General features: G+C 66.0%; 52 protein-coding genes and 3 pseudogenes (2 of these 55 cut by a window edge). 38 read left to right on the top strand and 17 right to left on the bottom strand.

Annotated features, from left to right (window positions below; translation table 11 throughout):
• The 10 genes and pseudogenes from mtrB to MMSP_RS21725 form a co-directional block, all read left to right on the top strand.
• On the top strand, positions 1–984 hold the 3' portion of the coding sequence (gene mtrB / locus MMSP_RS21770) for an MtrAB system histidine kinase MtrB (RefSeq protein ID WP_012393168.1). The gene continues 696 nt to the left of window position 1, outside the view; 984 of the gene's 1680 nt are visible here — the last part of the coding sequence; its start codon lies off the left edge, out of view; the stop codon is at positions 982–984.
• Positions 985–1001: 17 nt separating this feature from the next.
• Positions 1002–2762, top strand: coding sequence for an MtrAB system accessory lipoprotein LpqB (lpqB, locus tag MMSP_RS21765; RefSeq protein ID WP_036427479.1), 1761 nt, complete (start codon positions 1002–1004; stop codon positions 2760–2762).
• A 60-nt stretch (positions 2763–2822) separates the two neighbouring features.
• Positions 2823–3653 (top strand): hypothetical protein, encoded by an 831-nt coding sequence (locus MMSP_RS21760; RefSeq protein ID WP_020788365.1) that lies wholly within the window; start codon positions 2823–2825, stop codon positions 3651–3653.
• A 42-nt stretch (positions 3654–3695) separates the two neighbouring features.
• Positions 3696–4331: pseudogene (locus tag MMSP_RS21755) on the top strand (ComF family protein).
• A gap of 341 nt (positions 4332–4672) precedes the next feature.
• Positions 4673–5362, top strand: coding sequence for a ribosome hibernation-promoting factor, HPF/YfiA family (hpf, locus tag MMSP_RS21750; protein ID WP_036426856.1), 690 nt, complete (start codon positions 4673–4675; stop codon positions 5360–5362).
• Between the two features lie 96 nt (positions 5363–5458).
• Positions 5459–8311, top strand: a complete 2853-nt coding sequence (gene secA / locus MMSP_RS21745; RefSeq protein ID WP_020788361.1) for a preprotein translocase subunit SecA — start codon at positions 5459–5461, stop codon at positions 8309–8311.
• An 84-nt stretch (positions 8312–8395) separates the two neighbouring features.
• Positions 8396–11452, top strand: a complete 3057-nt coding sequence (locus MMSP_RS21740; protein WP_020788360.1) for an MFS transporter — start codon at positions 8396–8398, stop codon at positions 11450–11452.
• Between the two features lie 56 nt (positions 11453–11508).
• Entirely contained in the window at positions 11509–12264 is a 756-nt protein-coding gene (mddA, locus tag MMSP_RS21735) for a methanethiol S-methyltransferase (RefSeq protein ID WP_015354863.1), read from the top strand.
• Positions 12265–12373: 109 nt separating this feature from the next.
• Positions 12374–12856 carry a cation:proton antiporter regulatory subunit gene (locus tag MMSP_RS21730; protein WP_012393175.1) on the top strand — a complete coding sequence of 161 codons (483 nt, stop codon included), beginning with the start codon at positions 12374–12376 and terminating at the stop codon, positions 12854–12856.
• Between the two features lie 4 nt (positions 12857–12860).
• Entirely contained in the window at positions 12861–14006 is a 1146-nt protein-coding gene (locus MMSP_RS21725; RefSeq protein ID WP_020788359.1) for a cation:proton antiporter, read from the top strand.
• A gap of 17 nt (positions 14007–14023) precedes the next feature.
• On the opposite strand, the gene MMSP_RS21720 is transcribed toward MMSP_RS21725, so the two are convergent.
• The gene (locus MMSP_RS21720; RefSeq protein ID WP_020788358.1) at positions 14024–14563 is read right to left on the bottom strand and encodes an Rv3235 family protein; all 540 of its coding nucleotides are present in this window, start codon (positions 14561–14563) and stop codon (positions 14024–14026) included.
• A 206-nt stretch (positions 14564–14769) separates the two neighbouring features.
• On the opposite strand from MMSP_RS21720, the gene MMSP_RS27660 reads away from it, so the two are divergent.
• From MMSP_RS27660 to MMSP_RS21690, 6 genes are all read left to right on the top strand, one after another.
• Entirely contained in the window at positions 14770–16188 is a 1419-nt protein-coding gene (locus MMSP_RS27660; RefSeq protein ID WP_020788357.1) for a wax ester/triacylglycerol synthase family O-acyltransferase, read from the top strand.
• 42 nt (positions 16189–16230) lie between these two features.
• Positions 16231–17103, top strand: coding sequence for a polyphosphate kinase 2 (ppk2, locus tag MMSP_RS21710; RefSeq protein WP_020788356.1), 873 nt, complete (start codon positions 16231–16233; stop codon positions 17101–17103).
• Positions 17104–17168: 65 nt separating this feature from the next.
• The gene (locus tag MMSP_RS21705) at positions 17169–17669 is read left to right on the top strand and encodes a hypothetical protein (RefSeq protein ID WP_012393180.1); all 501 of its coding nucleotides are present in this window, start codon (positions 17169–17171) and stop codon (positions 17667–17669) included.
• A 140-nt stretch (positions 17670–17809) separates the two neighbouring features.
• On the top strand, positions 17810–18964 hold the full coding sequence (locus MMSP_RS21700; protein ID WP_020788355.1) for a ferredoxin reductase: 1155 nt from the start codon (positions 17810–17812) through the stop codon (positions 18962–18964).
• Positions 18965–19052: 88 nt separating this feature from the next.
• A complete protein-coding gene (locus MMSP_RS21695) occupies positions 19053–20339 on the top strand; it encodes a fatty acid desaturase (RefSeq protein WP_020788354.1) in 1287 nt (428 codons plus the stop codon).
• A 227-nt stretch (positions 20340–20566) separates the two neighbouring features.
• Positions 20567–21853 carry a fatty acid desaturase gene (locus tag MMSP_RS21690; protein WP_015354868.1) on the top strand — a complete coding sequence of 429 codons (1287 nt, stop codon included), beginning with the start codon at positions 20567–20569 and terminating at the stop codon, positions 21851–21853.
• A 37-nt stretch (positions 21854–21890) separates the two neighbouring features.
• Here the strand turns inward: MMSP_RS21690 and MMSP_RS21685 are convergent, their stop codons facing one another.
• A complete protein-coding gene (locus tag MMSP_RS21685) occupies positions 21891–23072 on the bottom strand; it encodes an acetyl-CoA C-acyltransferase (RefSeq protein WP_020788353.1) in 1182 nt (393 codons plus the stop codon).
• A gap of 88 nt (positions 23073–23160) precedes the next feature.
• Between MMSP_RS21685 and MMSP_RS21680 the strand changes: the two genes are divergently transcribed.
• A complete protein-coding gene (locus MMSP_RS21680; RefSeq protein WP_036427477.1) occupies positions 23161–23634 on the top strand; it encodes a helix-turn-helix domain-containing protein in 474 nt (157 codons plus the stop codon).
• Here the strand turns inward: MMSP_RS21680 and rsgA are convergent.
• Positions 23621–24613, bottom strand: a complete 993-nt coding sequence (gene rsgA / locus MMSP_RS21675) for a ribosome small subunit-dependent GTPase A (RefSeq protein ID WP_020788351.1) — start codon at positions 24611–24613, stop codon at positions 23621–23623. The two genes, MMSP_RS21680 and rsgA, sit on opposite strands and share 14 nt — an antisense overlap.
• The gene (aroA, locus tag MMSP_RS21670) at positions 24610–25896 is read right to left on the bottom strand and encodes a 3-phosphoshikimate 1-carboxyvinyltransferase (protein WP_085979872.1); all 1287 of its coding nucleotides are present in this window, start codon (positions 25894–25896) and stop codon (positions 24610–24612) included. Before aroA ends, rsgA begins: the two co-directional genes overlap by 4 nt.
• A 63-nt stretch (positions 25897–25959) precedes the next feature.
• Between aroA and MMSP_RS21665 the strand changes: the two genes are divergently transcribed.
• From MMSP_RS21665 to MMSP_RS21655, 3 genes and pseudogenes are all read left to right on the top strand, one after another.
• On the top strand, positions 25960–26733 hold the full coding sequence (locus tag MMSP_RS21665) for an SOS response-associated peptidase (RefSeq protein WP_036427476.1): 774 nt from the start codon (positions 25960–25962) through the stop codon (positions 26731–26733).
• A 97-nt stretch (positions 26734–26830) separates the two neighbouring features.
• Positions 26831–27710 (top strand): annotated as a pseudogene (locus tag MMSP_RS21660) (3-hydroxyacyl-CoA dehydrogenase family protein).
• Positions 27711–27774: 64 nt separating this feature from the next.
• The gene (locus MMSP_RS21655) at positions 27775–29052 is read left to right on the top strand and encodes a CdaR family transcriptional regulator (protein ID WP_020788348.1); all 1278 of its coding nucleotides are present in this window, start codon (positions 27775–27777) and stop codon (positions 29050–29052) included.
• Between the two features lie 20 nt (positions 29053–29072).
• On the opposite strand, the gene MMSP_RS27655 is transcribed toward MMSP_RS21655, so the two are convergent.
• On the bottom strand, positions 29073–29249 hold the full coding sequence (locus tag MMSP_RS27655; protein ID WP_020788347.1) for a hypothetical protein: 177 nt from the start codon (positions 29247–29249) through the stop codon (positions 29073–29075).
• A gap of 613 nt (positions 29250–29862) precedes the next feature.
• Here MMSP_RS27655 and MMSP_RS21650 point away from each other — a divergent pair.
• From MMSP_RS21650 to MMSP_RS21615, 9 genes and pseudogenes are all read left to right on the top strand, one after another.
• Positions 29863–32592, top strand: coding sequence for a helix-turn-helix transcriptional regulator (locus MMSP_RS21650; RefSeq protein ID WP_020788346.1), 2730 nt, complete (start codon positions 29863–29865; stop codon positions 32590–32592).
• Between the two features lie 787 nt (positions 32593–33379).
• Positions 33380–33856 (top strand): annotated as a pseudogene (locus MMSP_RS29970) (EspA/EspE family type VII secretion system effector); the annotation flags it as partial.
• Positions 33857–34107: 251 nt separating this feature from the next.
• The gene (locus MMSP_RS28985) at positions 34108–34617 is read left to right on the top strand and encodes a hypothetical protein (protein ID WP_020788345.1); all 510 of its coding nucleotides are present in this window, start codon (positions 34108–34110) and stop codon (positions 34615–34617) included.
• A gap of 75 nt (positions 34618–34692) precedes the next feature.
• On the top strand, positions 34693–35007 hold the full coding sequence (locus MMSP_RS21640) for an ESX-1 secretion-associated protein (RefSeq protein WP_012393193.1): 315 nt from the start codon (positions 34693–34695) through the stop codon (positions 35005–35007).
• An 81-nt stretch (positions 35008–35088) separates the two neighbouring features.
• Entirely contained in the window at positions 35089–35703 is a 615-nt protein-coding gene (locus MMSP_RS21635) for a hypothetical protein (RefSeq protein ID WP_036426853.1), read from the top strand.
• 222 nt (positions 35704–35925) lie between these two features.
• Complete coding sequence (locus tag MMSP_RS21630) at positions 35926–36522, top strand: hypothetical protein (RefSeq protein ID WP_020788343.1); 597 nt, start codon at positions 35926–35928, stop codon at positions 36520–36522.
• Between the two features lie 78 nt (positions 36523–36600).
• Positions 36601–38130 carry a hypothetical protein gene (locus tag MMSP_RS21625; RefSeq protein WP_235065811.1) on the top strand — a complete coding sequence of 510 codons (1530 nt, stop codon included), beginning with the start codon at positions 36601–36603 and terminating at the stop codon, positions 38128–38130.
• Positions 38099–38446, top strand: coding sequence for a YbaB/EbfC family nucleoid-associated protein (locus tag MMSP_RS21620; protein WP_020788342.1), 348 nt, complete (start codon positions 38099–38101; stop codon positions 38444–38446). The genes MMSP_RS21625 and MMSP_RS21620 overlap by 32 nt, the downstream gene beginning before the upstream one ends.
• Before the next feature lie 170 nt (positions 38447–38616).
• On the top strand, positions 38617–40749 hold the full coding sequence (locus tag MMSP_RS21615) for a hypothetical protein (protein WP_036426851.1): 2133 nt from the start codon (positions 38617–38619) through the stop codon (positions 40747–40749).
• Positions 40750–40774: 25 nt separating this feature from the next.
• Here the strand turns inward: MMSP_RS21615 and MMSP_RS21610 are convergent, their stop codons facing one another.
• Both MMSP_RS21610 and MMSP_RS21605 read right to left on the bottom strand, forming a co-directional pair.
• Positions 40775–41230, bottom strand: coding sequence for a YbaK/EbsC family protein (locus tag MMSP_RS21610; protein ID WP_015354882.1), 456 nt, complete (start codon positions 41228–41230; stop codon positions 40775–40777).
• An 11-nt stretch (positions 41231–41241) separates the two neighbouring features.
• Positions 41242–42090: an NAD(P)-dependent oxidoreductase gene (locus tag MMSP_RS21605; protein ID WP_015354883.1), complete on the bottom strand. Its 849-nt coding sequence runs from the start codon at positions 42088–42090 to the stop codon at positions 41242–41244.
• A 316-nt stretch (positions 42091–42406) separates the two neighbouring features.
• On the opposite strand from MMSP_RS21605, the gene MMSP_RS21600 reads away from it, so the two are divergent.
• Positions 42407–43057, top strand: coding sequence for a sigma-70 family RNA polymerase sigma factor (locus tag MMSP_RS21600; RefSeq protein ID WP_161628269.1), 651 nt, complete (start codon positions 42407–42409; stop codon positions 43055–43057).
• The gene (rsrA, locus tag MMSP_RS21595; RefSeq protein ID WP_011740502.1) at positions 43054–43359 is read left to right on the top strand and encodes a mycothiol system anti-sigma-R factor; all 306 of its coding nucleotides are present in this window, start codon (positions 43054–43056) and stop codon (positions 43357–43359) included. Before MMSP_RS21600 ends, rsrA begins: the two co-directional genes overlap by 4 nt.
• 96 nt (positions 43360–43455) lie before the next feature.
• On the opposite strand, the gene MMSP_RS29965 is transcribed toward rsrA, so the two are convergent.
• Entirely contained in the window at positions 43456–43530 is a 75-nt protein-coding gene (locus MMSP_RS29965; protein WP_011728008.1) for a 50S ribosomal protein bL37, read from the bottom strand.
• Between the two features lie 190 nt (positions 43531–43720).
• Between MMSP_RS29965 and MMSP_RS21590 the strand changes: the two genes are divergently transcribed.
• On the top strand, positions 43721–43936 hold the full coding sequence (locus MMSP_RS21590; protein WP_012393203.1) for a biotin/lipoyl-binding carrier protein: 216 nt from the start codon (positions 43721–43723) through the stop codon (positions 43934–43936).
• A 49-nt stretch (positions 43937–43985) separates the two neighbouring features.
• Complete coding sequence (locus MMSP_RS21585) at positions 43986–45485, top strand: sensor histidine kinase (protein WP_020788339.1); 1500 nt, start codon at positions 43986–43988, stop codon at positions 45483–45485.
• A gap of 62 nt (positions 45486–45547) precedes the next feature.
• Here MMSP_RS21585 and whiB1 read toward each other — a convergent pair whose 3' ends face one another.
• On the bottom strand, positions 45548–45802 hold the full coding sequence (gene whiB1 / locus MMSP_RS21580; protein ID WP_012393205.1) for a transcriptional regulator WhiB1: 255 nt from the start codon (positions 45800–45802) through the stop codon (positions 45548–45550).
• 283 nt (positions 45803–46085) lie between these two features.
• The gene (locus tag MMSP_RS21575) at positions 46086–47051 is read right to left on the bottom strand and encodes a diacylglycerol kinase family protein (protein WP_020727247.1); all 966 of its coding nucleotides are present in this window, start codon (positions 47049–47051) and stop codon (positions 46086–46088) included.
• A 124-nt stretch (positions 47052–47175) separates the two neighbouring features.
• Here MMSP_RS21575 and MMSP_RS21570 point away from each other — a divergent pair, with 124 nt between their 5' ends.
• A complete protein-coding gene (locus tag MMSP_RS21570; RefSeq protein WP_036426849.1) occupies positions 47176–47607 on the top strand; it encodes a hypothetical protein in 432 nt (143 codons plus the stop codon).
• Here the strand turns inward: MMSP_RS21570 and MMSP_RS21565 are convergent.
• The 3 genes from MMSP_RS21565 to MMSP_RS21555 are packed head-to-tail and all read right to left on the bottom strand — an operon-like array spanning position 47559 to position 49734.
• Positions 47559–48041: a GNAT family N-acetyltransferase gene (locus MMSP_RS21565; RefSeq protein WP_011740496.1), complete on the bottom strand. Its 483-nt coding sequence runs from the start codon at positions 48039–48041 to the stop codon at positions 47559–47561. The two genes, MMSP_RS21570 and MMSP_RS21565, sit on opposite strands and share 49 nt — an antisense overlap.
• Entirely contained in the window at positions 48038–49138 is a 1101-nt protein-coding gene (locus MMSP_RS21560; protein ID WP_152522471.1) for an isochorismate synthase MenF, read from the bottom strand. Before MMSP_RS21560 ends, MMSP_RS21565 begins: the two co-directional genes overlap by 4 nt.
• Positions 49135–49734 carry an acid phosphatase gene (locus tag MMSP_RS21555; protein WP_015354888.1) on the bottom strand — a complete coding sequence of 200 codons (600 nt, stop codon included), beginning with the start codon at positions 49732–49734 and terminating at the stop codon, positions 49135–49137. The genes MMSP_RS21560 and MMSP_RS21555 overlap by 4 nt, the downstream gene beginning before the upstream one ends.
• 76 nt (positions 49735–49810) lie before the next feature.
• Between MMSP_RS21555 and MMSP_RS21550 the strand changes: the two genes are divergently transcribed.
• Positions 49811–50611: a ParA family protein gene (locus MMSP_RS21550; protein WP_020788334.1), complete on the top strand. Its 801-nt coding sequence runs from the start codon at positions 49811–49813 to the stop codon at positions 50609–50611.
• Positions 50612–50633: 22 nt separating this feature from the next.
• On the opposite strand, the gene MMSP_RS21545 is transcribed toward MMSP_RS21550, so the two are convergent.
• Positions 50634–51848, bottom strand: coding sequence for a hypothetical protein (locus MMSP_RS21545; protein WP_020788333.1), 1215 nt, complete (start codon positions 51846–51848; stop codon positions 50634–50636).
• A 14-nt stretch (positions 51849–51862) separates the two neighbouring features.
• On the bottom strand, positions 51863–53416 hold the full coding sequence (locus MMSP_RS21540) for a DEAD/DEAH box helicase (RefSeq protein ID WP_020788332.1): 1554 nt from the start codon (positions 53414–53416) through the stop codon (positions 51863–51865).
• 262 nt (positions 53417–53678) lie between these two features.
• Between MMSP_RS21540 and MMSP_RS21535 the strand changes: the two genes are divergently transcribed.
• Positions 53679–54374 (top strand): ferritin-like fold-containing protein, encoded by a 696-nt coding sequence (locus MMSP_RS21535; RefSeq protein WP_012393214.1) that lies wholly within the window; start codon positions 53679–53681, stop codon positions 54372–54374.
• Between the two features lie 12 nt (positions 54375–54386).
• Here the strand turns inward: MMSP_RS21535 and MMSP_RS21530 are convergent, their stop codons facing one another.
• Complete coding sequence (locus MMSP_RS21530; RefSeq protein WP_020788331.1) at positions 54387–55373, bottom strand: MmpS family transport accessory protein; 987 nt, start codon at positions 55371–55373, stop codon at positions 54387–54389.
• A 14-nt stretch (positions 55374–55387) separates the two neighbouring features.
• Between MMSP_RS21530 and MMSP_RS21525 the strand changes: the two genes are divergently transcribed.
• Positions 55388–55633 carry a DUF3107 domain-containing protein gene (locus MMSP_RS21525; RefSeq protein ID WP_012393216.1) on the top strand — a complete coding sequence of 82 codons (246 nt, stop codon included), beginning with the start codon at positions 55388–55390 and terminating at the stop codon, positions 55631–55633.
• Here the strand turns inward: MMSP_RS21525 and MMSP_RS21520 are convergent.
• Entirely contained in the window at positions 55630–56313 is a 684-nt protein-coding gene (locus MMSP_RS21520; RefSeq protein WP_011740487.1) for a TetR/AcrR family transcriptional regulator, read from the bottom strand. The genes MMSP_RS21525 and MMSP_RS21520 overlap by 4 nt on opposite strands.
• 185 nt (positions 56314–56498) lie before the next feature.
• On the opposite strand from MMSP_RS21520, the gene MMSP_RS21515 reads away from it, so the two are divergent.
• On the top strand, positions 56499–57117 hold the 5' portion of the coding sequence (locus tag MMSP_RS21515; RefSeq protein ID WP_051153717.1) for a DUF3152 domain-containing protein. The gene runs 407 nt beyond the window's last position; 619 of the gene's 1026 nt are visible here — the first part of the coding sequence; it begins with the start codon at positions 56499–56501; the stop codon falls past the right edge of the window.

Here is a 57117-nt window from a genome sequence, read left to right as displayed (position 1 = left end):
GTCTCGCGTCAAGTCGTGGTCCCGGTCCGGTCCGCATCGCGGATCGCCGAGCGCTTCGCCGAGGGACACCTGTCCGAACGGATGCCGGTGCGTGGTGAGGATGACATGGCGCGGTTGGCGCTGTCGTTCAACGACATGGCCGAAAGCCTGTCTCGTCAGATCACCCAGCTCGAGGAGTTCGGCAACCTGCAGCGTCGGTTCACCTCCGATGTCAGTCATGAGCTGCGCACCCCGCTGACCACGGTCCGGATGGCCGCCGACCTGATCTATGACCACAGCGCCGACCTGGATCCGACGCTGCGGCGCTCCACCGAGTTGATGGTCAACGAACTGGACCGGTTCGAGTCCTTGCTCAACGACCTCCTCGAGATCTCGCGCCACGACGCCGGTGTGGCCGAGCTGTCGGTTGAGGCGGTCGACCTGCGCACCACCGTCAACAGCGCGCTCGGCAACGTGGGTCACCTGGCCGAGGAGGCCGGCATCGAGTTGTTGGTGGAGATGCCGGACAGCGAGGTGATCGCCGAGGTCGATGCGCGCCGGGTGGAACGGATACTGCGCAATCTGATTGCCAACGCCATCGATCACGCCGAGCACAAGCCGGTGCGGATTCGGATGGGCGCCGACGAAGATACCGTCGCGGTCACCGTCCGCGACTACGGCGTGGGACTGCGGCCCGGCGAGGAGAAGTTGGTGTTCAGCCGCTTCTGGCGGGCGGATCCGTCCCGGGTGCGCCGGTCCGGCGGCACCGGGCTGGGTCTGGCCATCAGCGTCGAGGACGCGCGGCTGCACCAGGGCCGGCTGGAAGCCTGGGGCGAACCCGGCCAGGGTGCCTGCTTCCGGCTGACCTTGCCGCTGGTTCGGGGCCACAAGGTCACTACCAGCCCGCTGCCCATGAAGCCGATCCCGCAACCGGCGGCGCAACCGAATGCGCTGGAGCACACCGACCGCCTGCGCCCCCGTGAGCACGCGGAGTGGAGCGGCTGATGCGGGAGTTTCCGACGATGGTTCGGTCGGTATTTGCCCTGGTGTTCGCGGCTGTGCTGCTCGGTGGCTGCGCGAGCGTGCCGAGTTCATCAGCTCCACAAGCCATCGGCACCGTGGAGCGTCCGGCGCCGTCGAATCTGCCCAAGCCGATCCCGGGCATGGATCCTGACGTGCTGCTGCGGGAATTCCTCAAAGCCACGGCCGATCCGGCCAACCGGCATCTGGCGGCGCGGCAGTTCCTCACCCAGTCGGCCTCCAACGCGTGGGACGATGCCGGTAGCGCCCTGCTGATCGACCACGTGGTCTTCGTGGAAACCCGTGGCGCCGAACGGGTTTCGGCGACCATGCGGGCAGACATCCTGGGCTCACTGTCCGATATGGGAGTCTTCGAGACCGCCGAAGGCGAGTTACCCGACCCGGGGCCGATCGAGTTGGTCAAGACCTCCGGCGGCTGGCGCATCGATCGGCTGCCCAACGGAGTCTTCCTGGACTGGCAGCAATTCCAATCCACCTACAAGCGCAACACGCTGTATTTCGCGGACCCGACCGGCAAGACGGTGGTTCCCGACCCACGCTATGTTGCCGTGTCCGACCATGACCAGCTGGCCACCGAGCTGGTGTCCAAGCTGCTGGCCGGCCCACGTCCGGAGATGGCGCATTCGGTGCGCAACCTGCTGGCGCCGCCGTTGCGGCTGCGCGGTCCGGTGACGCGGGCCGATGGCGGCAAGAGCGGCATCGGCAAGGGATACGGTGGCGCGCGCATCGACCTGGAGAAGCTGTCCACCACCGATCCGCACAGCCGGCAATTGCTGGCCGCGCAGATCATTTGGACGTTGGCCCGAGCGGACATCCGAGGGCCCTATGTGATCAACGCCGACGGTGCCCCGCTGGATGACCGGTTCGCCGAAGGGTGGACCACCTCCGATGTCGCCGCCACCGACCCGGGGGTAGCCGACGGAGCCGGGGCGGGACTGCACGCCCTGGTGGGGGGGTCACTCGTGGCGCTGGACGGACAGCGGATCACCACCGTCGGGGGAGCCTTCGGTCGGATGGGGGACCAGACCGGTGCGGCGTTGTCACGCACCGGTCGCCTGGTGGCCTCGGTGGTGACGCTGCGGCGCGGCGCCCCCGACGTGGCCGCCTCACTGTGGATCGGTGAGCTCGGCGCCGAGGCGGTGCAAGCCGCCGACGGCCACAATCTGTCGCGGCCCAGCTGGTCGCTCGACGACGCGGTCTGGGTGGTGGTCGACACCAACAATGTGCTGCGCGCGATCCAAGAACCTGCGTCCGGACAGCCGGCCCGGATTCCCGTCGACTCCACCGCGGTGTCCAGTCGCTTCCCCGGGGCGATCACCGATCTGCAGCTCTCCCGGGACGGCACCCGCGCGGCGATGGTGATTGACGGGCGGGTGATTCTGTCCAGCGTCGAGCAGACCCAGGCCGGCCAGTTCGCCCTGACCTACCCGCGGCGGCTGGGTTTTGGGCTTGGTACCTCGGTGGTCTCGTTGTCCTGGCGAACCGGCGATGACATCGTGGTGACCCGTAACGACGTCGGCCATCCGGTGTCGTATGTGAACCTGGACGGAGTGAATTCCGATGCGCCGGCGCGCGGTCTGCAGATTCCGCTGTTCGCCATCGCGGCCAACCCCTCGACGGTGTACGTCGCCGGACCGCAAGGGGTGATGATGTACTCGGCCTCATCCGCCGAAGGCCAACAGAGCTGGGCGGAAGTGCCCGGCCTGATGGTGGCCGGGGCGGCGCCGGTGTTGCCGGGATAACCGCTGGGCTGCGCCGGGCCGGGCGGGCCAACTACCCTCGTAGTGAGGAGTCGCTTTCCGATGTCGCCCAAAGTTCCTTTCCTGCGTTGGGATGATCCGTTCCGCGCGCTGGAAATGCTGGGCTCGCTATGGTCATCAACCGGTTTGCAGTCGGTGAGCGCGGGAGCCGCCCAGGCCGTCGCCATGCCATACCGGACGCTGTTCATGACGCTGCAGCAACTGCTTGTCGGCAAGGAAGTCACCGTGCGCATGGGCGACCAGGACGTGGTGCTCACCGTCACCGAGTTGGACTCCGTGCTGGACCCGCAGGGCCTTGCCGTCGGGCAGCTCGGCGAGGTCCGGGTGGCCGCCCGGGATGTCAGCTGGGATGAGCAGCGGCTGCAGAGCGCGGTCGCGGTCCTGCGCAACGTGCACATCCGCCCGGGGGTACCACCGATGGTGGTGGCGGCACCGGTCGAGTTGTCCTCGGTGCTGCCGGCGGCGATCTTCGACGAGGTGCTGCAGCAGGTGGATCCGCAGCTGCGCAGCGAGCTGTCCGAGGATGGGACCGCCCGACTGCGCTGGTCGCGCCGGCCCGAGTGGGGCGGACTGGAGGTGGACGCCGACGTGGTGGGGACGACGCTGTGGCTGCGACCCCGCGCCGTGATGACCGGACGCCGACGCTGGTCTTTGCCGGCCCGGATGCCCGCCTACCAGGTACCGCTGCCGCCACTGCCGCACGGATTGCTGATCACCCACGTCAACCTCGGACTGGATGCACTGCAGCTGTCTGCGCTGCTGCCCGAGTGGCGCATGGAGTTGCCGCTGCGGCGCCTAGAGGACCTGATCACCCGGCTGAGCCAGGGAGCGCTCAGCTTCAGTTGGCCCTCCCCGTTGCGCGGCTCGGACTGAACGCCGGCCTCGGATGTCACCCCGAGCGGCGACACTTCTTTCGTGCTCGACCTCGTCTTGCCGCTGGAATGCGGCGGCTGCGGAGCCCCATCGACGCGGTGGTGCGCTGCCTGCGCCACCGAGCTCGCGGTGGCCGCCACCCGCCCGCATGTGGTCAGCCCCCGGGCCGACCCGCAGGTGCCGGTGTTCGCGTTGGGTCGCTACGCGGGTGCGCGGCGCCACGCGATCCTGGCCCTGAAGGAACGCGGTCGCGGCGACCTCGTGGCGCCGTTGGCCCGGGCGCTGGCCGTCGGTGTCCATCGGCTGCTGTGCTGGGGCATCGTCGGCACCCCGCTGACGCTCGTGCCCGCACCGACCAGGCGTGCCGCGGCGCGGCGCCGGGGCGGGGACCCCATCACCCGGATCGCGGACGCGGCGGTGGCGGCTCACCCTGACATCGCCGTAGTCTAGGCGCTGCGGATGAGAGCACTGGCTCGCGACTCGGTGGGCCTGGGTAGCTCGGCCCGGGAACGCAACGCCGCGGGCCGCGTGCTGATGCTGAAGGGACAGCGACTGGGCACCGAAATCGTCGTCGTCGACGACGTCGTGACGACCGGGGCGACGGTGCGGGAGTCGGTTCGGGTGCTGCGGGCCGCCGGGGTTCGGGTGGCCGCCGTGCTGACCATCGCGGCGGCGTGATGGGGCGAATCGAAAGCCGTGAATGTCAACGCATCCGCGCAACCCGATGAATCTGCCAAGAGACGGTGAAGAACACACAACACGTGTGCCAATTAGGTGGCACGGTAGGGCAAACACCAGCTAACGTCGAGAGCAGATTTCAGACTCAATGAGAAGACTCACGGTCGATTCTCCTAGGTTCCAGCAATACCCGCGGTAGGAGGTGAGCTACTCGACATCTTGCTCCGGCGGGCAGCCTGCGGCGGTGCTTGCTCCAAACCGCTCCAACCCCCGTCGGCGCGTATCAGAAAGCCGGGCACGCAGGGCGCGTGCGACGTGAAAAGAGAAACGAGTTGTCACGAATGACAAGGCTAACTGTGGATTCCGACCAGGTTCTGGACCAGGCGCCGGCACAATCCGGTCAACCGGAGGAACCGCAAGCGACCGCCGAGATCGTCTTCAAAGGCCGCAACGTCGAGATTCCCGACCACTTCCGTACCTACGCTTCGCAGAAACTCTCCCGCTTGGAGCGGTTCGACCGAACCATCTACCTGTTCGACGTCGAACTCGACCACGAACGCAACCGTCGCCAGCGCAAGTCTTGTCAGCGGGTGGAGATCACCGCGCGCGGCCGGGGGCCGGTTGTGCGCGGCGAGGCCTGCGCCGACAGCTTCTACGCCGCCCTGGAATCTGCGGTGGTCAAGGTTGAGAGCCGGCTGCGGCGCACCAAGGACCGGCGCAAGGTTCACTACGGCGACAAGACCCCGGTTTCGGTAGCCGAGGCGACCGCGACGGCGACAGCGCCCGAAATGGCTTTCGCCGCGGAGCCGGCCGAGCCGCACGAACATGATGGGGCGGTGTTGGACCACCAGCCCGGGCGGGTCGTGCGCACCAAGGAACACCCGGCCAAGCCGATGTCGGTCGATGATGCGCTCTACGAGATGGAACTCGTCGGACACGACTTCTTCTTGTTCTTCGACCAGGAGACCGAGCGGCCAACCGTGGTGTACCGCCGGCACGGCTATGACTACGGGTTGATCCGACTGTCGTGACCGGGCTCGACTGACGATCACCGGCCATTACCGCGTCGTCACCTACGATGGGAGTCGCCTAACCGAAGAAGACTCCTACCCACAAGGGACATTGCTGTGCTGTCGAAGTTGCTGCGCGTTGGTGAAGGTCGCATGGTCAAGCGCCTCAAAAAGGTCGCTGACTATGTCGAATCATTGTCCGGAGACGTCGAGAAGCTCACCGACGCCGAACTGAGGGCCAAGACCGACGAATTCAAGAAGCGGCACGCCGAAGGCGAGAGCCTCGACGAGTTGCTGCCTGAAGCCTTCGCGGTGGCGCGCGAAGCCGCATGGCGAGTGCTCGACCAGCGCCCGTTCGAGGTCCAGTTGATGGGTGCGGCCGCGTTGCACCTGGGCAACGTCGCCGAGATGAAGACCGGTGAGGGCAAGACCCTGACCTCGGTGTTGCCGGCCTACCTCAACGGCATCGGCGGCAAGGGCGTGCACATCGTCACCGTCAACGACTATCTGGCCAAACGTGACAGCGAGTGGATGGGCCGGGTGCACCGCTTCCTGGGGCTGGACGTGGGCGTGATCCTGGCCCAGATGACGCCGGAGGAACGTCGTGTCGCCTACAACGCCGACATCACCTATGGGACCAACAACGAGTTCGGCTTCGACTATCTGCGCGACAACATGGCCCACACGCTCGACGACTGCGTCCAGCGCGGGCACAACTTCGCCATTGTCGACGAGGTCGACTCCATCCTGATCGACGAGGCCCGCACCCCGCTGATCATCTCCGGTCCCGCCGACGGCAGCTCGAACTGGTACACCGAGTTCGCCCGGCTCGCACCGCTGATGGAAAAAGACACCCATTACGAGGCCGACCTGCGTAAACGCACCGTCGGGGTGCATGAGCTCGGGGTGGAGTTCGTCGAAGACCAGCTCGGCATCGACAACCTCTACGAGGCCGCCAACTCGCCGTTGGTCAGCTACCTCAACAACGCCCTGAAGGCCAAGGAGCTGTTCAACCGCGACAAGGACTACATCGTCCGCAACGGTGAAGTGCTCATCGTCGACGAGTTCACCGGCCGGGTGCTGATCGGCCGGCGCTACAACGAAGGCATGCACCAGGCGATCGAGGCCAAGGAGCACGTCGAGATCAAGGCCGAGAACCAGACGCTGGCGACCATCACGCTGCAGAACTACTTCCGCCTCTACAACAAGCTTGCCGGCATGACCGGTACCGCCCAGACCGAGGCGGCCGAGCTGCACGAGATCTACAAGCTGGGTGTGGTCCCCATCCCGACCAACAGGCCGATGGTCCGCGAAGACCAGTCGGACCTCATCTACAAGACCGAGGAAGCCAAGTACATCGCGGTGGTCGACGATGTCGCCGAGCGCTACGAAAAGGGCCAACCGGTGCTGATCAGCACCACCAGCGTGGAGCGCTCGGAGTACCTGTCCCGGCAGTTCACCAAACGGCGCATCCCGCACAACGTGCTCAACGCCAAGTACCACGAGCAGGAGGCCGGCATCATCGCCGAGGCGGGCCGGCGCGGAGCGATCACGGTCGCCACCAACATGGCCGGCCGCGGTACCGACATCGTGCTGGGCGGAAACGTCGACTTTCTGACCGACAAGCGGCTGCGCGACAACGGTCTGGATCCGGTGGAGACCCCCGACGAGTATGAGCAGGCCTGGCACCAAGAACTGCCCAAGGTCAAGGAGGAGGCCGGCGACGAGGCCACCGAGGTGATCGAGGCCGGCGGCCTGTACGTGCTGGGCACCGAACGTCACGAGTCGCGGCGCATCGACAACCAGCTGCGCGGCCGTTCCGGCCGCCAGGGTGACCCCGGGGAGTCGCGCTTCTACTTGTCGTTGGGCGACGAGCTCATGCGCCGGTTCAACGGCGCCGCGCTGGAGTCGCTGCTGACCCGGCTGAACCTGCCCGACGATGTCCCGATCGAAGCCAAGATGGTCACCCGGGCCATCAAGAGCGCCCAGACCCAGGTCGAGCAGCAGAACTTCGAGGTGCGCAAGAACGTCCTCAAGTACGACGAGGTGATGAACCAGCAGCGCAAGGTCATCTACGCCGAGCGCCGCCGCATTCTCGAGGGCGAGAATTTGCAGCAGCAGGCCAAGGACATGCTCACCGACGTCATCACCGCCTACGTTGACGGTGCGACCGTCGAAGGCTACGCCGAGGACTGGGACCTCGACGCGCTGTGGACGGCGCTGAAGACGCTGTACCCGGTGGGCATCAAAACCGACACCTTGATGCGGCGCGACCAAGACTCCGATCGCGACGACCTGACTCGTGATGAACTGCTCGAAGCCCTGCTGCAAGACGCGGACCAGGCCTATGCGGCACGAGAAGCCGAGCTCGAGGAGCTGGCCGGCGAGGGCGCGATGCGCCAGCTGGAACGCAACGTGTTGCTCAATGTCATCGACCGCAAGTGGCGTGAGCACCTCTACGAGATGGACTACCTCAAGGAGGGCATCGGCCTGCGCGCGATGGCGCAGCGCGATCCGCTGGTCGAGTACCAGCGCGAAGGCTACGACATGTTCATGGCCATGCTCGACGGCATGAAAGAGGAATCGGTCGGATTCCTGTTCAACGTCAGTGTCGAGGCGGTCCCGGCCCCGCAGGTTGAGGTCGCTCCCGTCGCCGAGCCCGAAGACCTGGCCGAATTTGCCACCGCGGCCGCGGCCGCGGCCCAGGAGGGGGGCGCTGGCCGCAAGACTGCGGCGGCGCGCGAAGAAGCGCCGAGTAGGTTGCGCGCCAAGGGGATTGAGGACGAGTCGCCCGCTCTGACATATTCCGGACCGTCCGAGGACGGCTCGGCGCAGGTGCAGCGCAATGGTGGTGGCGCGGCCAAGACCCCGGCCGGAGTACCCGCGGGTGGCAGCCGGCGTGAGCGACGTGAGGCCGCGCGTCGGCAGGGCCGCGGCGCCAAGCCGCCGAAGTCGGTCAAAAAGCGCTGATGTGCTAGCTACCCGCGGCATTGGTGATCGGCTATAGTAGGCACCCTCACCAGCTGCGCAGTGTCGCCAACAGGAGCTTGCACGATGAGCGGTGTGTCGATTTCTTCGTTCGAGAAGGTCACCTCCCGTCACAGCAAACGCCCCGGTGCGACGCCCGCGCGAACCCATCTGGCCGGTCATGCGCGCAAGGGGTTCGCCAATCTGACCCACCGCCGGCAGCCCTCGTCGGCGGCGGTTCTGCTGGTGGCCGCATTTGGCGCCTTCCTAGCCTTCCTGGACTCGACGATCGTGAACATCGCGTTCCCCGATATCCAGAAATCGTTCCCCTCCTATGATCTCGGCAGTCTGTCCTGGATCCTCAACGCCTACAACATCGTCTTCGCCGCTTTCCTGGTCGCTGCGGGCCGGATGGCCGATTTGCTGGGCCGCAGAAGAACATTCACGTTCGGAGTGGTGATATTCACCATCGCGTCCGGTTTGGGCCCGCCCATCGGCGGCATGCTGGTCGACTGGGCAAGCTGGCGATGGGTGTTTCTGGTCAACATTCCCCTGGGCGTCGTCGCGGTGCTGGCACCCAGTCGGGCGCTGGTCGAAAGCCGCGCCGCGGGGCGCCGGCGCAAACCCGACCTGCGTGGTGCGACGCTGCTGGCCGGGGCGCTGGGGCTGCTTACCCTGGCACTGGTCAAGGGCCCGGATTGGGGCTGGGTGAGCGTGCCCACCCTGGCCGTGTTCGCGGCCAGCGCGATCACCCTGGTCGGCTTCGTGCTGAGTTCGATGGCCGCGCCGGTGCCGCTGGTCGAGCCGGCGTATCTGCGCAGCCGGCCGTTCGTGGTGGGCAACGTGCTCACGCTGGTCGCCGCGGCCGGCTTCTACTGCTACGTACTGACCCACGTGCTGTATCTGAACTACGTGTGGGGCTACTCGCTGCTGAAGGCGGGGTTCGCGATCGCGCCGGCCGCGCTGGTCGCGGCGGTGGTAGCCGCGCTGCTCGGCCGGGTCGCCGACCGCCACGGGCACCGGCTCATCGTCACCCTCGGTGCTCTCGTCTGGGCCGGGAGCCTGTTCTGGTACCTACAGCGGGTCGGCACCGAACCGGATTTCCTGCGCAGGTGGTTGCCGGGCCAACTGCTGCAAGGTATCGGTGTCGGTGCGACATTGCCGGTGCTCAGCAGCGCCGCCCTCACCGGGGTGGCAAAGGGCGGCAGCTATGCCACCACCTCGGCGGTGGTCAGCACGACGCGTCAGCTCGGCGCGGTGATCGGCGTGGCGGCCCTGGTGATCCTGATCGGCAAGCCCGAGCATGGTGCCGCCGCAGACGCGCTGCGGCGGGGATGGGCGATGGCGGCGATCTGCTTTGTCGTGGTGGCGATCGCCGCGGTGTTGTTGGGCCGCACCAACAGCAAGCCCGGTCAGGAGCTCGAACCCGAGCCGGCGGCCGCGGCGCGCGCGGCGCCCACCACGACGGAGCCGGCGGCGGCACTGATCGCCAACCGGGCCACCGATGAGGCGGACCTGCTGGGAAATCTGCCACTGTTCGCCGGGCTGGATGCGGCCGCCCTGGCCGAACTCGCCGATCGAGTCGAAGAAGTTGAACTGCAGGCGGGTTCGTATCTGTTTCTTGCCGGCGACGCGTCCGACTCGCTCTACGTGATCCGCAGGGGCCGCGTGCAGGTGCTACACGGGGACATCGTGATCAAGGAGCTGGGCCGCGGTGAGGTCCTCGGCGAGCTTGGGCTGCTGATCGACGTGCCCCGCTCCGCATCGGTGCGGGCGTTGCGTGACTCCAGGCTGGTTCGGCTCACCAAGGCCCAGTTCGATCAGATCGCCAACCGTGGCGTGCTGGCGGCGCTGGTCAGGGTGCTGGCCACCCGGCTGCGCGAGGCGCCACCGCCCGCCGTTCACACCACCTCGCCCGGGGTGGTGGTGTCGGTTGTCGGGGTAGGGGCCAACGCCCCCGTGCAGTCGGTCGCGGCTGGACTGCTGACGGCCTTATCGAAGCAGCTGCGGGTGGTGGATCCCGGCCGGGTCGACATCGACGGTCTGGACCGCGCCGAGCGCGGTGCCGACAAGGTGCTCCTGCACGCTGGCGCCCAGGATACGGACTGGCGCGATTTCTGCCTGCGGGTCGCGGATCGGATCGTGCTGGTGACCGGGGATCCGGACCCGGGCGCGGCCGCACTGCCGGCACGAGCCCAGGGTGCGGACCTCGTCCTGGCCGGGCCGACCGCCAGCCGCGAACAACGGCGCAGCTGGGAGGAGCTGATCACGCCGCGATCGGTGCACGCGGTGCACTACCGGCGCGTGGTTCAGGACCTGCGACCACTTGCCGCGCGCCTGGCCGGCCGATCGATCGGGCTGGTCCTCGGCGGCGGCGGTGCGCGGGGCTTTGCCCACCTCGGAATACTCGAAGAGCTGGAGCAGGCCGGGGTCGCGATCGACCGCTTCGCTGGTACCAGCATGGGGGCGGTCATCGCGTCGCTGGGAGCCAGCGGCTTGGACGCCGCCACCGCGGACGAGTACGCCTACGAGTACTTCATTCGGAACAATCCGCTGCGTGACTACGCGGTACCGATCAAGGGGCTGGTTCGTGGCCGGCGGACCCTGACGCTGCTCGAAGCTGCGTTCGGAGATCGGCTGGTGGAAGAGCTTCCGAAGGAATTCCGTTGTGTCAGCGTGGATCTGATTGCTCGGCAACCCGTCGTGCACCGCCGGGGCAGGCTCGTTGATGTGGTTGGATGTTCGCTACGGTTGCCTGGAATCTATCCGCCGCAGGTCTACCAGGGTCGGTTGCATGTGGATGGTGGCGTGCTGGACAACCTGCCCGTGTCCACCCTGGCAACGTCGGACGGCCCGTTGATCGCGGTGAGTCTGGCCTCAGGCGAGGTGCCTGGCGCCCCGCTGCAGCCCGACGGCCCGCCCCGGGTGCCCGGAATCGGCGACACCTTGATCCGCACCATGACGATCGGCAGCCAGCGCGGGGCCGATGTCGCGTTGGGCCTCGCGCAGGTCGTGATCCGTCCCGACACTTCCGCCGTTGGGCTGCTGGAATTCCACCAGATCGATGCCGCTCGCGAAGCGGGACGTGCCGCCGCCCGAGAGTCGATGCCGCAGATCATGGCGCTGCTGAATCAGCGGCGTTAGGCGGCGACACCGGAAATTGTGGGTGCAATTGCTACTGCGGGGAGCACAATCGAGTAATGAAGCGTTATCTGATCATCGGGTATGGAGCGGCGGGCTACCTGTTGTTTTTGGTTGCCACTTTGTACGCTATCGGCTTCGTAGGTGCAATTGTGGTGCCGCGCAACATCGATCACGGAATCGACGGTCCCATATGGTTGACGGTGCTGGTCAACGTGGCGCTGCTGGGCCTGTTCGGTATTCAGCACAGCGTTATGGCGCGACCGGGTTTCAAACGTTGGTGGACGCGATTTGTGCCGAAGACGGTTGAGCGCAGCACCTACGTATTGCTGGCAAGCGCGATACTGCTGCTGCTGTTCTGGCAGTGGCGCACGATGCCGGCCGTCATCTGGGACGTGCAGTATCCGCCCGCCCGGGTGGTGCTGTGGGGGCTGTTCGGGCTGGGGTGGGTGGTCGTGTTTGCCTCGTCGTTCATGGTCAGCCATTTCGACCTGCTCGGTCTGCGCCAGGTGTATCTGGCCTGGCGTGAAAAGCCCTATACCGAAATAAATTTTCGCGTCAATTTCTTCTACCGGGTGGTGCGCCATTCGCTCATGCTGGGCTTTATCATCGCGTTCTGGGCAACGCCCACAATGACGGCGGGGCATTTGCTGTTTGCCATTGTTACAACGGCCTACGTATTGGTCGCCCTGCCCCTGGAAGAGCGCGACTTGGTGGCCGCGCTGGGGGATCAGTACCGCGATTACCAGCGCTCGGTACCGATGTTGCTGCCGGTACCGCACCGCGGCTCGGGTAAAACGGTTGGTCAGCACTGATTTTCGGCCACCCGGCCGGTGCCGCGCGGGCAGCCCGATGTCCGGCCGCCGGCTATGAGTTTGGTCGTTGCCACTATGATCTTGACGGCATTTCGTTAAGTATTGGGGTATGGATGTCAAGGAGGTGCTGCTGCCTGGCGTCGGTCTCCGCTACGAGTTCACTAGCCAGAAAGGCGAGCGGATCGGCATTATTGCCCGGCGCACCGGCGATTTCGAGGTCGTCGTATACGCCGCCAACGACCCGGATGCGGCGCGGCCGGTCTTCTGCCTGACCGATGAAGAGGCTGATGCGTTGGCTCAGATCCTGGGTGCACCACGGATCGCCGAGCGGTTCACCGAGCTGACCCGTGAGGTGCCCGGGCTCGAGGCGGGCCACATCATCATCGCGCCACAGAGCCCGTTCGTTGACCGGCCGCTCGGGGAGACCCATGCCCGCACCCGCACCGGCGCGTCGATCGTGGCAATCGTGCGTGGCCAAGAGGTGGTCGCATCGCCGAACCCGGCGGAGCTGTTGCGCGAGCGCGACGTCCTTATCGTGATCGGTACCGAAGAGGGCATTGCCGGAGTCGAGCAGATCGTCGACAAGGGCTGAATCGGTGGAGGTTTCGAGGGCGCTGCTTTTTGAGGTCGGCGCACTCCTGACAACGCTTGCCCTGCTTGGTGCCATCGCGCGCAGATTCGCGTTGTCCCCGATCCCGGTCTATCTGCTAGCCGGCCTCTCGTTGGGCAAGGGCGGCGTCCTGCCGGTGGCCGCCGCCGACGATTTCGTCGCCACCGGCGCGCCCATCGGCATTGTGCTGCTGCTGCTGACGTTGGGTCTCGAGTTCTCCGCGACCGAATTTGCCAGCAGTCTGCGCCACCACATGCCCTCTGCCATGGTCGATATCGTCCTCAATGCCACGCCAGGGGCGGTGGCCGGCTGGCTGCTGGGGTTGGACGGTGTGGCGATCCTCGCGCTGGCCGGGGTCACCTACATCTCGTCGTCGGGCGTGGTGGCGCGGCTGCTGGAAGACCTGCGCCGGCTCGGTAACCGCGAAACACCGGCGGTGTTGTCGGTGCTGGTGCTCGAAGACTTCGCCATGGCCGGCTATCTGCCCTTGTTCACGGTGCTGGCCCTGCACGGCGATGGGCTCCATGCGCTCGGTGGAACGCTGGCCGCGATCGCAGCCCTGCTCGGGGCCTTTGCGGCGTCCTTCTACTGGGGCCATCACTTCGGCCGGCTGTTCGCGCACCCGGATTCGGAGCAGTTGTTGCTGCGGGTATTGGGCATCACCCTGATGGTTGCGGCGCTGGCCGAGACGTTGCACGCCTCGGCGGCGGTGGGCGCGTTCCTGGTGGGCCTGACCCTCACCGGCGAGACCGCTGAGCGGGCCCGCAGGGTGCTGGGGCCGCTGCGCGATCTGTTCGCGGCGATCTTCTTCCTGGGCATCGGCCTGTCGGTCGCCCCCAAAGAGTTGATTCCGGCGCTCCCGGTGGCCATCTTGCTGGCCGTCGTCACCGCGGCAACCAAGGTGCTCACCGGAATGTTCGCCGCTCGACGCGACGGAGTGACCCGCCGCGGACAGCTGCGTGCGGGTACCGCCCTCATCGCCAGAGGCGAGTTCTCATTGATCATCATCGGACTGGTCGGCGCGTCGATCCCCGCCGTAGCGGCGTTGGCGACCGCGTATGTCTTCATCATGGCGGTCGCCGGACCGGTGCTAGCCCGCTATACCGGCGGGCCGGTGGCAACCACCGCCTGACCGGTCTCGGGTGGCACTCAACCGATATGCAGGGCGACGACCACCCAGCGCGGTGTGCCCAACGCGGCGACCCGCTTCACCCGGCAGGCGATCGCGTGAATCCGGTCTGCGCGGCTGTAGGTTCCAAAAACCTCGGCCGCGGTGTCACGGCCAGCGCACGCGACGGGCTGAAGCCCGAGCCGGCGCAGCGCAGCGGTGCCGTTGCGCCCGGCCATCGATTGACTGGCCGACAGCACCGAATCGACCAGGCCGGGCGTCAGCAGCGACCGGAGCTGCCCCGCCGGACGGCGGCGGTCGATGACCTCCAGAACGCGGCGCAGTGCCGCGTCGGTGAACGCGGCCGCCTGGCGCATCGGCGCGGACATGGCATCGGTCGCTGTGGCGGCTGGCTGTTCGCCGCGGGCGGGACCGCCGGTGCGGGCAAGGCGTGGCCGCGCCGGTGCGTGCGACGAGGGCCGGCACCGCTCGACGGTGCGGCTCGCAGGTTCGTATTCGACTACCGGGATGACGGCGAAGGCCGCCCGACGGGGCGCGGCGGCATCAGGACCAATACTCAAGTGGCACTCTCCAACTCGTAATGGCGCAAACCAACAACCGACCCAAAGATCGGGTGCGAGTGCCCGCTGGAGAGTGGCAGACAAACTGCGGGCCATCATCGCACAAATGACGGCGGCGCGTACCCGCGCCCGCAGGTGGCCACACCAGCGGTTACGGTGACCCACATCGGTTGACGCAACCAGTCGACAAGGAGGACAGGGCCGTAATGGTGACCCGGTTGTCCAACACCGATGCGTCTTTCTATCGGTTGGAGAACACCGCTACCCCGATGTACGTCGGGTCGCTGATGATCCTGCGCCGTCCGCGTGCTGGGTTGAGCTATGAGGCGCTGCTGGCCACGGTCGAGCAGCGGTTGGCTCAGATCCCGCGCTACCGGCAGAAGGTCCGTGAGGTGCGGATCGGCATGGCCCGGCCGGTGTGGATCGACGATCCGGACTTCGACATCACCTATCACGTCAGGCGGTCGGCGCTGCCGTCGCCGGGCAGTGACGAGCAACTGCATGAGCTGATTGCGCGGCTGGCCGCGCGGCCCTTGGACAAGTCGCGCCCGCTGTGGGAGATGTATCTCATCGAGGGGCTGGAAAAGGGTCGCGTCGCCCTCTACACCAAGACGCACCAGGCCTTGATCAATGGGGTGACAGCGCTGTCGCTCGGACACGTCATCGCTGACCGGACCCAGCGCCCACCGCCGTTCCCGGAAGACATCTGGATTCCCGAGCGCGATCCGGGCAACACCAGGTTGGTGATGGGGGCCATCGGCGATTGGGTGGTGGGACCCGGCGCGCAGTTGCAGGCGGTCGGATCGGCGATCGCCGGGTTGGCGACCAATCAGAGTCAGCTCGTCAACGCCGGCCGTCGGATCCTCGATGTCGCGCGTAACGTCGCGCGCGGCACCGCCCCCAGCAGTCCGCTCAATGCGCCCGTTTCGCGGAATCGAAGGTTGACGGTTGCCAGCGTACGCCTGGAGGACTACCGGACGGTGCGGGCCCGCTACGACTGCGACGTCCACGACGTGGTGCTGGCCGTGATAGCCGGCGCCCTGGGCAACTGGCTGATGTCGCGCGGTGAGACGGTTTCCCAGACGGCAACGGTGCGTGCGATGGTGCCGCTGTCGGTCTATGTGGAGGACCAACTCGACTCGTCCGGGCCCGGTCAGCAGATCAGCCAGGTGACGCCGTTCCTGATCGACCTGCCGGTGGGGGAGCGCAACGCCGTGGTGCGGCTGTCGCAAGTCGCTCACGCCACCGAATCGAACCCGACGGCGGCCAGCCTGGTCGATGCCCGCACCATCGTCACGCTGTCCGGCTTTGCGCCGCCCACCCTGCACGCGATGGGTATCCGGGTCGCCACCAGTTTTCCCAGCTTTTCCAAGCGGACGTTCAACTTGTTGATTACCAATGCCCCCGGAGCCCAGTCGCAGATGTATGTGGCCGGCGCCAAGTTGTTGGAGGCCTATGCGGTGCCGCCGCTACTGCACAATCAGGCCCTGGCCATCAGCGTGACCTCCTACAACGGCATGCTCTACTTCGGCATCAACGCCGACCGCGACGCGATGAGCGACGTCGAGCTGCTGCCGGCGCTGCTGGCTCAATCGCTCGAGGAGCTGCTGGAAGCTTCTCGGTAGTCGCCGGGGCAAAGGTGCTGCTTAGAGATAGCATTCGTTGATGTGAGCACCGCGACGAATGACGGCGCGCCGGCGAAGGCGAAGAAAAAGAAGAAGAAGTCAGCCGGGGCCGGCAGACACAAGATTTCCAAAGGCGTCTACGAAGCCGAATTATTCCGGCTACAAACCGAATTCGTGAGGCTGCAGGAGTGGGTTCGGCACGCGGGCGCGCGTGTGGTGGTCATCTTCGAAGGTCGAGATGCCGCCGGCAAGGGTGGCGCGATCAAACGGATCACCGAGTACCTCAGCCCACGACACGCCTACGTTGCCGCGTTGCCGGTGCCCAACGATCGGGAACGCGGGCAGTGGTACTACCAGCGCTATATCGCCCATCTGCCCGCGAAAGGGGAAATCGTTTTCTTCGATCGGTCCTGGTACAACCGCGCCGGTATCGAGAAGGTGATGGGATTCTGTACGCCCCAAGAACATGCACTGTTCCTGCGGCAGACGCCGATCTTCGAACAGATGCTCATCGATGATGGGATCTTGCTGCGCAAGTATTGGTTCTCGGTCTCCGATGAGGAACAGTTGCACCGGTTCAAGGCGCGCCAGACCGACCCGGTCCGGCAGTGGAAACTCAGCCCCATGGACCTGGAATCGGTCTATCGGTGGGAGGACTATTCGCGTGCCAAGGACGAGATGATGGTCCACACCGATACCCCGGTGAGCCCGTGGTACGTCGTCGAATCCGATATCAAGAAGCATGCGCGGCTGAACATGATGGCGCATCTGTTGTCGACGATCGACTACCGCCCGGTGGAGATGCCCAAGGTCAATCTGCCCGACCAGCCGATCGTCATCGGCAACTACAAGCGTCCACCACGCGAATTGTCCAAGTATGTCGAGGACTACGCGTCGACGTTGATCGGGCGCTGAATGACGATCCCAAATGCGGCGGGCCGGTGCTGGTGCAGACAACCGTGCCAACAGGTGGTCGGCCGATGATCCAGGTCTATGTGCCCGCGACGCTGGCCATGTTGCAGCAACTGGTGGCTGATGGCTCGTTGTGGCCGGTCAATGGCACGGTGTTCGCGGTGACTCCGACGTTGCGTGAGGCCTACGCGCAAGGCGACGACGATGAGCTGGCCGAAGTGGCACTTCAAGAGGCCGCGCTGGCGTCGCTGCGGCTGCTGGCAAACGATGAGGACGAGAAGCTGCCGCCGCGGCGGGCGGTGCTTACCGCGGAGGTGGACGACGCCATCTACCGGCCGGATCTCGACGATGCCGTCGTCCGGCTGAGCGCTCCGATTGCCATGGATCAGGTGGTCGCCGCCTATGTCGACAACGTTGCCGCCGAACCGGCCGTCAGCGCGGCCATCGCCGTCATAGATGCCGCCGACCTCGGTGACGAGGACGCCGACTTGGTCGTCGGCGACGCGCAGGATCACGACCTGGCGTGGTACGCGAACCAGGAATTGCCGTTCCTGCTCGACCTGCTGTAACCCCGCGGATGTGAGGTAATCAGCACCGCCGGGGTCTAGCTACGCAACTGTAACCTACGCTACCGTAGCTTTATCGCAAGGGCGTGCTGCCGCCCAAACCCGGGCGGCTACCGACTCCACGCCGCGAGCAGGAGCTTTTTATGGTCAAGAAGAACGCGGCACTGAGCGCCCAGATCATCGATACCAAGCGGCCGAGCATCGTCGGTGCGGACAAACACCCGGGCTGGCACGCGCTGCGCAAGATCGCCTCACGTATCACCACGCCGCTGTTGCCCGATGACTACCTTCAGCTGGCCAACCCATTGTGGTCGGCGCGCGAATTGCGCGGCCGCATTCTCGAGGTTCGCCGGGAGACCGAGGATTCCGCCACGCTGGTCATCAAACCCGGCTGGGGCTTTAGCTTCGACTATCAGCCGGGCCAGTACATCGGGATCGGGCTGCTGGTGGATGGGCGTTGGCGGTGGCGATCGTATTCACTGACGTCGAGCCCGGTTGGCGGGAAGTCCGGGCCGGGGTCGGCGCGGACGGTGACGATCACTGTCAAGGCGATGCCCGAAGGCTTCCTGTCCACGCATTTGGTGGCCGGTGTCGCGCCGGGGACCATCGTGCGACTGGTCGCACCCCAGGGCAATTTCGTTTTGCCCGACCCCGCCCCGCCGTCGATTCTGTTTCTCACCGCCGGGTCGGGGATCACGCCGGTGATGTCGATGCTGCGAACGCTGCTGCGCCGCAACCAGATCACTGACATCACCCACCTGCATTCGGTGCCTACCGAAGCGGACGTGATGTTTGGTGATGAGCTTGCCGGGGTGGCCGCCCAGCACCCGGGCTACCGGCTTTCGGTGCGCGCGACGCGCTCCCAGGGTCGTCTCGATCTTTCCCGGATCGGCGAGCAGGTGCCGGATTGGCGTGAGCGACAGACCTGGGCGTGTGGGCCCGAGAGCATGCTCAACCAGGCGGAAAAGGTGTGGTCCGCGGCCGGGATCGGCGACCGACTGCACTTGGAGCGGTTCGCGGTGTCCAAGGCGGCCCCCGCGGGCGCCGGTGGGACGGTCACGTTCGCCCGCAGTGGGCGCAGTGTCGACGTCGACGCGGCGACCTCGGTGATGGATGCCGGCGAGCGCGCCGGTGTGCAAATGCCGTTCGGTTGCCGGATGGGTATCTGCCAGTCGTGTGTGGTCGATCTGGTGCAGGGGCACGTCCGTGACCTGCGCACGGGCCAGGAGCACGATCCCGGGAGCCGGGTGCAGACCTGTGTCACGGCAGCGTCCGGCGATTGTGTGATCGACGTCTAAAGCTACCCACTGGTAACTTACGGAGTCGTAGGTTACGATTGCGTAGGTTCGTAGCAGATTTGGGACCGTACGACGCAGGGAGAAGACGATGGCGATTACCGACGTCGACGTATTCGCGCATCTGACGGACGCCGATATCGAGAATCTGGCGATTGAGCTCGATGCCATACGACAAGACATTGAAGACTCTCGCGGTGAGCGCGACGCCCGCTATATCCGCCGCACCATCGCGGCGCAGCGCGCGTTGGAGGTGAGTGGCCGCCTGATGCTGGCCGCCAGCTCGCGCCGTTCGGCGTGGTGGGCGGGGGCATTGACCCTCGGGGTGGCCAAGATCGTCGAGAACATGGAGATTGGCCACAATGTCATGCACGGCCAATGGGACTGGATGAACGATCCGGAGATTCACTCCTCGTCGTGGGAGTGGGACATCACCGGCGCGTCCAAGCATTGGCGCTACACCCACAACTTCGTGCACCACAAGTACACCAACATCTTGGGCATGGACGACGATGTCGGCTACGGCATGCTTCGCGTCACCCGCGATCAGCGCTGGAAGCGCTACAACATTTTCAACTTGGTGTGGAACACCTTGCTGGCGCTCGGCTTCGAATGGGGAGTCGCGTTGCAGCATTTGGAGATCGGCAAGCTCCTCAAGGGGCGGCTGGACCGCGACACCGCCAAGACCCGGGTGCGCGAGTTTTCCCGCAAGGCCGGTCGCCAGGTGTTCAAGGACTACGTGGCGTTCCCGGCGTTGACGTCGGTGTCGCCCGGCGCGACATACCGGTCCACCCTGACCGCCAACGTCACGGCCAACGTGCTCCGCAACGTGTGGACCAACGCCGTCATCTTCTGTGGGCACTTCCCGGATGGCGCAGAGAAATTCACCAAGACTGACATGGTGGGCGAGACCAAGGGGCAGTGGTACCTGCGGCAGATGCTGGGTAGCGCCAACTTCGAAGCCGGGCCCGCGCTGCGGTTCATGAGTGGCAACCTGTGTCATCAAATCGAGCACCACCTCTATCCAGATTTGCCGAGCAACCGGCTGGCCGAGGTTTCGGTGCGGGTGCGCGAGATCTGCGACAAGTACGACTTGCCCTACACCACAGGCTCGTTCCTGGTGCAGTACGGCAAGACTTGGCGGACCCTGGCCAAGCTGTCGCTGCCGAACAAGTACCTGCGTGACAACGCCGACGATGCTCCGGAGACCCGCAGTGAGCGGATGTTCGCGGACCTGGAGCTGGGCTTCGCGGGAGCCGATCCGCGGATCGGCCGGCGCCGTGGCCTCAAGAGTGCGATTGCCGCCGTGCGGGGCCGTCGGCGCGGCAAGCGTGTCCCGGAGGTAAGGGACAGTGGCGCAAACGATCTGGCGGCCTAGCTGATAGCATCCCGCTGCGGGGGCAGCCAGTTCGTTGCTGACGCGAGATTGGTGTCGCGGCGCGGATGGCCACCGCGGCCATGCCGCAAAGCGGTCGGTAACCGGGCCCGCGCCCGGATCGCATCAGGTGCTCGCGGGCGAGACATGATCCAGTTACCCGTAGGTAACCTACGGGGTCGAAGATTAGCATTGTCGTGGCTGATGGCTACGGGGCAGGAAGGTGAGAGGTGGCGATAACCGACGTCGACGTGTTCGCGCATCTGACGGACGGCGATATCGAAAACCTGAGCACTGAACTCGATGACATCCGCCGCGACATTGAAGAATCGCGCGGTGAACGCGATGCCCGCTACATCTACCGAACCATCGCCGCACAGCGGGCGCTGGAGGTCGGTGGCCGGTTGGTGCTGGCGGCCAGCTCGCGTCGCTCGGCGTGGTGGGTAGGTGCGGTGACGCTCAGCGTGGCCAAGATCATCGAGAACATGGAGATCGGTCACAACGTCATGCATGGCCAATGGGATTGGATGAATGATCCCGAGGTGCACTCCTCGACGTGGGAGTGGGACATGGCCTCGACGTCGAAGCACTGGCGGTATACCCACAACGTGGTGCACCACAAGTACACCAACATTCTCGACATGGATCACGATGTCGGCTACGGCATGCTGCGGGTGACCCGGGATCAAGGGTGGCGGCGGCGAGACGCCTTCAACCTGGCCATCAATGCTCTGCTTGCGATCGGGTTCGAATGGGGAATCGCGTTGCGGCACTTGGAGGCTCGCGACCTCTTCAAAGATGGGACAGAGCGCGAAGCTGCCAAATTCAGGCTACGGGAGTTCTCGGGTAAGGCCGGTCGTCAGGCGGTCAAAGACTATGTGGCCTTCCCGGCGTTGACGTCGGTGTCGCCTGCCGCGACCTACCGGTCTACCTTGACCGCCAACGCGTTTGCCAATGTGATCCGCAACGTCTGGTCCAACGCCGTTATTTTCTGTGGGCATTTCCCGGACGGCGCAGAGAAATTCACCAAGACTGATTTGGTAGACGAGACCCAGGGCCAGTGGTACCTGCGGCAGATGTTGGGAAGCGCCAATTTCAATGCTGGAACGGCGATGCGCTTCATGAGCGGCAGCCTCAGTCATCAAATCGAGCACCATCTCTATCCGGACTTGCCGAGCAATCGGCTGGCCGAGGTTTCGGTGCGGGTGCGCGAGATCTGCGATAAGTACGACTTGCCTTACACCACAGGCTCATTCCCGCTGCAGTACGCCAAGACATGGCGCACGCTCGCCAAGCTCTCGCTGCCGAACAAGTACCTGCGCGACAACGCCGACGACGCTCCGGAGACCCGCAGCGAGCGCATGTTCGCCGGTCTGGAGGCGGGCTTCGCGGGAACCGATCCGATGACCGGCCGTCGTCGCGGCCTCAAGGCCGCGATAACCGCGGTACGCGCCTGGCGGCGCGCCAAGCCCGGCAAGGCCAAGAAGGCCGGCGGCACCGACGGTCTGGCGGCCTAGCCTCGGCGGTGGCGGCGGCCGTCGGCGCGCGCTGCGGCTACCCCAGTCGCTCGATGATGGTCGCGTTGGCCATGCCGCCGCCCTCGCACATGGTCTGCAGGCCGTAGCGGCCACCGCGCTGCTCCAAAGCGTTGACCAGCGTGGTCATGATGCGCGCACCGCTGGCGCCCAACGGGTGGCCGATGGCGATTGCGCCGCCGTTGACGTTGGTCTTGGCCAGATCCGCCCCGGTGTCCTTCGCCCAGGCCAGCACGACCGGGGCGAAGGCCTCGTTGACCTCGAACAGGTCGATGTCGCGCAGGGCCAACCCGGCGCGGCGTAGCGCCTTTTCGGTGGCCGCGATGACCCCGGTCAGCATGTAGAGCGGATCCGAACCCACCATCGTGGTGGTGTGAATGCGCGCCAACGGGCGCAGGCCCAGCTTCCGGGCGACGTCGCTGCTGGTGATCATGATCGCGGCGCTGCCGTCGGACAACGGTGACGAGTTACCCGGGGTGATCGACCAGTTGATCTGCGGGAAGCGCTCTTTGATCGCATCGCTGTAGAACGCCGGCCGCAGCGCGGCGAGCGTATCGACGGTGGCGCAGGGGCGGATGATCTCGTCGTGGGTGAGCCCGGCGATCGGGATCAGCTCGTTGTCGAAGAGTCCGTCCTTGGTGGCGCGGGCGGCCTTGTCATGGCTGGCTGCGGAGAACTCGTCGAGTTGGGTGCGCGACAAGCCCCACCGTGCCGCAATCAGCTCGGCGCTGATGCCCTGGGGGACCAGCCCGTCGGGGTAGCGGTTGTTCATGTCCGCGCCGAACGGGTTGCTTCCGGGCAGCACCGAGGTGCCCATCGGGACGCGGCTCATCGATTCAACGCCGCCGGCGATCACCAGATCGTAAGCACCGGCCAGCACGCCCTGGGCGGCAAAGCTGATGGCCTGCTGGCTGCTGCCGCATTGCCGGTCGATGGTGACCCCGGGAACCGATTCCGGGAATCCGGCACCCAGCAGCGCATTGCGCGCGATGTTGACCGCCTGATCGCCGACCTGGGTCACCGCGCCGGCGATCACATCGTCGACTTGTACCGGGTCGACGCCGGTTCGGGCCGCCAGTTCGCGCAGGCTATGCGCCAGCAGGTCGGCGGGTAGTACCTGGTGCAGTGCGCCGTTGGCCTTGCCCTTGCCGATGGGGGTGCGGACGGCGCCGACGATGACGGCGTCGCGACTCTGGGACATGGCACCTCCTTAAGCTGAGTATTGGTAACTATACTCAGCTCTAACAGCTGGGTATACTCAACGCAACCTGGAGCGGAGGGTGATCTTCGTGACAATGCTTGAGGGCCCACTGGCCGACCGTGATGGCTGGTCGGCGGTGGGCGAGTGTCCGATTGAGAAGACCATGGCCGTCGTCGGTACCAAATCCGCGATGCTGATCCTGCGGGAGGCCTACTACGGCACCACCCGTTTTGATGACTTCGCCCGCCGGGTGGGTATCACCAAGGCCGCGACCTCGGCGCGGCTGGCCGAATTGGTCAGCCTCAAACTGCTGGCGCGGCGGCCGTATCGCGAGCCGGGGCAGCGCAGCCGCGATGAGTATGTGCTCACCGAGGCCGGGCTTGATTTCATGCCGGTGGTCTTTTCCCTGTTTCAGTGGGGCAAGCGTCACCTGCCCGGCGGCGATTGCCTGCAACTGACCCACCTGGGCTGTGGGGCGCAGGCGCAGGTTGAAATTCGATGTGCCAAAGGGCACTTGGTGCCCGCCGACGAACTCGGTATGCGGTTGGTCAGGTCTCCCTGAGGGCGGTCAGCAGCCGGCGGGCCGCTGCCACGCGGCGCACCGCGGTTCCGGACAAACTGTCCAGTACGCATTCGGGATCGGCCGGCGGCCCCATGTGCCCGCAGCCGCGCGGGCAATCGCCGATCGCCTCGGCCAGGTCGGTAAAGGCCAGCAGCACGTCGTCTGGCTGGATGTGGGCCAAGCCGAACGAGCGGATTCCGGGAGTGTCGATCACCCACCCGCCGCCCTGCCCGTCCGTCTCGAGAGGCAGCGCGACCGACTGCGTCGACGTGTGCCGGCCCCTGCCGATCTCGGTGACCTCGCCGACGGCCCGATCGGCCTCAGGGACCAGGCGATTCACCAGAGTCGACTTGCCGACGCCGGAATGCCCGAGCAGTACGGTCGTCTTGCCGTCGAGTAGGTCGGCCACCGCGAGGAGCGGATCGTCGCGGCCCGCCGCAACCACCTGAAGGTCCAGTTCGAGGAACTGCTCGGCGAAAGGTTCGGGCGGGGCCAGGTCGGTCTTGGTCAGGCAGAGTATGGGGGTCAGACCGCCCGTGTAGGCGGCGATCAAGGCCCGGTCCACCAATCCGCTGCGCGGTGGCGGGTCGGCCAACGCCACCACCATCAACAACTGATCCGCGTTGGCGACCACGACCCGTTCGGTGGGGTCGGTGTCATCGGCGGTGCGACGCAGCACCGTTCGGCGTGGCCCCCTGCGCACGATGCGGGCCAGGGTGTCGGGGCGTCCGGACAGATCCCCGACCAGGTCGACGTCGTCGCCGACCACGATCGGGGTGCGTCCGAGCTCGCGGGCCCGCATCGCGGTGACCCGACGCAGCGGGTCCCCGCCGAGCACGCATCCCCAGCGGCCGCGGTCAACGGCGACCACCATGGCGGCTTCGGCGTCAGCGTGTTCCGGACGGGTCTTGGTACGCGGACGTGAGCCGCGACCCGAACGGATCTTGACGTCGGATTCGTCGTAGTCGCTTGGCCTCAACCGCTGGACCCCTCGACCATCTCGGTCCACAGCTGTGGGAACTCCGGCAACGTCTTGCTGGTAGCCCCGATGTCGTCCACCTCGACCCCGGCCACCCGGAGCCCGACGATCGCGCCGGCCATCGCCATCCGATGATCGGCGTAGGCGCGCCAGCTGCCCGGACGCAGCGGCGTAGCGGTGATCACCAGACCGTCGGAGGTTTGTTCGCAGTTGCCGCCGAGGCGGTTGATTTCGGTGCTCAAGGCGGCCAGCCGATCGGTCTCGTGGCCGCGCAGATGCGCGATGCCAGCCAGCCGGGACACCGATCCGGGGCTCGCCAGCGCCGCCAGCGCCGCCACCGATGGGGTGAGTTCGCCGACATCGCGCAGGTCGACGTCGAATCCGCGGTAGGTCTGCGGACCCTGCACCTGAAGGCATGAATCAATATGTCGGACCGTGGAATTCAGTGTCTGCAGAATGTCGAGAATGTTCTTGGCGGGTTGCACGCTGTCCGCCGGCCAGCCGGTGATGGTCACCGTCCCGCCGGTGACCACGGCCGCCGCCAGAAATGCGACCGCATTGGTCAGATCCGGCTCGACGTCCCAATGCCGAGGCCTGAGGGCGCCGGGCCGGACCAGCCAGCGGTTGGGTATCGAGTCGTCGACATCGACGCCGGCTTGGCGCAGCATCTGCACCGTCATCGCGATGTGCGGTGCGGACGGCAGCTCCGAACCGGTGTGTTGCACCGTTAGGCCATCGGTGAACGACGCGCCGGACAGCAGTAGGCCGGAGACGAACTGTGACGACGCGGATGCATCGATGGCCACCGTGCCGCCCGCGACCGACCCGGTGCCTTGAACCCGGAACGGAAGGCCGGCACCATCGACGGGCACACCCAGGCCGCGCAGCGCATCCAGCAGCGGTGCGATGGGGCGGGCCCGGGCCTGCTCATCCCCATCGAAGGTGATCGGGGCGGCGCTCAGCGCCGCCAGCGGGGGAACGAACCGCAACACCGTGCCGGCCAGGCCGCAGTCGACCCGGGCCTCGGGGCCGGGCCGGATGCGGCCACTGACCGTCAGCTCGGAACCAGTCCCGTCGACCCGCAAGCCCAACGTCTGCAACGCCTCGATCATCAGATCGGTATCGCGGCTGCGCAGCGCGCCGGTGATGGTCGAGGAGCCTTGGCCCTGTGCCGCGGCCAGCGCCGCAAGCACCAGCGTCCGGTTGGTCTGCGACTTCGAGCCCGGGACGGTCACGGTCGCGTGCACGGGTGTCGGTGCGAATGGGGCTGGCCATGGCTCGATGCTGCTCACCGCTTCATCCTGCCGTGTCGGCGGGTGTCGTGGATACCAGGCACCATGGGAGTCATGTGTGGACGGTTTGCGGTCACCACCGATCCGGCCTTGCTGGCCGAGAAGATCAACGCCATCGACGAAGCCAGCGGCGCGGCCTCCGATGGCTTCGCCCCCAACTACAACGTGGCCCCAACCGACATGATCGCCACCGTCGTGACCCGCCACAGCGAGCCCGATGACGAGCCGACTCGCCGCGTCCGGATGATGCGCTGGGGATTTGTGCCGTCGTGGGCCAAACCGGGGCCTCAGGGTGCACCGGAGGGCAAGGGGCCGCTGCTGATCAACGCCCGCGCGGAGACGGTCGCCACGTCGCCGGCGTTTCGTGGCGCTGCGCAGCACAAGCGTTGTCTGGTGCCGATGGACGGCTGGTACGAATGGCGGGCCAACCCCGACGTTCTCAGCGGCGCAGGGAGCAAGAAGGTTGCCAAGACGCCCTTCTTCATCCATCGCGCTGACGGCAACACGGTGTGCATGGCCGGGCTGTGGTCGGTGTGGAAGCCGAATAACGCGGCCGCCCCGTTGTTGAGCGCCACGATCATCACCACCGATGCCGCGGGCGAACTGGCCGGGATCCACGACCGGATGCCGCTGATGCTGTCCGAAGGCGACTGGGACGCCTGGCTCAACCCGGATGCACCGCTGGACCCGGCGCTGTTGTCCCATCCGCCCGATGTGCGCGACATGGCGTTTCGTGAGGTGTCCACGCTGGTCAACAGCGTGCGCAATAACGGGCCGGAGCTGCTGGAGCCGGCCAAGCCGCAGCCCGGACAGATCACGCTGCTCTAGCGCGCCGGTACGGGCTGTCTCGGCAAGACAACAAGCTGTCGATCTTTGTGCTTTCGCGACACCGCCCGAGCATCCCGCGCGGACCTAGCATGCGGGTGTGACTGGCGCATACACGTACACCTTTGCAGACATCCGTAGCCGCCCGGTGGCGGTGATCGGCGCGGGCACTTTGGGGCGCCGTATCGCGTTGATGTTCGCCAGCCGTGGCGGGACCGTGCGAATCTATGCGCGCCGCGCCGAACAGCGGGCCCACGCAGTATGTGGCAGACAATCTGCCGAAGCTGCTGCAGGACAGAGGTTTCGGTGAAGTCGGTAGTGTCACGGCCACGGATTGCCTGGCGACCGCACTAGAGGGTGCATGGCTGGCGGTCGAGTCCGTTCCCGAGAAGCTGGAGATCAAGACTGCGCTGTGGGGCCAGATCGATCAGGCGGCGCCGCCGGACACCATCTTCGCGACCAACTCGTCGTCCTTCCCGTCCCGGCTGATGGCCGACAACGTGCGCGACAAGACCCGGTTGTGCAACACGCATTTCTACATGCCGCCTCAGTTCAATGCGCTGGACCTGATGTCCGACGGCGAGACCGAACGTGGTCTCCTGGATACCCTGCTGACCGCTTTGCCCGAATTCGGCGTGCATCCTTTCGAGGCGCGTCGGGAGTGCACCGGCTTCATCTTCAATCGGGTCTGGGCCGCCATCAAACGTGAGTCGCTGGCCGTGGTCGCCGAGGGAGTGGCCCGCCCAGAGGACGTCGACGGGATGTTCAAGGTCAATTGGCGGGTACCGGCCGGGCCGTTCCAGCTGATGGACCAGGTCGGTCTGGACGTCGTGCTCGACATCGAAAACCACTATGCCGACGAGTTTCCGTACCTGCCGACAAACGTGCGGGACTTGCTGCGGTCCTACGTTGACGCGGGCAAGCTCGGTGTCAAGACCGGCGAAGGTTTCTACACCTACCCGAATTCGTCGGATACGTAGCTGCGCGAATCCGGGACCGTCTTGCTGGCACCGAAACGTGACGGCAAGGGCTAACGTCGAGGACGTGGAGAATCCGCACCTCGATGGTGAGGTCGGGGTGAGCCGTTACGTCGCCGCTGTCGCCGTGCGACTGCACGACCGGTTGGGCGAGGTGGCTTCCCACATTCGGCGCTCGTTGGAGCGCACCATTCCCGAACTCGGCGGCGACCTTCGCATCGAGGAATTGCTGGGCACCAGCATCGAGGCCAACGTGGACACGATGCTGCATGCGCTGCGCTACGACATCGCCGTCGAGCGAGTCGAGGCGCCCACCACGGCATTGGAGTACGCGCGCCGACTGGCGCAGCATGGCGTGCCGGGCAACGCGTTGGTGCGGGCGTATCGGCTGGGTCAGCGCCTGATGAACGAGCTGATCTTCGACGAGTTGCGGGCCACCGACATCCCGGAGTCGATGCGGGTGCCGGTTATCGAAGCGATCAGTGTCGCGATGTTCGAGTACATCGATTGGATGTCGCAGCAGGTCGTCGTCTACGAAGACGAGCGCGAATGCTGGCTGGAAAACCAGAACAGTCTTCGTGGCGTGCGGGTGCGCGAGATCCTGGCCGCAGACAAGGAGATCGACGCCGACGCGGCGATCACTTCGGTGCGTCATCCGCTGCGATGGCACCATCTCGCCCTTGTCATGTGGTATCCCGACCAAGGCTCGGAAGTCGACGAACTGCCCAGGCTGCAACGCTTCCTGCGGGAACTGGGCGAAGCCGCCGGAGTCGACGCCAGCCCGTTGTTCGTGGCCGCTGACCCGAGCTGCGGATGGGGGTGGCTGCCGTACCGGGCGGCGCCGGAGCGCGCCGTGGCGGCGGTCGCTGACTTCGTACGGTCTCGCCCGGATTCACCGAACGTGGCGATCGGAACACCGGCCAGTGGGGTGGACGGCTTTCGCCGATCGCACCGGGAGGCGGCCGAAGCTCGCAGCGTTGGGATCCTGTGCGATCGCCGCCCGCCGCTGATGATCAGCGCCGGTGAACCCGGGTTGTCGGTGGTGGCGCGTTTTGGTGGTGACCTGGCCGGCACCCGAGAGTGGGTGGCCCAAGTCCTGGGCGAGCTGGCGCGCGACGGAGATAGCGACGCGCGGCTGCGCGATACCCTGCGCGTCTACCTGGCGTGCGGGTCGAGCTACAAGCTCGCCGCGCAGCGGCTCAACATGCATTTCAACACGGTGAAGTATCGCGTCGGCCGCGCCGTCGCCCGGCGTGGCCGGGCGATCGGTAGCGACCGCCTTGATGTCGAACTCGCGCTGCTGGTGTGTCACTGGTACGGCGGCTCGGTCTTGCAGTCGAAGTAGGCCAGGACGGCCGGGCCGCGCTATCCGGCCTCGGGAACCGCCAGCCCCTGAGACCGGGTGCGACGCAGGTACCGGGCTGCCCGCGAGCCCGGGTCGGTGACGGTGTGCACCAGCGTGATCAAAGCCGGCACGATCAGCGGGAACAAGACAAGAGCAAGCATTCCGGCGATGGTCAGGTACGGCGGGATGACGGTCATGATCTACTCACATTTCTCCGCGCCACCGATCTAGGACGCAGTGGGGCGGAATTAGTTTGTGGCTGTGGGTTATTCGAATGCGCACCGTTGCGCTCGGTACGTAAGTTAATTGCAGTCCGAGCGCGCTGCGATGTCGTCAAGCGACCAACTTTGGGTCCAGACTTGTTGTCTGGAGACGAACCCAAACCCATCGGCGGCACCACCATGGTCAGCGCGCCCGGCCAATCCTGAAAAGGGCCCGTGCCCGCCCTGAGCGCCAACCTCGTCGCATCAATAGATCGCCATCCGGAGCGTATTACCTTGCGCTGTAATGACTTACAGTCGGTCTTTGCCGAATTGGGTGCCGGTCCGGGTGATCGGGTAGCGGCCCTACCCGGTGATCGAACGCGACGCAGAGTTTGCGGACCTGCCTGCGAACTCTCCGGCGGCCGCTTTCGGCCATCCGCCCGGCCGCAGTCCTGTCCAGGGCTGACGGAAGCTGCCAGTCCTGGGCGGTCACGCGGGCCGCTCCACCTGGCCCGATGCGCGCGCTTGCTGGCAGGTAGCTGTCAGTTCACTGGCAGGTCGCTGCCGTACTCGCGGATCATCGGTCTTTGGTTGCTGAAATGACTTTGTGGACTTGGGTGGTTGTCGTCTTATCGAAAGGGTCGATGAACTAGCCGCGCTGGAGTCGTTTGTTAACGGTGGGACCGCTGACGGTTGCCTGGCGTTGCGAGGCGACTCCGGTGTCGGCAAGTCCATGCTGGTCCAAGCATTGTCGGAGCGGGCTGCGGTACCGGGCAGGCGGGTGCTGCGGTGCAGCGGGGTAGAAGCCGAGGCGGCCTTCGTGCTGGCCGGGCTGAGCCAGCTCGTTTACCCGCTGCGGGAGTTCATCGCCCAACTGGGCGCCGATGATCAGCGCACCTTGGCGGCGGTGCTGGGTGTGGTACCCGACCGGGTTCCGACAGTTACCGCGCTGACCTTTGCCTTGCTCAACCTGTTGGCGTTGGCGAGTGAGGTGACGCCGCTGCTGGTGGTTATCGATGACGCACATTGGTTCGACGACGTCAGCGCACGGGTCATCGCGATGGCCGGACGGCGGCTCGACGGTGCGGCGGTGCGGTTTCTGGCTGCGTGCCGTAATGAGGTCCCCAATGCGTTGGCGGACGGGGGATGGCCGCAGATGGTGCTGGCTCCGCTCGGCCCGGAGCAGGCCGAGCGGTTTCTGGATCAACTCGACGTCGACCTGCCGCACTCCGCGCGCGTTGGGGTGCTCGAGCAGGCCGCCGGAAATCCGTTGGCGCTGGCCGAGCTGTCGCGGTGCGCGTTGGAGAACAGCTGGGCGCCTGACGCGCCGTTGCCGCTGACTCAGCGACTGGTGGCCATCTTCGGTGATCGGCTGAACAAACTCGACGAGTCGGTCAAGGCGCAACTGCTGCGCGGCGCACTGGATGGGGCCGCGACGGGTGGCGTGGCATCGGCGCCGCCGCGAACGCGGTATGTGATGCAGGGAGTCGACGCCGCCATCGAACACGGCGTGCTGGTGGTCGACCGCGGTGAGCTGGTCTTCCGGCATCCATTGGCCCGTGCGGCAGTGATCCAGACCTCAACCGCCGGGCAGCGGCGCCATGCCTACGCGCAGTTGGCCGACCTGTATCCCGATGACGTGGTGCGCCGGGCCGCCTATCTCGCTCATGCCACCGTCGATCCCGATCCGGCGGTTGTCGATACCCTCGCCGCGGCGGCCGAGCTGACGATCCGCCGCGGCGATGCCTGTCAGGCGATCGAGTTGCTGCGGCGCGCGGGTGAATTGAGCGACCGACCACGGCGTCGCGAACAGTTGCTGGCCAGCGCGGCCTTTGTTGCGTTGCAGGCGGCGCAACTCGACGAGGCCGAGCGACTTCTGGCCGATGCGGGTTTGGGTGGCGGCGCGTCGGCAAGTGCGCTGTTGATCACGTCTTTCATTTCGCTATACCGCTATGGAGATGTCACCGCGACACATCGTCGCCTGGTTGAGCGGCTGCAATCGGCCGATGACCTCGACGGCGAAACCCTGACCCGGATGGTCAACCTGTTGCTCGCGGTCAGCATGTTTGCCGCGGACCCCGCGCTGTGGCAGATCACCGATGGCCTGGTCGACTCGCTAGCCGACCGGCTGGGCGAGCTGAGCGTCATCTACCGCGACGCCTGGGCCGATGCGGCCCGCCGCGGCCGCACCGTGACGCAGCGGCTGAAGGAGCAACTGGATCGGTTGGCGGAGCTGGAGCCATGGGATGTGATGCGCGTTGCCCTGGCCGGCTATTACGTGGACCTGATCGACGACTTTCGTTCGGTACTGGTTCCGCTGGCTGACCGCGAAATCGAGGGCGGCGCGGCCACCATTGCGCTTGCGACGCTCGCGTTGGTCACGGCCTATCAGCTGGCCAGCGGTCAGTGGGCCGAGGCGGTCGATACCAGTCAGCGCGGCGTGGCGTTGTGTAGTCAGCACCACTACGAGCTGTTTGGCTATCAGCTCAGAGGTTATTTGGGTGTCATATCGGCCTGCCGCGGCGATGTGGTGCGGGCCCGTGAGCTCGCCGCCCAAGTGCGGGTATGGGCCGAGCCGCGGCGGGTCGGCTTCCTCACCGGGGCCGTCGCGCAGATCGCGATCCTGTGTAGCTTTGCCGAAGGCGACTACGAATCGGCCTACCTGCAGGCCACCGCGATCACGGCGCCGGGGGAGTTCCCGCCGTTCGCGTTGCACGCCACCCGCACCCTGTTCGATCTCGTCGAGGCTGCGGTTCATACGGATCGACTCAACGAGGCGCGCCGGCACGTTCGGGCGGCCAAGCGCCTGCAATTCGCCGACGCCCCGCCGCGACTGGCCATCGCAACCGGTGCTGCGGAGGCCTTGTGTGCCTCGGACGAGCGGGCTCCAGCGTTGTTCGAGAAGGTACTTGGCCATCCGGCGGTCGCTTCATTTCCATTCGAGCACGCCCGTATTCGGCTGGCGTACGGAATGCGCCTCCGCCGGCTGCGCCGCTATCGCAACGCCCGCGTTGTGCTTCGTGCAGCCGCGGAGATCTTTGCCGGTCTGGGCGCCGAACCGTGGACCCAGCGGGCGCGCAATGAACTGCGTGCCGCGGGTACCGCGGTACGCCACTCGGCCGCGGTGGGTCCCGCTCCGCTCACCGCGCAGGAACGTCTGGTGGCCGAATTGGCCGCCAAAGGCCTGTCGAACAAGGAGATAGCCGCACGGCTATGCCTGTCGCCGCGCACCGTCGGTGCACATCTGTATCGGTTGTTCCCCAAACTGGGGGTCACAAACCGGGCCGGATTGCATGACGCCCTCGACGCCATCCATGCGGCACCCGATCAAATCTGATTGATTCCATCCGCCGGCCAGCGCAACCACCGACGTCTCCAAGCGGCCCGAACGCGGTGCGGTTGCCGACCATGACGGGCCGCACTTGTGGCAAAACGCCTGACAAACGAGTAGATCGGTGCAAAGCTGCGTCTATCGCAACGCACCGTTGGTGCGCAGCCGTATCGGCTGATTCCGATTACCTCACGCAATTGAGTCATCTGACCGATGCCGCCCGGTTCGCCAGGTGCAACCCTTGGCATGTCACCGCCATGAAGCGGGACTAGGGCAAGGAGCAGCGAATGCCGTGTACGTGGACACCGGTGGTGTTCATCCATGGGCTTTGGCCAGCCGTGTCCGCGTCCCGGCGAGGTTGCCCCGATGATGCCTGGCGCCCTCGCGTTGTTGCCGCACCGCGCGGTGCTCGGACACTGGAATATCAATCCCAGCAGTGATGTCCGCGCCGAATCCCAACCGGTCGCCCGGTATTCACCCATGCCGCAGCCAGCTGCGCCCAGTGGCACGCGGTCGGGGGAGCCTGCCGACGTCTGGCGCGACAACGTACGTTGCCCGGACACCTCGCACTGGATTTGCCGTCTCGAGCCACGTTCGGTTCGTGTGTGAACCATTCCTGGCGAGGGCAATTGGATCACCAGCCGCGTCGGCCGGCGGGCCGCGCGTGTGGCGGCGCGTGCGAAGCCAATTCAGTTCGCCGCGTTGCCTCACGACGATGTGATGGAAGTGGGTCGCCCCGCGGGGGCACCCGTACGGCGCCGAATCGCCAAGAACGAACAGTAAGGACATCTCTATGCCTGCAGGACTAATCGCCGCTGCGGTTAGGACCATCGTCAACCTCGGCAGTTTTGGTCAACAATTCGTCGGAGTTAATGATCCAAAGTTCACTAACCCTGAATATCTCGCGGCGAGTGCGACCGGCATGGCCTCGGACGGGCTGACCGCTGTTTTCGGACAAACTTGGGTGCCGCAGGCGCTGGCGAAGCGCGTAGGTCACTCTCAGTTGACCAGTCTTGCCAGTTCAAAAGCGGCGCAAGGGGCCAGTGCCATCCTCTGGACGATCAACATCGTCGAAGTGTTGGAGACGTTGATGGGGTTCGGGCCGCCAGCCGAAGGAGATGAACTCCTGGTCGGCTCGACGCAGTTCGCCAAGGCTCAGGCACAGTTGGGGTCGGCCCTTCCGGATAACAGTTGGCAGGGCTCGGCATCCTATGCCTATGCCAGCCAGAACACGGCACTGCAGAATCGCGGACAAGCGCTCGCCGAGCTCGACGTCAAGTTCGCGGCCCTGGTAAAAGATCAGGCCGAATGGGTGACCCATGGGCGCCTGGGGATTGCGATTCTCAAGAACCTACTTCTGGCGGCTTTCGCGGTTGAGATGGCCTTGATGTTTGCGGTACCGGCCGGCCCAGCCATGGCCTGGTCTTTCGGATTCACGGTGAGTGGGCTTGGCATCGCCATCGCCATGGGCCTGCTTTCCACCGTGCTCCCTGGGATCCGTACCAAGGAGCGGACCCGAGTATGCCGGTGGCGGCCAATATGCCCGCGTCGGCCGAGTCGGCGATCTCGAGCTTTGCGGCGTCGGGCACGGCGTTCACAGCTGAGGCGGCCGGGTCGCTCGGCCGCGCCAGCGGCGCCGCGGACGAATCCGCGTTCTACAGCGCTGCCGCCGATGAGGCTGTGCCGCTCGAAGATGCGCCGTCGGCGACGTCGGCGTTCACCATGCCCACCCTGGCCCAACTGATGGCGATTTCGGGGCAAGGCGCAAAGTTCTCGGGGCATGTCTCTCAGCACGCGAACCTGGCCAACCAGGCGATGGGACAGGTCCAGCAGGTCGCATCGATGGCCCAACAGGGCAAGGGGACTGCTCCCGCCGAGGACACCGCGCAGGCCGAGGCCACCACTGTTGAAGATGTCGAGGGCGCCGGGGCGGACTCGGCCGGCGCAGCTGCCGGGCGTGCACCGATCGAAGCGGCCGCTGCTGACACCCCACCGGCGCAGCAGCCGATCTTTGCGCAGCAGGTCGTGTGACGCTCGCCGTCGAGTCGAAGCCGCTGCAGGCCGATGCGATAGCGCACAGAAACGATATGACGAGGAGATAGATCCATGGCGAACTTGGTTGTCACACCGCAATACCTACAGACACTGGCCGCCACACAGACCCAAGCGGCGGCCACTGCAGCATCTGCGGGTGCCGCGTCCACGAATCTCAAGAATGAGGTCTGGGTGTCTCACGGTGTGATCAGTGGAGCCTCCAACACCTCATTTGCCAATGCCGAGGCTGCCCGCCGCGCGGCGGCCAACAGCATGAACACGACTTCTAGCAAGCTCGCCGCCAAGCTACGCACCGCCAGCAGCGCATACCAGGGAGTCGACGAGCAGGCCGGCGAAAGCCTCGACAAACAGATCATTGAGCGCTGATCGGGTCGGAACCCGCTGGTGGGCATGGTTACCGCGCCGGGGTCGACCATTAGCGCTTCAGATGCAGAAAGAAGGGACACCATGTCGCTCTACCACGACCACGATGATCTCGACGACCTGGATTTCTTTGTCGCCGAGGAGGTTTGCGAAGACGGCGCGGAGTCGGATGCCCTGGATGGCTTTGCCACCGATGACCCGACACACCCAGTACCGGACATCGATGCGATGGATCAGTTCATGCCTGGCGAGGTCGAAGACGAAGACACCGAGCCCGACACCGCCCCATTGCAGATCGAAGAGCCCCACGGTGCCGCCGAGACGGCGGGTGCCGAGGAAGGCGTCGACTCGAATGGCGCCCCGCTGTTCACGGTCGTCAACCCCCCTGGGACGGTGTCGGTGTCGGCGCTGATGGACGGCCGGATCCATCGAGTCACTCTGTCGGCAAAGGTGACCAGCATGAGTGAAGCCGAGCTCGCCGAGGAGGTACTGGTAATCGCGGCCCTGGCTCGACAAAACGGGTTGGCGGCCCAACACAGCTATATGTTGGGAAGCTATTCCGAGTGGGAACCCTTGGCGGAGATGGGCACTGACGAGCGCGAGGTATTGCGTGACTTCATGGAGAACACCATGGGTTTGATGTCCGAAGAACAGGCCACCGCAAAACAAGCAGAGGTTTTCTCCACCCGATACCGATAGCTGAGGAACTGCTGCAGATTTCGACGCCTCGGCCGTGTAGCGGATGCAACCCGAGCCGACGATCGCGAGATTCGTAACTCTGACCGGATCGACGGTGATCCCAGGGCCTCAACGCCTGCGCTAGGTGCGGATTCAGGCGTTTTGTGGCCCACCCCACGAAGACAGGTGCGGCGGCCGCGGGCCGCCTTAGCTCAAATAGCAACACATGTAAGGGGATTGGACATGGCTAAGGAGCTGGTCATCGATTCTTCCCGCCTGAAGATTGCTGGAATCGATTTGGCGGAGCTGACTTTGCCGACGCCCCCGCCGCCGATCGTTGCGACCGGACTGGATTCCGCGTCGGCAGCCATCAACGCAATCTTGCCGATTATCGAGTCGCCGGTGGCCGACTCGTTGCCCGTCGTCAACTCCGCCCTGACGAAGACGGGGTCCAATTTCGTCGCCGCCGCCGCGATCTATGCGGAAGCCGACCAGTCGCTCGGAAAACAATTGGGCCAGTTCCAATTCCGTTCCGCCGCAACGACGTCCGAGTATGCCGCTCGCGGCAACGCCTTGATGGCGGGCAGTGCGGCCCTCGGATATGGCTTGGCGGCTGAACCCGAGATACCGATCGCATCGAGGTTCACCTTGCCCACCATGGCCCAGATGGGTTCGCTGCCGGGGCAGGCCGCGACGCTATCGGGACACGCTTCTCAGTACGCGAACCTGGTCAACCAGACCATGGGGCAGCTGCAGGGGGTTGCGTCGATGGCCCAGCAGGGCCCGGGGACCGCGCCCGAACCCGCCGAAGACGGACCCGTTCTGCAGCTCGAACACTGAATTCATTGTCTATCAGCGTCTATCAGCCACTGACGGTGAATTTCAGGATTTTCAATAGCCCCTAGGAGGAGGATTCGCGTGACGCTAGCACAGGTGCTCGCCGTGGAAGGCGAGGAGCTCTTGGCCAGAGCGGTCCGGCTGGAGGCTCCGATACCCGGACTGCCGACGGAAGATCCCCAGCCCCCGTGCGACTTCGCACCGGCTAAGGAAGCTGCCGCAGAGCTTGCGCGCTCCGCCGGAGAAATGCGCAAGTATCTGGGCTATTTCGACACGGAGCGGGCGCGGCTGGCGCAGTCGTTGAGGAACGCGGCCAAGGCCTACGAGGAAGTCGACGAGCACGCTGCGGCCGACCTCGACACGGGCAGCGCCTCGGTGTCGGCGGCGACCCCCGGCCCCGCAGGCGCGGAGCCGGAAACGGAGGCATTCGACGACGCCGGGGTCTCCACAATGGCAGCTGATCACCGCCTTGACGGCTACGCAGATCTCAAGGTCAGGGCATTGACCATCGAGTGGGCCGACAACGGCAATTCATTCGAAAACTTCGCGAGGACGTGGCTGGACTATCGGCTGAAGCTGCTGGAGGCCACCGACCGCTTCGGACCCTTTCAGCGTTGGGACGGTGAAGCGGCGGCGGCCGTCGAGGACCATTTTGACAGGCAGATCGCGTGGCTGCGGCAGATGGCGGACTTGTGTAGCACCATGGCGAGTCAGGCCCAAACGGTTGCGGCCGCGCAACGCCAGCTTCATGCCAGCCATATCCAGTTCCAGGGAAAGACGGTTCGCTTCGCGGATCTGAGAGACCTCGACGACCTGTACTGCAGCGTCCCCAAGGCTGATGTCACGAATATGCGGAACCAGATCCTTGCGATCTATGCGGTGCTGCAGCAAACATCGGATGAGGAGCTGGCGGAATACGAACGGGCGGCGAATTTTCCATTGCCGCCCGTGCAGCCAACCAAGCCTCCCAAAGCCAATGAGGTCAAAATCGATCCGCCCGCGCAGGCCAAGCCGCCCGAGCAGATCGTGGTGCCGCCCGGGCCCGATCCGGTGCCCGCCCCGGCTGATGACTGGCCAGTGGACGAGGCCCTGCCCAACCCCACTGACATGCCCGTCGTGCCGTTCGCCGGCAGCCCCCAGCTGCCGGGCAATACCTTGGCCGATTCCTTTGCCGGTCGCGGCGGTGGGACGGGTCTTTCGGCGGGGGCGCCGAAACTCAAACCGGCCTCGTTCGGAGGAGCTGGAGCTGCGTCGATGCGGCCTATCTCATCGCAGCACGGTGGCCGCGATCTGTTGGGGGCTGGCGCCGCGCCGGGGGCCGCGATGGGGTCGGGCGGTGCGGGCATGGCGCCCATGGGAGCCCCCGGCGCCGGACAGGCCCCGGGGCAGACCGGTAAGGGCAAGCGCGCGGAGCCGGGGGACGAGTTGCTCTACACCGAAGAGCGGCCGTGGACCGAGGGCCTCATCGGCAAACGCCCACGTAAATCCGCCGCCGAGGTCGCCGGCCCGACGCGAGTGCCGCCCCCGATAGCAAAGCCGGGCCCGACAGCAAGGCCGGCTCCAACAGTAAGGACTCCAAATGGGCACCCAGATGCACCCGCAGGTGGCTGAGGCATTGCGCCAGGCGCAGCAGTTCCAGTCCGCGTTTGAAGACCAGATGCACCGGACCAACAGCGGATCCTTCGCCGGAACCGACGAAGCCAAGACCGTCGACGTGACTCTGAACGGACGCCAGTGGCTCACCGACCTGCATATCGAAGAAGGTCTGCTACGGCTGGGCGCTGAAGCCGTCGAGCAGCGAATCAACGAGGCGCTCCAAGATGCGGATGCCGTCGCGTCCGCGGGCATCGAGGCCCGCCAGCAGCAGTTCTTCGAGTCGCTTGCCGGAATTTCCAGTGAGCTCCAGAAGGGGCTGGGCATCACGTAACGAACAACGTCTGTTCGGGTGTCGGCGTGTGTCATCCGGCAAATCGCTGATTGCCGCAAGGCCGACCCAAGCGTCGATCAGCGGGTCAGGGCTGACGATGCCAGCGGCCGCGGCGAAGTTGCCGGCAGGTACGGATTGATATGTCGTGTCGAATATTGTGGGGAATAACGATGAGCATGCTAAGGCCGACGGGTGGGTATTTCGACCAGCTATTGGAGCCGGGCGGATGGCCAGAGATCGATGAGGACGCCTTTTATGAACGGGCGCAGGAATTTACGCAAGTCTTGCGGCAAGTCACCGAAGTGCTGGAGAGTTGCCAACAGCGTCGGACTCAAGTTTTCGACGACGGTGTCTGGTCGGGTGGTGCCGCCGATGCCGCCAACGGCGAACTCGGCACCAATATCGGTCACCTGATGACCCTGCAGAACGACCTTGCCACCGCGATTACGTGGCACAAATATGTTGCCGGTTTGGTTGTGCAAGCCAAGTTGGCCATTGATACAAACGCGGAGGTCGCACACCAACAGATCCTCGTTCTGCAGAACGAACCCGGCCTCACCGCCGCCGAGCGAGCCATTGCGATCGAAAGCTTGGTCGTCGCTACGCACGGGGCCAATGTCGCCGTGGTCGCCGACACCACCGAGCAGATTCTCGCGAGCAGGACGTGGACCCCCCCGCGTAATGCGCTGGAAGACTTGCTCAACCAGCGGACACCGCCACCGGCCGCACCCCCGCAGCGCCGTGACGTTCAGACCGGGCAGCCGATCGAGCAAGAACCGGCGCCGCCGGCGCCTGCACAACCGGTGCCGGTCACCCCGGTGATAGTTCCGGAAGCCGAGCAGTCAACACCCGGTGCCGCCGAGCCGGGGTGGATCCCGCCCGCGCCGGCGGCAATGTCGCCGGTGGGCCCACCGATGATGCCTTCGTCGCCGGCGCATCCTGTTCCCGGATCCGTTGCCGGGCCCGCGTCGCCGGCACCGGCTGCCGCCGATGGCGGGGCACAGGGCCCGGTGTTGAGGGCCGCGGCGGCCCGGTCCGCGCCAGGTGCCGGCGGGCGTGGCAACCCGCCGGCGCCGGCACCGTCGCAGCCTTCGGAGCCCCTGCGTGAGCAGGACAAGGCCACCGAGCACGCTTCGGCGGGGCCGGCCGGTGCCGCCGCGGGTCCGCGAGCCGGAGCGGCCGCACCCGTGGGGCAGAAGCCTTCAAGTGCGCCCATCAGGCCGGCGGCGGCGACCACCCGGGCCGCCGCAAAGACCGGGCCGACCATCGGCCTGGATGCCACCGATCGCACCGCCGCGGTCAATGCCGGGGCGGTAATGGAGCCGCTCATCCCGGTGTCGGCGGCGCGTGCCGAACGCGACGCCATCGCCGAGGCGTCCACCGCTGACGCGGCCCGTCGCAATGGGGCCGATCCGCTGCAACTGGCGCGCCGCATTGCCGCGGCATTGAATGCACCGGGCGGTGGCGGGCAAGGCGATCTCGGATTCTTCTGGGTGACCGCGGTGACCACCGACGCCACCATCGTGGTGGCCAACAGCTACGGGCTGGCCTACATTCCCGATGGGGTGCAGTTGCCCGAGCCGGTGCAGATGGCCAGTGCGGATGAGGCCATTTCCGCCACCGGGCGGGCCTGCTGGGCCACTCGACCAGTGCGGGCCGTGCAGCGCTGGGCGGCATGTCAGGGCAAGACACTGCGAGCGGTAATCGCCACCGAGCAACAGTTCGCCGATTCCGACCCGGGCGTGGCCAGAATTGTCCTGGACCCAGGAGACATCCCGGCCAGCGGAAAGATGACCGGCCGGCCCCGGCTGCAGGTGGTCAATCCCGAAGCCGCGCAATGGCTGGCGGACACCAGCGATGCCGGTTTGACCGATCTGCTGCCGCCGGCGTCGGCGGTTGACCCTGCGCACGCGGATGGACGCGCTACTCGCGCCACCTCGGAGACAATGAATTCCGAGGCGGTGGCCGCTACGGCGGAAAGACTGGCAGCCACCTTCAACCTGCGGTTGCCCGACCTGGGGTCCTCAGTTCAGCTAGCTGCCCCACCGCCGGGGGATCGCCGCCCGATGTTGTGGCTCGAAGTGATGAAGCCGATGGCCAGCAACGCCGTCGACCGCGAGGCGGCGCATCTGCGGGCGTTTCTGACCTTTGCCGAACACGCGCAACGGTTCGCCCTCGACCAGGCGCATTCCCTCGCCGAACCGGCCGATTCGCGGGCCGCCATCGCCGACTGGCTGTACTGGAAACACCTCAGCGGGCTGCTGCACGCCGCCCTGAACCCGAAGCTCGCGGCCTGCGGATGACGGACGGCACCGCGCGGTTCGTGCGCTAGGCCCGGATGTCGGCGGTGAGCGCGTCGGTCAATCTGACCAGATCCGCCGGAGGGACCGCGACGTCCCAATGCCGCTTCCCGGCGCTGCACAGCACCCGGTCCCACGTGAGGGCCGAGCTGTCTACCACCGTCCGAAGTTTCCTACGCTGACCAAACGGCGAGATGCCGCCGACCACGTATCCGGTTGTCCGTTCGGCGTCGGCGGGCTCGGCCATGCTGGCCTTGGCCGCCCCCAACGCCGAGGCGGCGGCCTTCAACGACAACCGCGACGGCACCGGCACGACCGCGACCGCAAACTCGCCGGGTAGCGCGATGACCAGAGTCTTGAACACCTGCTCGGGCGCGATATCTGTGCGGTCCGAGAGGTCCGTGACAGCCTCGAAGTGCAAGAGTTCGTGTGTCACACCGGCTTTGATGAGCGCGGCGACCCCCGGTGTTGCGGCCCTGGCCACGCTGGTGCACCTCAGGGCTGCGTGTACCCCGGCGGGTTGACCTCTTCCACCCACAGGTCCACGCCCAGCTTGGCCCCGGGCACGCAGTTGTAGATCGAGAGGTCGCTCACTCCCGACTCGAGCAGCACGTCCTCGCACAGCGCCGAGTTGCCGGTGTACTCGCGGGAGTTCTTGTTGAGGATGACGTAGGCCGCATCGGCATAGACATCGGGTTTGCGGGCCCGTCCCATCGCCTCGTCGCCGCCGAGCAGGTTCTGCACCGCGGCGGTTGCCACCAGGGTGCGGGGCCACAGCGTGTTCGAGGCGATGCCCTCGTCGCGCATCTCCTCGGCGATTCCCAACGCGCACAGCGTCATACCGAACTTGGCCATCATGTATGCGGTCGGCTTCAGCCACTTCTTGTCCAGCTGCACCGGCGGAGAAAGCGTCAAGATGTGCGGGTTTTCCCGGCCCTTCAGGTGCGGGATGCACGCCTGCGACACCGCATAGGTGCCGCGCACCTGGATGCCGTTCATCAGGTCGAACCGCTTCATCGGCACTTCGGTGATGGACTCGAGGTTGATGGCGGAGGCATTGTTGACGCAGATGTCGATGCCGCCGAACTGTTCCACCGTCTTGGCAACGGCGGCGCTGACGGAGTCCGGGTCGCGGACGTCCCCGACGATCGGCAGTGCCTGACCGCCGGCTTCCTCGAGCTCTTTGGCTGCCGTGTATACGGTGCCCGGAAGCTTCGGGTGGGGTTCGGCGGTCTTGGCGATCAGTGCGATGTTCGCACCGTCTTGTGCGGCCCGCTTGGCGATCGCTAGGCCGATACCGCGGCTGGCGCCGGAGATGAACATGGTCTTGCCGTTAAGGGACATGGCGTCACACTAACGCCACCCTGGATCAGCGAGGTTTGCGGGATCGCGGATCGGTCGGTAAATAGCGGGCGAGAAAATGCCGTTGATTGATTGCGGTCTCATCAACCGTGGGCGTTGGTGGGATGAGGGAGCCGAAGGAAAGGGCGGACTGACGCGGACATTGTCAGTCGTGGCCTTTAGATTGGGAGGAGGGAGCTTGGTGTCGACCTCGACGAGCCTGCTGGGCGAGGAGCGGTTGGGGCGCTTCCCTGCGAGTCCGGCGTCGGTAGCGACGCTGTCCGGTGGCACCTCGACCGAAGGGACCGTGTTTATCAAGATGGCCGACATCGATGGTGTGACCCTGGCTGAGGCGCCCGACCCGGAGCCGCCTGAGGAGACTGACGAGCAGCTGACTGCGCGCTTCGAGCGCGACGCGATTCCCCTGTTGGACCAGCTGTACGGCGGCGCGCTGCGGATGACGCGCAATCCGGCCGATGCCGAGGATCTGCTGCAGGAGACCATGGTCAAGGCCTACGCGGGTTTTCGTTCTTTCCGGGAGGGCACCAATCTCAAAGCGTGGCTGTACCGGATTCTGACCAATACCTACATCAACAGCTATCGCAAGAAGCAGCGACAGCCCGCGGAATATCCCACCGACGAGATCACCGATTGGCAGCTGGCATCCAACGCCGAGCATTCCTCGACCGGGCTGCGTTCGGCCGAGGTCGAGGCCCTCGAGGCGTTGCCGGACACTGAGATAAAAGAGGCGCTGCAGGCATTGCCGGAAGAATTCCGGATGGCGGTCTACTACGCCGACGTGGAGGGTTTTCCCTACAAGGAGATCGCCGAGATCATGGACACGCCGATCGGGACTGTGATGTCGCGGCTACACCGGGGCAGACGGCAGCTGCGCACCCTGTTGGCGGATGTGGCCAAGGAACGTGGCTTCGTCCGCGGTGAGCAGGCCCACCAGGAGGTGTCTTCATGAGCGAAGTTCCCGGCTCACCCGACTCGTTGCCGGACAATGAGGATTCGCACGGCTACTTTGGCTGTGCGGAGGTGATCGCCGAGGTGTGGACCTTGCTTGATGGCGAGTGCACCCCGGAAACGCGCCAGAAGCTGCGCAAGCACCTCGAGGCATGCCCCGGATGCCTGAAGCATTACGGGCTCGAGGAGCGGATCAAGCTACTGATTGCCACCAAGTGTCAGGGCGAGAAGGCCCCGGAGGGGCTGCGGGAGCGGGTACGCCTACAGATCAGCCGCACCACCATCATCCGGGGCGGCGAGTAACGAGCGATCGACAAAACCGCCCGCTCAGCGGGCTGGCCGCGGGGCGGGTAGCCTTCGGCTTGCTTGGCTGGGCGGGCGGGCGGTTATGCCGCTGAGCTAGGCGTTTGGCCGCTTGCCGTGGTTGGCCTTGCTGTGCTTGCGGTCGCGCTTCTTACGGCCACGCTTGGCCATGATGAACCTCCGTAGTTGGTCGATGCAGGGCGGCCAGGTTCCGCCCGGGTTGTCGCAAGTGTCTCACGCGGGAGTCAGTGCCACCGCACTAGCCCGCGCGCCGCGACCCCGGGTGGCCTTATGGTTCGATATACATGAGCCGATAGACCAGCAGCCGGCATGTGCAATGGCCGAACCGAGTGGGGTGAAGATGTCCGAGGATGTTCGCGCCGAGATCGTGGCCAGCGTGCTCGAAGTCGTTGTCAGTGAAGGTGACCAGATCGGCAAAGGCGACATAGTCGTGCTGCTGGAGTCGATGAAGATGGAGATCCCGGTCCTGGCTGAAATCGGCGGCACCGTGAGCAAAGTGAGTGTGGCCGTGGGTGACGTTATCCAGGCCGGCGACCTCATCGCGGTGATCAGTTAGCCCTTGAACCCAAAAACCCCGCGTCCGGGAGCGACTCTGGAGCCTGTTGATGTCCACTCTCGGTAATTTGCTGGCCGAAAACACGATGCTGCCCGGCAATGCGGTGGACCACCTCCATGCGGTGGTGGGGGAGTGGCAACTGCTCGCCGACTTGTCCTTTGCCGACTACCTGATGTGGGTTGCCCGAGACGATGGCGCCCTGGTCTGTGTGGCGCAATGCCGGCCCAACACAGCGCCGACGGTTCTGCAGACCGACGCGGTGGGCAGCGTCGTCGAAGCCGATCGGCTGCCGCTGGTCGCCGAGACGTTCGCCTCCGGTAGCGCCCGGCGTGACAGCGATGCCGACCAACAACACTTGGGCCAGCTGCCTAGGCCGAGCATCGAGGCCTCCCCGGTGCGCTACGGCGATCAGGTGGTCGCGGTGTTGACGCAGCATCAAACCGCGGTCGCCGCCGAACGCGCGTCCGGACACTTGGAGAGCGCCTACCGCGACTGCGCCACCGACCTGCTGCAGATGTTGGCCGAGGGCACCTTCCCCGATGTCGGTGACGTCGCCATGTCGCGTTCGACGCCGCGGGCCGGTGACGGCTTCATCCGCCTCGATGTCGACGGTGTCGCCATCTACGCCAGCCCCAACGCGTTGTCGGCCTACCACCGGATGGGTTTGACCACCGAGTTGGAGGGCCACGAGCTGATCGAAGTGACCCGGCCGCTGATTTCGGATCCGTTTGAGGCCGAAGAAGTGGCTGAGCACGTCCGAGATCTGCTGGTCGGTGGCAGAAGTATGCGGATGGAGGTCGACGCCGGAGGCGCGACGGTACTGCTGCGTACTTTGCCCTTGGTGGTGGGCGGTGTCAGCGCCGGAGCCGCCATTCTCATTCGTGACGTCACCGAGGTGAAGCGCCGGGACCGGGCCCTGATCTCCAAGGACGCGACAATCCGCGAAATTCACCACAGGGTGAAAAACAACCTGCAGACCGTTGCTGCGTTACTGCGGTTGCAGGCCCGACGCACCACCAATGCCGAGGGGCGAGAGGCGCTGATCGAGTCGGTGCGCCGGGTTTCGTCGATCGCGTTGGTGCACGACGCGCTGTCGATGTCCGTCGATGAGCAGGTCAACCTCGATGAGGTCATCGACCGGATCTTGCCGATCATGAACGATGTGGCGTCAGTGGATAGGCCGATCCGGATCAACCGCGTCGGTGACCTCGGCGTGCTGGACTCCGATCGCGCGACCGCCCTGATCATGGTGATCACCGAGTTGGTTCAGAACGCGATCGAGCATGCATTTGATCACGCGGCTCAGGGGGCGGTGACCATTCGGGCCGAGCGCTCGGCGCGCTGGCTCGATGTTGTGGTGCACGACGATGGACGTGGCCTTCCCTCCGGTTTCAGCTTGGAGAAGTCCGACAGCCTGGGCCTGCAGATTGTGCGCACCCTGGTGTCAGCGGAGCTGGATGGCTCGCTGGGGATGCGAGAAGCGCCCGGGCGAGGTACCGACGTGGTGCTTCGAGTGCCAATCGGTCGCCGGGGCCGGCTGCTGGCCTAATGCAGCGCGCAACAGTACGGCCCCGACGCGTTGTCGGGGCCGTACAGTTGCGTACCGAGTTGTCAGACTCCGCTGCGGGCCTTGGTCCGTGCGTTGCGGCGCTTTAGGGCGCGTCGCTCGTCTTCGCTCATACCGCCCCAGACGCCCGAGTCCTGGCCCGTGTTCAGGGCCCAGCTGAGGCAATCGGTGGTCACAGGGCACCGATTACAGACCAGTTTCGCGTCAGCGATCTGCGCGATTGCCGGACCGCTGTTCCCAACCGGGAAGAACAGCTCCGGATCTTCGTCACGGCAGACCGCCTTGTGGCGCCAATCCATTAGTCACTACTCCTCACTAAGTGCGCAGCAATGCGCACAGCCGATTTTTCCTTGGCGGTTAACGATGTGCACAAGAAAAGGTTTCTGTAGCCCTACATGTCTTCGCATGCAACCTTTTGATCGTTTCACAGGCTTCGCAGATGTCAATAGTGTTACGTGAGCGCGTGGGCTATCTCACTTTGGTGATCTCTTACCAAAGCCCTTATACAGTTGTACTACACTGCCCCGTCGGTTGAGGGTAGATTGGCTGTCGCAACCTTGTCACGACTTGGTTTTTCCCAGCTCAGCAGGGATTTTTGGGGGGAGGGGCGACCACCGCCACCGCTTCCGGAACGGCCCTGAACGTCATGGTTTGGCGCACCCCAAGGTAGTCCCCGTCGAACTGACAGGCCACCGGCGCGGCTGTGCTGGTAACACGCAGGCTTGGGACGTCGTCGTCGCGGACGAGGCGTTTGCTGTCGAACTTCGGTCGTTTGGCCAACATCTGCCGCAGCAGCCGCAGCGTCGGGATCGTCTTCATGTTCCTCATGGCAAACACTCCGAGGCCCGTTTCGAAGGTGCAGCCCGGATTGGTCCACACCGGCCGGTTGCCCACGAAGGTCCAGGGACTGGCGTTGGACACGAAGACAAAGCTCACCTCCGTGACCGGTTCACGGCCCGGAATCTCCAGCTTGAGTGCGGGTTCGCGGCCGGCGTTGGACAGCATGGCGGGCACCGTCGCGCGGACATAGCGCCAGGGGGTGACTTTCCTGCCGCCGTCGCGCTCGGCTTCTACCGCGGCGACCACCTCGGCGTCCACGCCCATGCCGGTGTTGAAGGCGGCCCAGCGCTCGCCGCAGTCGATCAGTCCGATTCGACGCCACTGCGGGCGGCGGCGGTAGTCATCGAGCAGCTGAAGCAGCTGGTTGGTGGCGGCAACGGGGCCGTGCGAGATCCCGAGCGACCTGGCCAGGACGTTTGCCGAGCCGCCGGGAATGACCGCGATGGCCGGCAGCGGGCCGGTCGGGGTTGAGCCGGGGCGGCCCAGGACTCCGTTGATCACTCCGCTTACCGTGCCGTCGCCGCCGTGCACAACCACCAGGTCCACGCCGGCGGCGGCGGCCGCTTCGCCCAGCTCGGTGGCGTGGCCACGATGTTTGGTGTGTTCGATGTCGAGATCCAGGCGGCCCTTGAGCGCGTTGACCACCAGTTCGCGATCCGCCGGTGTGATGGAGGTGGCGGTTGGGTTGACGATCAACACGGCGCGCATGAGGCATGAGCCTAGGCCGTGTAAACCTGCTGCGTCGGTGTCGTCTGTTTCGGGTTAGCCGCGCCATCGGACGCCCCGGCGCCGTGAGTGCGCCTCGGCGTGGCCCCACGACTACGCTGAGGCTGTGACTGTGCCAGCCCCGACCCCCATCCGCGGCGCTGGAGTGGTCGTGGCGGTGCAGGGGACCGCAGGGCTGATCGTGGCGGCGGTGTTGGCAGTGCGCGGGCTCGCAGGGGCCGATCAGCGCCTGGTCAACGGCCTGGGCACCGCGGTGTGGTTTGTCCTCATCGGTGCCGCGGTGCTGGCCGCTGGATGTGCTCTGGTGGCCGGTAGGCGCTGGGGTCGGGGGCTGGCCGTGGTCACCCAGCTACTGCTGTTGCCGGTTGCCTGGTATCTGACCGCTGATTCGCACCAGCCGGTGTTCGGCATTCCGCTGGGGGCCGTGGCACTGACCGTGTTGCTGCTGCTGTTCAGCCCCCCATCGCTGCGCTGGGCCGGCGCCGGGGATCAGCGGGGTCCGGCCAGTGCCACCAAATCCGGGCCAGACAGCCGGTAGGTGGTCCATTCGTTCTGCGGCTGCCCGCCGACGGCGTCGTAGACCGCAATGGCATTGGAGTTCCAGTTCAGCACCGCCCAGGACAGCCGCGTGTAACCGTTGTCCAGGCATTCGGCGGCCAGCGTCGCCAGCAGCCTTCGGGCCAGCCCACGCCGGCGGAATTGCGGCCGCACGTAAAGGTCTTCCAAGTAGATCCCGGCGGCGCCGTCCCAGGTGGAGAAGTTCAGAAACCACAGCGCCATCGCCGCGATCTGACCGTCGATCTCGACGATGTGTCCCCGCACCGTCGGCAGAGCTCCGAAAAGTGCTGTGAATATCTGCTTTTCGCTGACCGTGCATTGGTCGGCGGCGCGCTCGAACTCGGCGAGCTCGCGGATCATGGCGGTAATTTCAGCGGTGTCTTCCGGCTTGGCCCGGCGGATGTTCTCGGTCATTGTTTGACTCCTAGAGCGCTTAATATTGTGGCGAATTTCGTTGTGGTCTCGTCGACTTCGTCATCGGGATTGGATTCGGCGACAATGCCGCCACCGGCGTGCGCCAGCGCGGTGCGCCGGTCGGCTGACAACTGTGCGCAGCGAATGGACACCACCCAGTAGCCGTCACCGCCCGCGTCGCACCAGCCGACTGTTCCCGCGTAGAAACCGCGGTCGCCCTCCAGCGAGGCGATGAGCTCGCTGGCGGCGTTCGTCGGCACACCGCCCACCGCGGGGGTGGGGTGCAGTGCCAATGCCAGATCGATTGCCGTAGTTGCGGTATCGCGCAGTTTACCAATGACTGGAGTGCACAGATGCCAGACCGCGGCGGTACCGGTCAGTTCGGGCTCCGGTGCGATTTTCAGCTCGTCGCAGAGCGGCTCCAGCGCCTCGCGCATGGTGTCGATCACCAGTTGATGCTCGTGTCGGTTCTTGGCCGAACCGGCCAACGCCGTCGCGTTGGCGGCGTCGATCTCCGGATCCGCGGAGCGTGGCGCGGAGCCGGCGAAGGGTTGGCAGGTGACCTGATCGCCGAATCGGGCGACCAGCAGCTCGGGGCTGGCGCCCACCAGGGCCGCTCCGGTGTAGCAGTCTCCAGCCGCGGTCAGGTCGACCAGATAGCCGTAGGACGTGGGGTCGGCCGCCATCAGCCTGCGCAGGACGACTCGAGGGTCCAGAGCGGTCTCCGCGGTCAACTGCAGGGCCCGCGCCAGCACCACCTTGTGCAGCAAGCCCTGCGGTGCGGTCAGCTGATCTCGCGCGCGGGTGATCCGGGCGCGGTGTTCGGCAAGTGGCGGCACCGCGGCGCTGATGCGCACCCTGGGCGGCGCTTCGGTGGGCCAGTCGGGCAGCCCCGTCTCGCGTCGCACCGACGTCGGCACCATCAGCGCCGCTGGTTGGCTTACGTCGAAAGGCAACGCGCCCAACAACATTGGTGCTGATCCTGAGCGCAGTGCGGCCTGGGCCGCCGCAATTGCGGAGTAACTGGTACGCACCCCTTCGGCAATCAGATTTCCCCGGGGCCCGCACAGTGCGAACGGCGGTTCGCTGGCTCTCAACTGTCCGAAAACCCTTTCAATCCGAGCGCGCTCAGCTGACGCACCCCGTGCTCGAATCCGCAAATGGCGATGGAAGCGGTGGGCATGTAGAACCGGCTGCCTTCGACCAATGCCAATTCGACCCAACGCGTTGTCACCGACCGGGAGAAGTGGCTGTGGCTGGCGAACACCACATCACGTGAAGTCATGTGTTCCAGCGCAAGTGCGATGGCCCGGTCGGCGCGCTCAGTGACCTGCTGCACGGATTCCCCGCCGGGGCATCCGTGCGTCCAGACCAGCCAATTCGGCTCGAATTCGCGGATCTGCGGCGTGGTCAGGCCTTCGTAGGAACCGTAATCCCACTCGGCGACCAGTTCGGAGACCGTATCGACGGTCAGCCCGGCCAACTCGGCGGTGGCCAGGGTTCGCTTGCGGGGACTGCTGATCACCAGCGGATTGTCGAGTTCGAGCTCGTTGAGCGCCCGCCCAGCCAGCTCCGCTTGCGCGCGGCCGGTTTCGGTCAGCTCGATGTCGGTTCGACCCGTGTGCTTGCCCGATTTCGACCATTCGGTGTCGCCGTGGCGGAGCAGCAGGAGTCGGTGGTTGTGCACGCCCATGCCGAACGATTGTGCCGGACGACATGCCGGACCCATCGCCCCAGCCAGACTGACGAGTACATGCCAGGATGACACTGTGACAGAGATCCGGGTACTGGCGGTGGCCAACCAGAAGGGCGGAGTGGCCAAGACGACGACGGTGGCCTCCCTCGGCGCGGCAATGGTGGACAAGGGACGGCGGGTGCTGCTGGTCGATTTGGATCCGCAGGGGTGCTTGACCTTCTCGCTGGGCCACGACCCCGACAAACTGACGGTGTCCGTGCATGAGGTGTTGCTCGGGGAAGTCGAGCCGAGCGCCGCGTTGGTGACGACGCTGGAGGGAATGACGCTGCTGCCGGCCAACATCGACTTGGCCGGCGCCGAGGCGATGTTGTTGATGCGGGCCGGTCGTGAGTACGCGCTCAAACGGGCGCTGGCCAAATTGTCGGACGAGTTCGACGTCGTCATCATCGACTGCCCGCCGTCGCTGGGTGTGCTCACGCTCAACGGGTTGACGGCCGCCGACGAGGTCATCGTCCCGCTGCAATGCGAGACGCTGGCGCACCGCGGCGTGGGACAGTTCCTGCGCACGGTCTCCGACGTGCAGCAGATCACCAATCCAGACCTACGGTTGCTGGGCGCCTTGCCGACGCTGTACGACCCGCGTACCACCCACACCCGCGACGTGCTGCTTGACGTCGCCGATCGGTACAGCCTGGCGGTGCTGGCGCCACCGATCCCACGCACCGTGCGATTCGCCGAAGCCACCGCGTCGGGTTCGTCGGTGCTGGCCGGACGCAAGAACAAGGGCGCGCTGGCCTATCGCGAGCTGGCGCAGGCACTGCTCAAACACTGGAAGACCGGCAAGCCCCTGCCCGCCTTCACGGTCGAGCCCTAGCCGCGCCCGGGCACCCCGACACTCAGCCGAGCGCCACCACGGCGTCGCCGCGTTGCTCGATCACCGTGGAACCCACCACGACCGTGATCACCGCCGAGGTGTTCGGCTGTCGGTCCACCGGGATGTAGCGAATGCTGGCGCCGCTGACCGGGTCGTAGACACCCAAGGCGCCGGTGACCGGTACCAGCAGCTGGCCGGCCATCATCACCCCCGGGCCCAGGGGCGCGGCCGTGTCACCGGCGGCGATGGTGTACCGCTGGGTCAATTTTCCGGTGTTGAAGACCAGCAACGCATCGCCGGTCCACCAGGTCACCAGGTTGCCGGTCTGAGACACCACGGCCGCCGGTGACGGGGGTTTGGGCAGCAGGGTGCTTGCCGTGGTGGTTCCGGTTTCGTCGATCACCTCGACGTGGGGTTGCGGCGATGGAAGGTACACCGCGGTGTTGTTCTGCGAGACGATCAGCACGCGTGCGCCCGACCCGGCGCGAATCCCGGGCTCGGGCACGATCCGTTGCTCGGGTTCGTCTTCTTCCTTGCCGGGGCGCAGCAGCACCAGCCGCAGGTCCGCCTGGTCCTGGCAGGCTTCGAGCACCGAGACCGCCGAAGAGCTCGCCGCGGCCGACTCCAGCGTGCATCCGGAGTGCAGGCCCCGGTTTGCCGGTTTCACCCGAGCGTCGGTCTCGCCGTAGGACAGCATCCGAACCATGTCGGACCGCCACAGTTCCAGGCGGGTGCTGCCGGCCGACAGCACCGTGGTGCCATCGGAGGACAGCCGCACCTTTGGGTCCGCGTAGCTGCTGCGGGCGGGGCCGCGACGACCGGTCGATCCGTCGATGGTGCTCACCTGGCCGCAACCACGATCATCGCGGTACACCGCGACGGCATAGCGATACACCCAGCTCACGCCGCACAGGTCGGTGTCGCGCGAGTAGCTCCACAGCGTCTCACCGGTGGTCGGGTTCCGCCCTTCCACCAGGCGTCCCGCGCCGGTGGCCACGGTCCCGCCCGCCACCACCGGCACGCGGGTGGCCGGGCTGTTAGCCGTCCAGAGCTGCTTGAGCGTGCCCGGCACCTCCCGGGCGGGGCTCGGGTTGGGTGCCGGAGCGGCGGCCGGCCGGCTGACGGTCGCCCGCGCATCACTGGTCCACCAGATCAGCAACGTGACGAGCGCGATGACCACCACGATCGCTGCGGCGGCCAGGATGTCACCCCTGGTGCGCCGTTCCGGCTTCACCATGCGTGGGTGCAGGTTCAGTTAGCCGATGCGGCGGCGTTGTCTTGGACGCCGGCCGGCTTGCGGCGGCGGCGACGGCGCCGGGTGGCCCCGGCGTTGCCGGACGGAGAGCTCGCACCGAAACCCGACCCCGTCTCGGTGGCCGTCTCGCCACTGGCCACCGGCGTGGTGGCGGGATGTCCGGTGACCGGCTTGCCGCCGCGGGTGCGCCGCCGGCGCCCAGCGTCCGAGCGCGCACGCCCCGACTTCTCGCCCTGCTGGTCGTCCTGTTTTTCCGTCGTACGGGGCTTGGACCCGGACTTGCTCGGCGGGCCGACGGTGCCAGCGGCATCGGTCGGGATCGACAGCTCGGTGTAGAGATGCGGCGAGCTGGAGTACGTCTCGGCCGGGTCGGGTGAGCCCAGGCCCAATGCCTTGTCGATCATCGTCCAGCGGGGCAGTTCATCCCAATCCACCAGCGTGACGGCGACGCCGGTGCGGCCGGCCCGGCCGGTGCGCCCGATGCGGTGGACGTACATCTTCTCGTCCTCGGGGCACTGGTAGTTGATGACGTGGGTGACGTCGTCGATGTCGATACCGCGCGCGGCGACATCGGTGGCCACCAGCACGTTGACGCTGCCGCTGCGGAAGGACTTGAGGGCCTTCTCGCGGGCCACCTGTCCGAGGTCACCGTGCACGGCGCCCACCGCGAAACCGCGCTCGTTCAGCTCGTCGGCAACCTTCTGCGCGGTGCGCTTGGTGCGGGTGAAGATCATCGTCGCGCCCCGCTCCCGAGCCTGCAGCACCCGGGTGACCAGCTCGACCTTGTCCAGGGCGTGGGCGCGGTAGACGAACTGCTCGGTGGTGTCGTGCACCGCCAGCGAGTGCGGCGCCTCGGCCCGGATGTGGGTGGGCTGGATCATGAAGGTCCGCGCCAGCGTGATGATCGGGTCTGGCATGGTCGCCGAGAACAGCATCGACTGCCGGTCCGCGGGAATCTGGCGCAGGATGCGCTCGATATCGGGCAGGAAGCCCAAGTCGAGCATCTCGTCCGCTTCGTCGAGGACCAGCACGGACAATCCGCCCAGCTGTAGATGGCCCTGCTGGCTCAGGTCGAGCAGCCGGCCGGGGGTGCCGACCACGACGTCAGCGCCGGCCCGCAGGGCCTCGATCTGCGGCTCGTAGGCGCGTCCGCCATAGATCGAGACCACCGACAGCGGGCGCTGGTCGCCGGTCTCGGTGGTGGCGGTGAGGTACTTGGCGGCCACCGCCAGGTCCTCGGTGACCTGCAAGCACAGCTCGCGAGTGGGGACCACGACCAAGGCGCGGGGGGCGCCGGTCAGCGGTCGCACGCCGGTTCCGGAGCTGACCCGCTGCAGCAGCGGCACGCCGAACGCGAAGGTCTTGCCCATGCCCGTGCGGGCCTGGCCGATCAGATCGTCTCCGGCCAGTGCCAGCGGCAGGGTGAGTTCTTGGATGGCGAAAGGACACTCGATGTCCCGTTCGCCCAGTGCGCGTACTATTTCGTCGCGAACTCCAAGTTCAGCAAATGTTTTTGGGGTTGTTTCGGTTGTGCTTTTCAGCGCAGTCATACGGGAGTGAAGAGCCTTTCGGTGACAGTATCGGTATTTATTGGTCGGTCATCTCAATCGCGGTTCATCGCGCGCACGAGTTTCCGACTCCGATACGTCGCCGAGTCGCCGGCCCACCGCTCGTCTGGGCGGGGCCAGCTACGTGCACGCACATTGCACTGGTAGCGGCAGCACAAACATACGGCCGCTACCTAACCTTCATCATAGCTGGTCGGCTCACGGCCACCGGCTTTCCGTCGTTCTCGCCGACTAGAGTGTTGCCATGACTTCGCCCTCATCCGCCGATCAGGTGGCCGATTCGACCGGGCCACAGCTATCGGCGGATCACCCCGGCGTCAACGAGTTGTTCGCATTGCTGGCCTATGGCGAGGTGGCCGCCTTCTACCGGCTGACCGACGAGGCGCGGATGGCCCCGGACCTGCGGGGACGTATTTCGATGGCGAGCATTGCGTCGGCTGAGATGGGGCATTACGAGCTGTTGCGGGACGCGCTGGAACGGCGCGGTGTCGATGTGGTGCCGGCCATGTCCAAGTACGTCTCGCCGCTGGAGAATTACCACCGGCTGACCACGCCGAGTACGTGGCTGGAAGCCTTGGTGAAGACCTATGTGGGTGACGCACTGGCCGCCGATCTCTACCTGCAGATCGCGGGCGGGCTGCCCGATGAAGTTGCGGACGTGGTCCGGGCGGCGTTGGCCGAGACCGGCCACTCTCAGTTCGTTATCGCCGAGGTGCGTGCCGCGGTGACAACCAGCGGGAAACAGCGCAGTCGGCTGGCGCTGTGGTCACGTCGTCTGTTGGGCGAGGCCATCACGCAGGCCCAGTTCCTGCTGGCCGACCACGACGAGCTGGTCGACCTGGTGGTCGCCGGTACCGGTGGTCTCAGCCAGCTCGGCACGTTTTTCGAACGTCTGCAGCAGACGCATGACAAGCGGATGAGTGAGCTCGGCCTCGGCTGACTGCCCTCGGCGCTAGCGGGTGCACGTCGCGATGATCGACGTGTTGGTGGATGCCACCACCAGCTGTCCCTGCGCGTTGACAATCGCGCAGTTCAAACGGCCGTAGATGCTGGTCGCGACCACCGACTCGGTCTGCACGCCCGGGTTCAAGACCACCATCTTGGTCCAGGGCAGGGCCACATTGAACTCGGTGACGGGGAAGCCGCGTGCGTCGGTGTAGACGATGTTCACCATGTCCAGGAGCTGCTTGGTTCCGGTCACGCGATAGATGACGGTGCGCGGATTCAGCGCGGCCGAGGGGGGTTCGGCGGGTAGCGGCTGCATGCCCGGCAGCGGCGCCACGGCGGTGGGTGGCCACGTCGGCGCTGCGCCCGGTGGTGTCACCGTTGTGAAGGTTTCCGGGGGGAGTTGGGACGCGGAGGTGCCGGGGTCTGGCCTGGTGCTGGTGCTGGCGCTGGGATAGGGAGCCGTCCGCGGTGGCGCTGATGGCGCAGTGGTGCGCGGTGTCGTAGAGATGACTGTCCGCGGCGTCGGAACGCCAACCTTGCCCTTGGTGGTCGCGCTGTCGCCACTATTGATCACGAGCGCGGTCGTGATGGCGCCCAGGGCCACCACGACGCCCAGCACCGCGGCGACGGGGCGCCACCGGCGATCCGCCGGCCAGGCGAGGTCCGCATAGCTGTCTGGGTATTCGTCTTGGTCGTCTTGGCTGTCTTGGTAGCCGTAGTCGCTGTAGCCGCCATAGCTCTCATCGTCCGGGTAGTCCTCGACGTCCCGGACGGTGTCGTACTGGGTGTGAGCTGAGTTGCTGATGGGGCCGATGGTATCTACGCGACGGTGCCGCTTCAGGGCTGCGATGGCGTGTCGGGCCAGGTTAGACCCAATTGTGATGAACCAATCTGCTAGCCGTGACCTGCTGGTACGGGCCGACAGGCCGATGTGCGGCGCCTCGAACGCGTCTACTAGCCTGCTGCTGATACGTCGACGACGGAGTAGCAACGGAAGGGGCCCCCGTGGAGGTCAAGATCGGAATCACGGACAGTCCGCGCGAGCTGGTGTTCGGCAGCGCGCAGACGCCCGGCGAGGTCGAAGAACTCGTCAGCGCAGCGCTGCGTGATGACTCGGGCCTGTTGAGCTTGGACGACGAGCGGGGCCGTCGGTTCTTGGTCGCCGCCGCCAAGATCGCCTATGTCGAGATCGGAGTGGCCGACGCCCGTCGGGTTGGCTTCGGGGTCGGTGCGGAAGCGGCGCGCAGCTAAGACCGAGCCAGCGGCACGTGCGACAGTCCGCCCCAGGCGAACTGCACGGTGCCTTCGATGGCATCCGACTTGGAGATCGGCCTGTCGGAGTCCAGCCAGTATCGGGCGCAGTCGACGCTCATGCTGACCAGGGCTACCGCGATCATCCGCGCTCGGTGCGGGTCCAGCCCGGAATCGGCGCTGATCAGGGCGAACACCGCGTCGATGCAGGATTCGGTGGCAACCCGCACTTGCGCGGCGACCTCGGGTTCGGTGACGTAGTCGTTTTCGAAGATCAGCCGGTAACCCTGGCTGTCGTGCTCGATGAAGTCGAAGAACGCCTGAACCGCGGCATACAGCCGTCCCCGGTTGTCGGTGGTCGTGCGCAGAGCTTGCTGTACCCCGGCCACCAGCTTGTCCACGTGCCGATTCAATACCGCCAGATAGAGTTCGAGCTTGCTCGAAAAGTGTTGGTAAAGAACAGGTTTACTGACGCCCGCCCGTTCGGCGATCTCGTCCATGCCGGCGGCGTGGTAGCCGCGATCGACGAAAACGTCGCTGGCGACGATGAGCAGCTGGCCGCGTCGCTCGTCTCGGGGCAGTCGGTTACCGCGCGCTTTGGGGGTCGCGCCCTCAGTCGACCGCACGCGGTCGGCTGATCTGACGGCGCGGTGCTGCGCCGCCTTGGCGAGATCGCTCATCGGTCCTCATCTGCTTGTCGGCCACTTGCCAACCCCGCGGCCGCACTGTTTGTCGCAACGACATTACTACCCGCGCCGCCGGGTCGATCCTTACTGGACGCTATCGGTGCCGGTGGATAGTAGTCGGACGGTCCATTCGGGCGTGCCAGGGGTCTACTCAGCGATGGCTGTGCCATCCTGGGAGAATGACGCATCCGCGCCCGTCGCGCAGCTCCGGTCAGGTACCTGTGCTGCGTGATGAGTGGCGAGAGCCCTTACGGGCCCAACGTGACCCCCTCGGCCAGGCGGCCGGGCGGGCCCGCGTCGACCGGGACCGGCCGCGCCAGTGGCGCAAACAAAGCTGGCTGGGGCGCTTTGTGTCGACCTACGGGTGGCGGGCTTATGCCTTACCCGTTCTGATGGTGCTCACCGTGGTCGTCGGCTATCAGACGGTCACCGGGACCACGTCGCCGAAGCCGGCGGCGGCCGAGGCCGTTCATGACACGCCCAACATTGGTTCGGTCGGCACTTCCATCATCGACACGCCGCCACGTGGTCTGGCCACATTCGACGCGAATCTGCCCGCCGGCACGCTGCCGGCGGGCGGTCCCTATACCCAGGCGGGGGACAAGACTTGGCGGGTGGTTCCGGGTACGACACCGCAGGTGGGGCAGGGCACCGGCAAGGTGTTCAAGTACACCGTCGAAGTCGAGAACGGCCTGGACCCGACGATGTACGGCGGCGACGATGCGTTCGCCCAGATGATTGACCAGACGCTGGCCAATCCCAAGGGGTGGACGCACGATCCGCAATTTGCGTTCATGC

This window comes from Mycobacterium sp. 012931, from assembly GCF_000419295.1.
GTDB classification, from domain to species: domain Bacteria; phylum Actinomycetota; class Actinomycetes; order Mycobacteriales; family Mycobacteriaceae; genus Mycobacterium; species Mycobacterium marinum.
The sequence above is the reverse complement of the archived record's forward strand: the minus strand, read 5'-3'. Positions and strand labels throughout refer to the sequence as shown.

Coding starts and splice junctions, on each gene's coding strand:
- MMSP_RS21665 (WP_036427476.1), top strand. CDS start 25,960: ATGTGTGGACGGTTTGCGGTCACCACCGATCCGGCCTTGCTGGCCGAG.
- MMSP_RS21535 (WP_012393214.1), top strand. CDS start 53,679: ATGACTTCGCCCTCATCCGCCGATCAGGTGGCCGATTCGACCGGGCCA.
- MMSP_RS21685 (WP_020788353.1), bottom strand. CDS start 23,072: ATGTCCCAGAGTCGCGACGCCGTCATCGTCGGCGCCGTCCGCACCCCC.
- lpqB (WP_036427479.1), top strand. CDS start 1,002: ATGGTTCGGTCGGTATTTGCCCTGGTGTTCGCGGCTGTGCTGCTCGGT.
- MMSP_RS21585 (WP_020788339.1), top strand. CDS start 43,986: ATGTCCACTCTCGGTAATTTGCTGGCCGAAAACACGATGCTGCCCGGC.
- whiB1 (WP_012393205.1), bottom strand. CDS start 45,802: ATGGATTGGCGCCACAAGGCGGTCTGCCGTGACGAAGATCCGGAGCTG.
- MMSP_RS21590 (WP_012393203.1), top strand. CDS start 43,721: ATGTCCGAGGATGTTCGCGCCGAGATCGTGGCCAGCGTGCTCGAAGTC.
- rsrA (WP_011740502.1), top strand. CDS start 43,054: ATGAGCGAAGTTCCCGGCTCACCCGACTCGTTGCCGGACAATGAGGAT.
- MMSP_RS21600 (WP_161628269.1), top strand. CDS start 42,407: ATGGCCGACATCGATGGTGTGACCCTGGCTGAGGCGCCCGACCCGGAG.
- MMSP_RS21700 (WP_020788355.1), top strand. CDS start 17,810: ATGGTCAAGAAGAACGCGGCACTGAGCGCCCAGATCATCGATACCAAG.
- MMSP_RS21575 (WP_020727247.1), bottom strand. CDS start 47,051: ATGCGCGCCGTGTTGATCGTCAACCCAACCGCCACCTCCATCACACCG.
- MMSP_RS21640 (WP_012393193.1), top strand. CDS start 34,693: ATGGCGAACTTGGTTGTCACACCGCAATACCTACAGACACTGGCCGCC.
- MMSP_RS21540 (WP_020788332.1), bottom strand. CDS start 53,416: ATGACTGCGCTGAAAAGCACAACCGAAACAACCCCAAAAACATTTGCT.
- MMSP_RS27655 (WP_020788347.1), bottom strand. CDS start 29,249: ATGACCGTCATCCCGCCGTACCTGACCATCGCCGGAATGCTTGCTCTT.
- MMSP_RS21635 (WP_036426853.1), top strand. CDS start 35,089: ATGTCGCTCTACCACGACCACGATGATCTCGACGACCTGGATTTCTTT.
- MMSP_RS21705 (WP_012393180.1), top strand. CDS start 17,169: ATGATCCAGGTCTATGTGCCCGCGACGCTGGCCATGTTGCAGCAACTG.
- MMSP_RS21760 (WP_020788365.1), top strand. CDS start 2,823: ATGTCGCCCAAAGTTCCTTTCCTGCGTTGGGATGATCCGTTCCGCGCG.
- MMSP_RS21695 (WP_020788354.1), top strand. CDS start 19,053: ATGGCGATTACCGACGTCGACGTATTCGCGCATCTGACGGACGCCGAT.
- MMSP_RS21740 (WP_020788360.1), top strand. CDS start 8,396: ATGAGCGGTGTGTCGATTTCTTCGTTCGAGAAGGTCACCTCCCGTCAC.
- MMSP_RS21555 (WP_015354888.1), bottom strand. CDS start 49,734: ATGGGCGTGCACAACCACCGACTCCTGCTGCTCCGCCACGGCGACACC.
- MMSP_RS21565 (WP_011740496.1), bottom strand. CDS start 48,041: ATGACCGAGAACATCCGCCGGGCCAAGCCGGAAGACACCGCTGAAATT.
- MMSP_RS21630 (WP_020788343.1), top strand. CDS start 35,926: ATGGCTAAGGAGCTGGTCATCGATTCTTCCCGCCTGAAGATTGCTGGA.
- MMSP_RS21605 (WP_015354883.1), bottom strand. CDS start 42,090: ATGTCCCTTAACGGCAAGACCATGTTCATCTCCGGCGCCAGCCGCGGT.
- MMSP_RS21520 (WP_011740487.1), bottom strand. CDS start 56,313: ATGAGCGATCTCGCCAAGGCGGCGCAGCACCGCGCCGTCAGATCAGCC.
- MMSP_RS21615 (WP_036426851.1), top strand. CDS start 38,617: ATGAGCATGCTAAGGCCGACGGGTGGGTATTTCGACCAGCTATTGGAG.
- hpf (WP_036426856.1), top strand. CDS start 4,673: ATGACAAGGCTAACTGTGGATTCCGACCAGGTTCTGGACCAGGCGCCG.
- MMSP_RS21620 (WP_020788342.1), top strand. CDS start 38,099: ATGGGCACCCAGATGCACCCGCAGGTGGCTGAGGCATTGCGCCAGGCG.
- MMSP_RS21730 (WP_012393175.1), top strand. CDS start 12,374: ATGGATGTCAAGGAGGTGCTGCTGCCTGGCGTCGGTCTCCGCTACGAG.
- mddA (WP_015354863.1), top strand. CDS start 11,509: ATGAAGCGTTATCTGATCATCGGGTATGGAGCGGCGGGCTACCTGTTG.
- MMSP_RS27660 (WP_020788357.1), top strand. CDS start 14,770: ATGGTGACCCGGTTGTCCAACACCGATGCGTCTTTCTATCGGTTGGAG.
- MMSP_RS21545 (WP_020788333.1), bottom strand. CDS start 51,848: ATGGTGAAGCCGGAACGGCGCACCAGGGGTGACATCCTGGCCGCCGCA.
- MMSP_RS28985 (WP_020788345.1), top strand. CDS start 34,108: ATGCCGGTGGCGGCCAATATGCCCGCGTCGGCCGAGTCGGCGATCTCG.